Raw genomic sequence first — 54,869 nt, forward strand, 5'->3', positions numbered from 1 at the left:
GACCGACAAGGCCACGCAGAAGCCCGTGTACACGCAAACCAAGGAAACCAAGCGACGCACGAACAAGTTCGCCAATTTCTTCACTTCGCTAAACGATTCGATACGGCTCAGCACCGAAGCTTTGGCCAAGGACCCGGATTTCCTGTCTGCCATCCAGGAATAAGGCCCGTCGCCTCGCTTTTTGGGAAATCCGCCACGGCGGATTTTCATGGGCGTACGGACAAGCCCCGCACAGGGCTGCTCAATCCTCGTCGCCCTCGCCCAGTATCCGGCGGATCACGTCATGCGCAAAGCCGCGGCTGGCCAGAAAGCGCGCCTGCTTGGCGTAGGCCGCGCGGTCTTCCGGCTTGGCGCTGAAGCGCTTCTTCCAGACCTCCAGCGCGCGGTCGTACTCGGTGGCCCGCAGCTGTTCGCGCAATTCGGCGACCTGGTTGTCGTCCACCCCATGCTGGCGCAATTCCTGCACGATGCGCGCCGCCCCCTGGCGCGATGCGCGGCGGTGCACCAGGCTTTGCGCAAAACGTTCGGTGGACAGCCAGCCTTCTTTTTCCAGGGCATCCAGCACGGCCTCGACCTCGCCCGGGTCCTCGGCGTAGGCGGCAAGCTTGCGCGCCAACTCTTCGCGGGCATGCTCGCGCCGCGACAGATAGCCCACGGCCCGCATCTTCAGCGACGGCCCCTTGCGGGCGGATTGGCCGTCCGCATCCGGGCCGTCCTCGGCTCCGGCGACGGCACGGCGGCCGCGGCGCGCATTGCCGGCTTCCGAGCTGCGGCTCCACTGATCTGGCGCATCGCTGGATTCCGCTTCCTGATCGCGGCGCGCATCCGAAGTGCGGCGCAAGCCCTGGGGCTTGGCCACGGTTTCGAATTCATCGTCCAGCTTGGCGCGTAGGCGTTCGGCTGAAGCGGGCGGCGGTTTCCAGCTCATGCGTTTCCTGCTTGCTATGCATAACGGCAGGCCCGTCCTGGCGCCTGCCGCAACTGTTCGGGCTGCCCCGACGCGATAGGCCGGCCGTTTGCGGCGAAGCTGAATTGCGCCGCGCCAGGCCCGCCACCGATCCGATTACTCTTCGGAGGTATCTTCCGCGGTCGGCACGAATTCTGCCGCGCGGCTGACGATGCCTTGGTTCTCGCGAACGCGGTTCTCGATTTCGATGGCCAGTTCCTTGTGTTCTTTCAGGTACTCGCGGACATTGTCTTTGCCCTGGCCGATGCGATTGCCGTTGTAGCTGTACCAGGCGCCGGACTTGTCCACCACATTGGCGGCCACGCCCAGGTCGATGATTTCGCCTTCGCGCGAGATGCCGGCGCCGTACATGATGTCGAATTCGGCCTGCTTGAACGGCGGCGCGACCTTGTTCTTCACGACCTTGACGCGGGTTTCGTTGCCGACGACTTCGTCGCCCTTCTTGATGGAACCGATGCGGCGGATGTCCAGGCGCACGGAGGCGTAGAACTTGAGCGCATTGCCGCCGGTGGTGGTTTCGGGGTTGCCGAACATCACGCCGATCTTCATGCGGATCTGGTTGATGAAGATGACCATGCAATTGGTCTTCTTGATGGTGGCGGTGAGCTTGCGCAGCGCCTGGCTCATCAGGCGGGCTTGCAGGCCGGGCAGGGAATCACCCATTTCGCCTTCGATTTCGGCCTTGGGCACCAGCGCGGCCACCGAGTCGATGACGATCAGGTCGACCGAACCGGAGCGCACCAGCGCATCGGTGATTTCCAGGGCCTGCTCGCCCGTGTCCGGCTGCGAGATCAGCAGGTCGGCCAGGTTCACGCCCAGCTTGGAGGCGTATTGCACGTCGAGCGCGTGTTCGGCGTCGACGAAGGCGCAGGTGCCGCCCAGCTTTTGCATTTCAGCGACCACTTGCAGCGTCAGCGTGGTCTTGCCCGAGGATTCCGGACCGTAGATTTCAACCACGCGGCCTCGCGGCAGGCCGCCGACGCCCAGCGCGATGTCCAGACCGAGCGAGCCCGTGGAAACCACCTGGATGTCATGCGAAACATCGTTGTCGCCGTAGCGCATGATCGAGCCCTTGCCGAACTGCTTTTCGATCTGCGAAAGCGCGGCGGCAAGCGCCTTGGCCTTTTCCGATGCGGCGGCCTTGGTGGTTTTGTCGTCCATGTAGAGTCCTGTCTGTAACGTATCTGGTGTCTAGGGAAGTGCCGCAGGGTTAGGCGGGTGCTTTGAGCAACGGGTCAGATTATGGCATCGGATTATACTGTACATAAAACCAGTGTGCCAGTGTTTTGCACGTATACCCTGAGTGGCAAGCTTGGCGCCCTATGCCAGAATGCCAGACGAACCCGGCGTTTTGTCCCCTTTGCGCCGCGGGGCCTTTTCTCACTGTAGCCCATGCGTATCCTGATCGCCGAAGACGACAGCATCCTGGCCGACGGCCTGTCCCGCTCGTTGCGCCACAACGGCTATGCCGTGGATGCGGTGCGCGACGGACTGGCGGCCGATTCGGCGCTGGCGGCCCAGGCATTCGACCTGCTCATCCTCGACCTCGGCCTGCCGCAGCTGGCCGGGCTGGAAGTGCTGCGCCGCCTGCGCGCCCGCAATTCCGCCCTGCCGGTACTCATCCTGACGGCGGCCGACAGCATCGAACAGCGCGTCAAAGGCCTGGACCTGGGCGCCGACGACTACATGGCCAAGCCTTTCGCGCTGTCCGAGCTCGAGGCCCGCGTACGGGCCCTGACCCGGCGCGGCGCGGGCGGCGGCGCCACCATGATCAAGCACGGCCGCCTGCTGTTCGACCAGACCGGCCGCGTCGCCATGGTCGACGACCAGACCCTGGACCTGTCGGCGCGCGAAGTCAGCCTGCTCGAGATCCTCCTGACCCGCAGCGGCCGCATGGTCAGCAAGACGCAACTGGTCGACCACCTGTGCGAATGGGGCGAAGAGGTCAGCACCAACGCCATCGAGGTCTACGTCCATCGCCTGCGCAAGAAGCTGGAACCCAGCGGCGTGAAGATCGTGACCGTGCGCGGCCTGGGCTACTGTCTTGAGCGGGACCAGGGTGCGGCGTACCTCGCAAGCTGAAGCGGCGCCGCCGGAAGCGCTGAACCAGGAAGCACTGGATGTCATGCGGGCGGGGGCCAAGGGCCCGAGCTTCGCGCCGCCGCAGCGCTCCCTGCTGGGCGAAATCCTCGACTGGATGCTGGCGCCGCTGTTCCTCCTGTGGCCGATGAGCGTGGCCATCACCTATGTGGTGGCCCAGAACATCGCCAACGTGCCCTACGACCGCGCGCTGGCCAACAACCTCCATGTACTGACCTTGCAGGTGCACGCGCAGGACGGCCGGGCCGTGCTGAAGATGACCAACACCGCGCGCGAGGTGTTGCACGCCGACGAGACCGATAGCGTGTTCTGGCTGGCGCTGGGCAGCCGCGGCGAATACCTGGGCGGCGACCGCGCCCTGCCCCTGCCTTCCACCGTGGGCCAGCCCCGCCCCGGCGAAGTCCAGTACGAAGACGCGACCTTGCGCGGCTTCGGGGTCCGGCTGGCGTTCACCTGGGTGGACCTGCATCTGCCCGATACCCAGCCGGCGCTGCTGATCGCCGCCGAAACGGTCGAAAAGCGCACGCAACTGGCCAACGACATCATCAAGGGCGTGATCATTCCGCAGTTCGTGGTGCTGCCTGTCGCCGTGCTGCTGGTGTGGTTCGGGCTGTCGCGCGGAGTGGCGCCTTTGAATGCGCTGCAGCAGCGCCTGCGGGCCCGCCGGCCCGACGACCTGTCGCCCATCGACGAGCGCGCCGCCCCCACCGAGATCGCGCCCCTGGTGGCCGCAATGAACGACCTGCTGGATCGGCTTTCGTCCAACGTGCAGGCGCAGCGCCGCTTCGTCGCGGACGCCGCGCACCAATTGAAGACCCCGCTGGCCGGCCTGCGCACGCAGGCCGAACTGGCCCTGCGCGACGCCAGCCCCGAGGAAATGCAGTCCAGCCTGCGCCAGCTCGTGACCGGCTCCGAACGCGCCACGCGCCTGGTGAACCAGCTGCTGCTGCTGGCCCGGGCCGAGAACCCCAGCGCCATCGGCATGACGCGCACGGACATCAACGCCATCGCCTACGAACAGGCCATGCACTGGGTGCCGCAGGCGCTCTCGCTGAGTACCGACCTGGGCTTCGAAGGCTCGGACCAGCCGGTGGAGATCAACGGCAACCCCCTGCTGCTGGCCGAACTGCTCAACAACCTGGTGGACAACGCGCTGCGCTACACGCCGCGCGGCGGCCACATCACGGTCCGTGCGCAGGTCCAGGACGGACACGCGGTGCTGGAGGTGGAGGATTCCGGGCCAGGCATTCCGCCCGAGGAACGCGAACGCGTGTTCGACCGCTTCTATCGCGTGCTGGGCACCCAGTCCGACGGCAGCGGCCTGGGTCTGGCCATCGTGCGCGAGATCGCCCAGAAGCACCAGGCCAGCGTCGAAATCAGCGATCACCCCACGACGTATTCGAACCTGCCCGGCATGCGGATCCGCGTGATCTTTCCGCTCTACGCTGAGTTGTCAGACCTCTCCGACGTCTCCTAGGACTATCCCTAGCCTCCCAGGGAGACGTTACTTTCAGTTTCAATTTTAAGACTCAAGTAAGTATCCCGTCAGAACCTCGTCAGCCTCACCCCCCAATGTTGCATATAGCTCAATGTCGGCTCGCCGGCGGCGGGCGCAGCACGGCGGACCACCGCCGGCCATAAAACCGAGGAGACATCATGAGCACAACAACCATGGCAGGCCGCGGCCCATCCGCGGATCCGCGCCCGATGACCAAGGATGAACGCCGCGTCATCTTTGCGTCGTCGCTGGGCACGGTTTTCGAGTGGTACGACTTCTATCTGTACGGCTCGCTAGCCGCCATCATCGCGCAACACTTCTTCTCGGGTGTGAACCCCACCGCGGGCTTCATTTTCGCCCTGCTGGCGTTTGCGGCCGGTTTCGCCGTGCGCCCGTTCGGCGCCCTGGTGTTCGGCCGCCTGGGCGACCTGGTCGGACGTAAGTACACCTTCCTGGTCACGATCGTGATCATGGGCCTGTCCACGTTCCTGGTCGGCGTGCTGCCCAGCTACGCCAGCATCGGCCTGGCCGCTCCCGCCATCCTGATCGTCCTGCGCCTGCTGCAAGGCCTGGCGCTGGGCGGCGAGTACGGCGGCGCCGCGACCTATGTGGCCGAGCACGCGCCGCATGGCCGCCGCGGCTTCTACACATCCTGGATCCAAACCACCGCGACCCTGGGCCTGTTCCTGTCGCTGCTGGTCATCCTCGGCATCCGCACGTTCATGGGCGAAGACGACTTCAAGGCCTGGGGCTGGCGCATTCCGTTCCTGATCTCGGTCGTCCTGCTGGGCATCTCGGTGTGGATCCGCCTGCAACTGAGCGAATCGCCGACCTTCCAGCGCATGAAGGAAGAAGGCAAGGGTTCCAAGGCGCCGATCGCCGAATCGTTCGGCCAGTGGAAGAACCTGAAGGTCGTGATCCTGGCGCTGCTGGGCCTGACCGCCGGCCAGGCCGTGGTCTGGTACACGGGCCAGTTCTACGCCCTGTTCTTCCTGACGCAGACGCTGAAGGTCGACGCCAATACCGCCAACATCATGATCGCGATCGCGCTCCTGATCGGCACGCCTTTCTTCGTGATCTTCGGCGCGCTGTCGGACAAGATCGGCCGCAAGCCCATCATCATGGCCGGCTGCCTGATCGCCGCGGCGACGTACTTCCCGATCTTCCAGGGCATCACGCACTTCGCCAACCCGGCGCTGGAAAAGGCCCAGGCCACGGCCCCGGTCACCGTGATCGCGGACCCCGCCACCTGCTCGTTCCAGTTCAACCCGGTAGGCACTTCGTCCTTCACCAGTTCTTGCGACGTGGTCAAGTCGTTCATGGCCCGCAACTCGGTGAACTACAAGAACGAAGCGGCGCCGGCCGGCTCGGTCGCCAAGGTCAAGATCGGCAACGACGAGTTCGCCTCGTTCGACGGCAAGACCATGGCCCCCGCCGACTTCAAGGCCAAGGCCGCCGAACTGGACAAGGCCCTGACCACCGCGATCCGCAGCCACGGCTACCCCGCCAAGGCTGATCCGGCCCAGAGCAACAACGTCATGGTCGTGGTGCTGCTGACCATCCTGGTGATCTACGTGACCATGGTGTACGGCCCGATCGCAGCCATGCTGGTGGAAATGTTCCCGACGCGCATCCGCTACACGTCGATGAGCTTGCCGTATCACATCGGCAACGGCTGGTTCGGCGGCTTCCTGCCCCCGGTCGCCTTCGCCGTGGTCGCGGCCACCGGCAACATCTACGACGGCCTGTGGTACCCGATCATCATTGCAGTCATGACCCTGGTCATCGGCACGCTGTTCGTGCGCGAATCCAAGGACAACGACATCAACGCTTAAAAGGCCATCCCCCGCCGGACGGGACTGCTGCGCCCGCCCGGCCTTTCAAAAGCTCCTTATGGAGCTTTTTTTTTGCGCGCAATCAAGCAGGATCCGCCTCCAGGGAGCGAGCGGGCTAAAAAGAGGCCCGCACTTTCAGGACCATGTCAGACCCGCCCCATTAGACTGGCTGCTCAGATTACGGCCTTGCGCCAGATCGACCGACGATTGATCCCCCTGTCGGACGATTGCAGGGCCAGTGTTCTGACACCGATACCGCGTTCCCCGCGAGCCTTTTATGACGCGGTATTGCGTGCTCCCGTACCGGCCCGGCCCTCAATGAGCCGGGCCGCTTTTTTTTTATGCCGCGCACGTGAAAATGGCGACCTCTCGGTCGCCATGATCGGATCCTGCCGACAGCGGTCGCGGCCGCCCGCAATCAGCGGCGCATGCCCACGCCGATTGCCACCACGCCGGCCACGATGGCCGCAATGCCGGCCCAGGCCGGAATCGCCACCGACTTCTCGGTCTCGGCGGTGGCCTTCACCGAACCGATCTGCAGCACGGTCTCCTCGGACTTGTAGTTGAAGCCCTTGTAGGCCAGGGCGGCGATGCCCAGGACGATCAGAATGGCGCCGATGATCTTCATTTTTTATCTCCAGTTCGACTTGCTGCGCGGACAGTAGCGCATCGGCTCGCCGCTGTCAGTGACAGAAGGTGTCGCATCACGCTGCGGTATTGCCGCACTTCGGCAAAGCGGCCGCGTCGTATAGAATCAACCCTTTTGGCCGACGCTCATGTGGTTCAAGAATCTCAAGATTTATCGCCTCTCCTCGCCGTGGACGCTGGTCGGCGACCAGCTTGAAGAAACGCTCGCGCGGCATGCCTACCAAAGCGGCAACAACCTCGAAATGCAAAGCCTGGGCTGGGTTCCTCCGCGCGAGAACGGCGGCCTGGCGCATGTGGTCAACGGCCAGATCCTGCTGAGCCTGCGCGCCGAAAAGAAGCTGCTGCCGGGCACCGTGGTGAACCAGGTTGCCAAGGCCCGCGCCCAGGAAATCGAAGAGCAGCAAGGCTACAAGCCGGGCCGCAAGCAGATGAAGGAAATCAAGGAGCGCGTCACCGACGAGCTGCTGCCGCGCGCCTTCAGCGTGTACCGCGACACCCGCGTCTGGATCGATCCGCAGAACCATTGGCTGGTGATCGATGCGGCCGCTTCGGCCAAGGCCGACGAAGTCATCGGCCTCCTGGCCAAGTGCGTGGATCCCTTCCCGCTCGAAAACCTGTACGTGGCGCAGTCGCCGGCCTCGGCCATGACCGGCTGGCTGGCCGAGGACGAGGCTCCGGCCAACTTCTCGATCGACCAGGACACCGAGCTGCGTTCGTCGGGCGAAAGCGGCGCGGCGATCCGCTACGTCAAGCACTCGATCGACGCCGATGACGTGCGCCGCCATATCCAGTCGGGCAAGCAGTGCACCCGCCTGGCCATGACCTGGGCCGACCGCATTTCGTTCGTGCTCACCGAAGGCCTGGACGTCAAGCGCGTCGCACCCCTGGACGTGCTGAAGGAAGGCAACGAAGGCGTGGCCGCCAACGACGACGAGAAGTTCGATTCCGACATGATGCTGATGACGGGCGAACTGGCCAAGATGATGGCCGAGCTGGTCGACGCGCTGGGCGGCGAAAAGAAGGTGTAAGCCTCAGGCGCCCTGGCGCCAGGCAAACCGCAGGCCGCCCTTGACCGGGCGGCCTTTTTCATGCGCGCGAGCTGGGCCTCAGGCCGCCACGGCCCGGTCGCGGCCGGCCTGCTTGGCCTGGTACAGCGCCTGGTCCGCGCGGTCGATCAGATAGGCATAGTCCGGATGGCCGTCGAAGGTCGCCACGCCGATGCTGGCCGTGATGTGCAGCGGCGCTGCCTCGGGAATGGTGAAGACATGGCGGCGGATCTCCGCGCCGAGCTTCTCGGCCGTCGCCAGCGCGGCCTCCTGTTGCGCATCCACCAGCACCACGAGGAATTCCTCGCCGCCGTAGCGGAACACGAAATCGCTGGAGCGGCACGATTGATGCAGCACTTCCGCAAACTGGCGCAACACCTGGTCGCCGCCGGAATGGCCGTGCTGGTCGTTGATGGCCTTGAAATGATCGATGTCCAGCAGCAGAACGGAGAACGAGCTGCGCTGGCGCCGCGCGATCGAGATTTCGCGCCCGACCACCGAGGGCAGGAAGCGCCGGTTCAGCACATTGGTCAGCGGATCGCTGCCGCTCTCGATCTCGGCCACCATGTCGAACAGGCCGTTGAGCAGGTGCTTGATGCGCGCCACCAGCTCCTGCAACTCGCGCACGTGGTCCGGCATCGAAGCGGCGAGACCCTGTTCTTCGCCGCGCATCAATTGCGGCAGCACTACCCCGTCCAGCTGCGCGACGGCGTCCGTGATCTGCTGCAGGCCCGGGGCGCTTTCGAACATCGCCCCGCCCTTGTGTTGCAGCCACAATCCGAATTCCGAGGCCGCCAGCCGCGGCAGGCTTTGCCCCGGCGCGCGGTAATGCAAGCCGATCAGCACCGACTGGCTCCACTCCAGCAAGGCGGCGCGCTGGCGTTCGCGTTCCGTGGAAATGTTCTGCCCCAGGGCGAAGAGACGGTAGGCCTCGTCGTTGCGGGCGCCGCGGCTGATGTCGCGCATGAAGGCGCGGCTCATCTGCTCGACCGCCAGGTCGAACAAGTTGCACACGTACTGGGTGGCGACCGACGCGGCCATGCCGTCCAGGTCGCTGGCGCGCAGGCGCAACGCGATCTCGTTCTTCAGGATACGGGCGCCAGCCATCACCAGATGGATCGGGATGTGGACGCGGGCGTGCACCTCGCCCACTTTTTTCTGCGTGGCCATCAGGGCGGCGATATCGCCCTGGTCGCGCACGCACAGCAACCCCTTGAGCCAGCGGGTCATGCCGGCATGCAGGCGGCTGGACACGATGTCGTGGGACAGGCGGGGGCCGGCCTCGGCATCGGCCAGCAGCGTGGAATAGAAGGCGTCGACCAGGGCGGACAGGCTGTCGCCCACCACCGCGGCGACCTGCCCGCGCGTATAGGCGTCAACCGACTGGTAGACCGCTATCCAGGCCTGCTCGTCGGACGCGCTCAGATAGCACGCCTGGCCGGATGAGCCGGCGTGACGATCGGAAGTTGGCGGAACGCCAATACTGCTTGTAGACATAGATAATCCGTCCGCAGGCCCCACGGCGTGTCCGGAAACGACACGCGACAGAAAAAAAGCCAGCGCGGATTATGCTTGAAAACCCCGCGACCAGGCCGCGCAGGGGCCTGGTTCAGAGGGGAATTCGGCCCGGAGCCGCGCGCTTATTCGAGTCCGTGAAAGGCGGAATCGTCCGGACCGACGTGGGAGGGATGCTGCCAGGTCACGTCGCGCAAGGAATGCTGCACCAAGCCTTCCACGCCCAGCAGCACCGCGAAGATCGCCATGCGGATGGGGATGCCGTTGTCGGTCTGGCGGAAGATGGCCAGGCGCGGATCGTGGTTCAGGTCCACGCTCAGGTCATTGGCGCCGGGACGGCTGTCGCGCGGCAGCGGGTGCATCACGATGGTATCGGGGCCGCAGTAGGCGTCGATGATGGCGCGGCTGATCTGGAAGTCCGGCGTGTAGCCTTCGTTCTCCTCGTTGGCGAAGCGCTCTTTCTGCACGCGCGTCGCGTAGATCACGTCGGCGCCGGCCAGGCCTTCGGCCAGCGTGCTCTTCTGCTCGATGATGTTGCCGTTGCGGCTGGCCTGCTCGATGATGTAGGCCGGCATTTCCAGGCCCTTGGGCGACACCAGCGAAAACTTCACATTCTTGTACAACGCCATCAACTTGATGAGCGAGTGCACGGTGCGGCCGTACTTCAGGTCGCCGACCATGGCGATGTGGGCGCCGTCCAGCAGTTTGCCCAGGCGCGAGAACTCGGTCAGGATCGTGTACAGGTCCAGCAGGGCCTGGCTGGGATGCTCGCCGGGGCCGTCACCGCCGTTGACCACGGGGATGTTGGTGGCGCGCGCGAATTCGGCAACCGAACCCTGGTCCGGATGCCGGATGACCATGGCGTCGACGTAGCCGCTCATGACGCGGCTGGTGTCGTAGATCGACTCGCCCTTGGCCATGGACGAAAACGTGAAGCCGGTGGTGTCGCAGACCGAGCCGCCCAGGCGGCAGAACGCGGAACCGAAGCTCACGCGGGTACGGGTGCTGGCCTCGAAGAACAGGTTGCCCAGCACCGCGCCTTCCAGCACGCGGGACACCTTCTGGCGGCGGGCAATGGGCTGCATCATGTCGGCCACGCGGAACAGGTCCTCGACCGATTCGCGGGTGAACTGGTCCACCGACAGCAGTTGGTGCTTGCCTTCCACCGCGATGCGGTCACGCAGCGGGCCTTCTTGTACGCTTTGCGTATATTTTTCCAGCAAGACGCCGTTCTGGACGATTTCGCTGACGAAGCGCTGCACCACTTCCGGCATGGCGCGGAATTCCTGCGAGCCCTCAGGCAACAGCCAGGTATCCAACGCGCGGCGTTTGACGCCGATGCGGGTTGCGAACACGTCGCGGGTGAGATTCAGGCGTCGCATGGCGTCGCGCAGGAAGGCTTGCTGGGAAATGGTCATGACGGGCCCCGAACAGGAGATTTATATACGCACTGCGCATATTATTCTCAACACAAATTCAAGTCCAACACTTTTGCGCACACGGGTTTACCCGCAACTAACGCCTCACGTAGGCGGTAGTCGTCTGGGGCGCATCCGTGATCGCCTGTCCCGCCGCCAGCCAGCAGGCGGCGCAGAAGGCGAGCGCGCTGATCAGATAGCAAACCATGGCCAGAAGCTGCGCGGGCCAGTGGGCGCGCGTCAGATGTCCGGTGTAGCCCTGGCGCAACAGGCTGACCTGCGCCAGGTAAGCAAACAGGATTCCGAGGCAGGCGGCCAGCAGGCCGCCCAGCAACAGCGCCAGCGGCAGCTGCAGATCCGGCGCGGCGATGTCGCCGCCCACTACGCCCAGCGAAAAGCCCGTCAGGATCAGCGCCGCGCCGCCATTGAGCCAGCCCAGGAAGCGAAACGCCCCCGCCAGTAGCGAGAATGACAGGCCGCTGGCGCGTATCTGCTGGGCGCGGGCGTCCACGGATCAGCCTTCCCCGCCCTTGCGGCAGACCGGCGTGGCGCTCTGGATCGAGGCGCGGGCAGCGGCGATTTCAGCAGCGTCCCAACGCCCCTCGCCCAGCACCGTGATGGTCACCTTGGACGTCGACGGCGTGGCGGTTTCGGCGGCGATCAGTTCCAGCACCTTGGCTGGCTCCGTCACCTTATAGAGCTGCACCTCGTCCGGCGCCCCCTTTTCACCCTTCACGTGGCGCCAGGCATAGGCGACGTTATACGCATGCTGCACTTGCACGTGGCAGGTGCGCACGTACTCGCCGGCCCGGCGGAAAGCCGCTTCGTAGTTGGTATTGACAGTGAAGGTCTCCGTCAGCACGGCATCGGATTCGTAGACCCCTTTGCTCGCGCAGCCGGCCAACAAGGCCGCAAACGCCATTCCCAACCACAAAGACTTGCGCATGACACTTCCCACGATCGAATTCAACTCCTCGAATTATGCCAGGGGGAAGAGTCCTCGCGACGCCCCCGCCTGCTGCCCTTCCCCCGAAGCCGGGCGTCAACAAAAAAGCCGCGAGAGGGATGCCAAGGCATGTCTCGCGGCTTGCGGGCCGGATTGCGGCGCAGGGAGCGAAGGCCTACTTGGTGGCAGCGCCCTCTATCTTCTCGCCGCCCCGCTGGATGTCCTTGCCTGCCCCCGCTACGGTGTTGCAACCGGCCGAGAGCGCGGCGATCGAAAGCAACATGACGAGAAAGACTTTGTTCTTCATGGACATCTCCTGTCTGGGCTTGGAAAGTGAAGTCAGCATACCCCAAAGACCCTCATTTGCGCACCGGCCAGACCGGACGCCGCGGCTGCCGCCATGAGCGCCAGACCCAGGACCAAACGCCGTTGGAAAGGCTTGCGTTCGCCTGTCGCGCAATTAGCGCCAATCGATTAGGATGCGGACATGACCAAGAAACACACATCGCAAAGCGCCGGTTCGGCTCACCAGAGCTGGGGCTGGGAACAGCCGCAATGCCGCGGGCAGGCGGCTTTGGCGCTCTTCATCGACGATCTCCATCGCATTTTGCAGGCGCATGCCGCCGGCAAGCTGGCTGAAAGCAGCACGCTGGCCGACGCGCAGCAGAACGTGAACGAATTGCTGGCTCGCTACAACGAAATTGGCGCCGCACCGGATATTTTCCTCGGCCAATCGGTCGAACTCAAAGAGGGCGTCGACCGCGATGGGGTATCCCATACGGTACCGATTTTTTCGGCGCGCCTGAAACAGTCATTGGTATCGATGCTGGGCCAAGGCCCGGCCTGAAACGCCGCCCGGCTTGCCAGCAGGCTCAGGGCCATAACCAGAACAGTCACCGCAGGAGACCGCACAATGAAGAATACCGACAACGTCGTAGAGTTCCTGCGCCTGCTGTCGCTGGATGTCTCCCTGGGAGCCGCCGCCCAGCATGCGGCCAGCCAGGCGGACGCGCCGCTGGCCCTGGCCCGCCTGGCCACCGCTCACGGCTTGCCTTGCAATGCCTCGGACTGGTCGGCCTTTGCCCGCAGTTGCCTGGACAGCTCCGACCTGACCGAGCAGAACGCCATCCCCGAAGAAGCCACCATCTGGCAGCTGGTGCAGGATCCCGCGCACGGCACGGACATTCCTGCCAGCGCGATTACCCGCGTCATCGGCATCGTCACGCAACCGGAAGGCGGCGAGCCCGTGGTGGGCCACGTCGTCGGCGATCTGGCGCCGCGCGCGCCGCTGGGCCTGGCGCCCTACTCCTCGGGCTCCTGAGCCCTTGCGGCCTCAGGCCCCTGGCAACGCCCGCCCGCCAGACCGCAGAAACGCCATGACGCCGGCCGCGGCGACCACGCCGCTCGCCATGCAGGCCGTCAGCAGATAGCCGCCTGTCGGCGCCTCCCAATCCAGCATTTCCCCTGCGCAGAACACGCCAGGGATTTCGCGCAGCATCAGGCCGGAATCCAGCGCGGCGAACGACACGCCGCCCGCGGTGCTGATCGCTTCGTCCATGGGCCGCGCCCGCAGCAGACGCAGCGGCAAGGCCTTGATGCGCAGGCCCAGGCGCTCGGGGTCGCGGAAGTCTTCCGCCGAGGCGCATTCGCGCAGCAATCCCGCCTTGACCCCGGTCAGCCCCAGCCGGCTCTGCAGATGGCTGGACATCGACCGCGAGCCGCGCGGGTGCGTCACCGCAGCCATCACCTTTTCCTGCGACCAGTCCGGAGCCAGGTCCAGCATGGCGATGGCATGGCCCTGGGCGTCGATCCGGTCGCGCAGCGGCGCGGACAGGGCGTAGACCAGGCTGCCTTCTATGCCGGTTTCCGACACGACGAACTCTCCCTGACGGGCGGGCGTCACGCCGGCTGCGGTTTCGCAGGCCATGGCCACGGATTTCACGGGCTGTCCCGCATAGCGTTCGCGGAAATGGTCCGACCACGCCACGTCGAATCCGCAATTGGCCGGCCGCAGCGGCGCGACGGCAACGCCGTGCAATTGCAGGCCGTCGACCCAGGCGCCGTCCGACCCCAATTTGGCCCAGCTGCCTCCGCCCAGCGCCAGCACCACGGCGTCTGCCGCATAGCGCTGCTCCCCCTCGGGCGAGTCGAAGCGCAGCGCGCCCGCGCCAGGCCGGGAACCCGCCGGCCATCCCAGCCAGCGGTGCCGCATATGCAAGCGCACGCCGCTGGCGCGCAGCCTGGCCAGCCAGGCCCGCAACAGGGGCGCCGCCTTCATCTCCTGGGGAAACACCCGGCCGGACGAGCCCACGAAGGTCTGGATGCCCAGGCCATGGGTCCATTCGCGCAAACCGCCCGCGTCCAGCGCCTGCAGCCAGGGCGCGACATGGGACGCGCGGTCGCCGTAGCGTGCCAGAAACGGTTCGGCCGGCTCGCTGTGGGTCAGGTTCAAGCCGCCCCGCCCCGCCATCAGGAACTTGCGGCCGACCGATGGCATCGCATCGAACACATCCACCTGCACGCCTTGCGCGCTCAGGCGCTCGGCGGCCATCAGGCCGGCAGGACCGCCGCCAATGACGGCGACGCGCGCGACAGCCGGGCTCATGGCAACGGCGCCTTCAGGCCGCAGGAATGGATACGCGTAGCACTAAGCATGGGGAACGAACCGGGTGGGAATGGCAAGACAGGCGCGGGAACGCCAGGAAGGGAAAAGATTGTCGCATAGCCGGGCCGTCGGGCAGGACGGAAGCAATAAACGCCCCAGTGGGGCGTTTATTGACCGGTGTTACCAAGTCATTGTTATCACAGGGAAAACCCGAAATGCGCAGAGGCTATCCCAAGGCTTGTCCACAGTTGCTGTGGGTAATTCAGTCGGCTTTTTGCGCCGGGATTCAGGCGTGGGCGGCAGACTGCATCGGGCCGGACCAGGGTTCGGCGTCGATCTGGAAGCGCAATTCCTGGTATTCCCCGTCCACCGAGACGGAAGGCAGCAGGCCCGCACCCAGCGCCTGGCCCAGCGCGCGGCGGCACAGGGTTTCAGGATCGTCGGGCAAGGACTGGAACACCCCGTCCGGTATGCGCAGGCGCAGCAGCGCCTGGGGATCGCCGCGTTCGGCGGGCCTGCCGATATGAATATGGGCGGGATAGCCGTGGGGGCACCAGATGCCCACGTGGTACTTGCCGTCAGCGCCCGTATCGGCGACATAGCCGGGATGATCGTATTTTGCTGTTCCCATGGACCCTCCTCGAGTGCGGCAACGTAGCGCGCGTGACCCATGGTAGCGCAGGGCTGCGGACCTGTGCGGCCGCGCATACCAGGGAAAGTCCGGACTGGAACAAAGGTTTGACGCAGAGCAAGCAGCGCCAAAAATCCAGCCGCGAGGCGAAAAAAAAGCCGCGATGAATATCGCGGCTTTCTTCTGCTTGAAACTGGTTGCGGGGGCAGGATTTGAACCTACGACCTTCGGGTTATGAGCCCGACGAGCTGCCAGACTGCTCCACCCCGCGTCTGATGTGTGAATCATACATCATTTTGAAATCTTGTGCAGCGCACCGAGGGAATTTTTTCGGTTTTTGGCCAAATTCAGCTGAAAAAATGCGGCAGCCGCCTGAAAAAAGCGCCGTGCATAGCCCGGCATGTCCATGCATATCACCTCGGCCGGGCCGATGGCCGTGACCTGCGCCACGCCGCCATAGCCCAGGCCATGCCCTTCCCCCGCGTTGATGCGCACCGAAACCGCGCGAGGCAGTCCGCCCGCGGCTTCCGGGCCGTTCACCGGTTCCTCGATCCGCACGCTGCCACTGACGCACACTAGGGTGGCGCCGGCGCGCAGGACCAGTTTCCGGCTGGCGCCGGCGGCAAGTTCCAGGCGGCGGGCCTGGGCATCGGGGGTGTACGTCGCAATCATCGTCGTCTCCTGTCGGACAACCACAGACTACGCGCGCCCTGCTATGCGCAACAGTCACACTCTCAAGGTTTCTGTACCGATGCAGATCCTCGATTTATGCGCTGTTATGGTGTACTTTGCCTGAATCTGTGCCTAGTCTCACACCAACCTCGGGGAGCATGATCGGCGCATGGATCCGCAACCGCTTTATCTACGCCTGGCCAACCATTACCGGCGCGCCATCCAGACGGGCGTGCTGGCGCCCGCCCAGCGCATGCCCTCCGTCCGCACCCTGGTGCGCACCCATCACGTCAGCCTGTCCACGGCCTTGCAGGCCTGCCGCCAGTTGGAAGATGACGGCCTGATCGAAGCGCGGCCGCGCTCGGGCTACTTCGTGCTCAAGCCGCGGCGCAACACGATTCCGCCCGTGGACGAGCCGGACATCCGCCAGACGCTGGGCGCCGCGCAATACGTGGGCATCCACGACCGGGTCTCGGACTTCGTGGCCAAGTGTGAAGCGCACCCGGTCAGCGCCAACTTCGCCCTGGCCGCGGCGGTGCCCGAGGCCTATCCGCTGGAAGAACTGAAGCAGGCCATGGCGCGGGCGCTGCGCCAGTCGCCACAGGTGCTGGTCAGCCCGGTTCCGCCGCAGGGCCATCCGGACCTGCGCACCGTGCTCGCCCGCCGCGCGCTGGCCAACGGCATCAACGCCACGCCGGACGACGTCATCGTCACGCACGGCTGCATCGAGGCGCTGAACCTGGCGCTGCGCGCGGTGGCGCGTCCCGGCGACACGATCGCGGTCGAATCGCCCGCCTACTTCGGCCTGCTGCAGATTCTGGAAAGCCTGGGCATGCGGGCGCTGGAAATCCCCACCAGCCCGCAGCACGGCCTGTCGATCGAAGCGCTGGACCTGGCGTTCCAGACCCACGGCAACATCCGTGCCGTAGTGGTGGTGCCCAACTTCCAGAACCCGCTGGGCTGCGTCATGCCCGATGCGGAAAAAGCGCGGCTGGTCGCCCTGTGCGAACGCCAGCAGGTGCCCCTGATCGAAGACGACACCTACGGCGCGCTGACCGACGACGACACCCCGCTGGCCGCCGCCAAGTCCTGGGACGCGACCGGCAATGTCATCTATTGCTCGTCCATGCACAAGACGCTGGCGCCGGGCATGCGCCTGGGCTGGCTGCTGGGCGGGCGCTGGAAGGCCCGCATCGCCATGCTGAAGTTCGCCCAGAGCCGCCCCAACGAACCATTGGCGCAGATCGCCGTGGCCGAGTTCATGGGTTCGCGCGCCTACGACCGCCATCTGTCGCGCCTGCGCCGGCACCTGAAGATGCAGCGCGACCAGACGGCGGAGACCATCGCCGCGCACTTCCCTCCCGGCACCCGCCTGAGCGTGCCGCAGGGCGGCATGCTGCTGTGGGTGGAAATGCCCGATGGACGTTCCGGCACGGACGTGTTCGAAGCCGCGCTGCGCCAGGGCATCCGGGTTGCGCCGGGCGCCATGTTTTCCAACGGCATACGCTACAACCACTTCCTGCGCATCAGCTGCGGGCAGCGCACCACGCCCGAGATCACCGCTGCCCTGCAGACGCTCGCGCGCATCGTGGGCGAGCGGCCCAGATGAATCCCGCCCTGCACCAGTTCATCGTCGACTACGGCCTGTGGGCGGTGCTGGCCGGCACCCTGCTGGAAGGCGAAAGCGTGGTCGTGTTCGCCGGATTCCTGGCGCACCAGCACCTGCTGCACCTGCCCTATGTAATGCTGTGCGCGTTCGCCGGCTCATTCCTTGCGGACCAGGTCTTGTTCCTGCTGGGCCGCCGCTATCGCGATCATCGCTACGTCCGGAAGGTCCGCCAGAAGCCGGCATTCGAAAAGGCCTTGGCGGCGGTGGACCGCTATCCGCACGGCTTCATTCTCAGCCTGCGCTTTCTATATGGCCTGCGCACGGTGGGGCCGGTGGCCCTGGGCGTATCGAGCGTGCCGCCGCTGCGCTTCCTGGCGCTCAACGCCATTGCCGCCGCCATCTGGGCGGTGTGTTTCAGCGCCCTGGGCTATCTGTTCGGCCAGACGATCGAATCCATGCTGGGACGCCTGCACGGCGTCGAGACCAAACTGGCCGTGGCCGTCGCGATCGGCGCGCTCATCTGGCTGGCGTATCACCTGCTGGGCAAGCGCCGCAAATAACGGCGCTCAGACCACCAGCTTGCCGCTGGCGCGCAGCACATAACGGCGCCGCGCGTTGCGGTACCAGCGGCCCACCAGGGGCAAGCGCGCCAGGCGGCGCAGGATGGGATGGCGCTGGTCGAAGTCGTGCCAGGCCTTGAAGCCATGCCCCATGCGCTCCCAGCTCTGGCGCGCCTCGGGGGAAAGTTTGCCGGGGTCGAACGCCGCCAGCTTTGCTGCTTCCGAGACGCGCATCGCGATCGATCCGCCCCGGCATTCCAATGAATACTGATTCCGCATGGGGCCGCATATTACCCGGCTTGCATGACCTGCGGCAGCGCTTGCTGCGCGCTGCCGCAACGAGCAATTGGAGCCAGGTTTGACCGCCCCATGCAAGCCTTTGTAATTAAAGGAAAATGAACATCTATGCCCGCACTATCCCAAGGCTTGTCCACAGAAGTTGTGGGTAACTCTTGCAAGCCTGGACCGGCACGGCAGCCTATTTCAGTGCGCCCAGAATCATGTCGCGCACGCTCTCGAAACCGGCCACGTATTGCGGATTCTCGGAGCGGGCCAGCAGGCTGGAATAGTTCTGTTCGAGCTGGGCTTCGATGGCCTCGCGCAGGCCGGGCGAGGCCTTGGCCAGATGCAGCATCGACAGCACGGTCGAGTTCAGCGCATCGATGCGGCCGCCCTGATGCGAAATGGTGTGCACGATGACGGCGATTTGTTCCTGGATGTCCATGTGTAAGCCTCCTGGCATTGAAGTCGGCGCAAATCCTAGCATGGCGCCACGCCCGCCCATGCTAGGCAAGCCCTGCGCGCCGCGCTAGCATGAAGCGTAGCCGCAGAGGCACGGCGGCGCACGTCACCGGCTCCGTTTCCAGGGCTGCGCGCCCGCGAGCATCCGGTGCAACCGGAGGCTTCCGATGAAGACGATCCAGAACTACGTTGCGCCGGACGCCCAGTCCATGCGGCGCCTGCAAGACCGGCTGGGGTACAGCGACGCGCGCATGGCGGAGCTGGCCGGACTGGACGCAGCCATCCCCTGGCACAGTTTTATCGGCGGCGCCGAGCCGCGCTCACTGGGCCGCCAGCGCCTGTTTTTTGTTGCGGCCCGTCTCACGCTGGACGAAGCGCAATGGCAGCGCGTGCTGGCGGCCATGCACGATCTGGGCGCGCGCTTCGATTATCAGGACACACGGCATCCCGACGCCCTGCCCGCGCCGGAACCCGTCGCCGACGAAGAGCGCAAGTTCGGCATGCTGCTGGTCAGCCGCAACGGCTCCTTCCACGAAATGGAGCAGTTGCGCGAGTTCGCGCATTTCGCGCACGAGGCCGACGTCAGCCGCTATGTGCATTCGGCCTTCTACGATAGCGACATCGATCTGTGCCGCTTCAGCTTCGCCGACCACGATGGCCTGGACGACGCCAGCCGCGACCGCATCTTCGATGCCGCGCGCAAGACCATCACGCGTTTCGAGTTCGACGGGCGCATCTATCAGGGCGGCATTCCGCCCGAATCCGACGGCTAGCACGCGGCGCCATGCTGGCGTGCGCGGGCTGCCGCGCATTGACGCGGGCAGGCCCGGGCCTGTACCGTCGGCACTCGCGCCCTCTCGCTCCATGCCGCCCATCCCCGTATGAACGAACGACTCGACGCCATCGACCGGCAACTGCTCAGCCTGCTGCAAGCCAATGCGCGCGAACCCGCGGCCATCCTGGCGCGCAAGCTCGGCCTGGCCCGCACTACGGTGGTTGCGCGCATTGCGCGGCTCGAACGCGAGCACATCGTGGCGGGCTATGGCGTGCGCCTGGGGCGCTTGCTGGAAGAAGCGGCGGTGCGCGCCTATTGCTTCATCAGCGTGCTGCCCAAGACCCCCGCCGCGGTGATCCGCGAACTGGAGAAGATGCCCGAGGTCGAAGAGGTCTCCTCGGTCAGCGGCCCCTACGATTACCTCATCTTCCTGCGCTGCGAAACCCATGAACAGCTGGACGAACTGCTGGATCGCATCGGCCTGATCGACGGGGTCAAGCAGACCCAGACTTCCATCGTCCTGAGCCGCAAGCTAGACCGCCGCAGCGCCGTGGCCGCGCCATGAAATGATGGTGTAATGAGGGCAACCGCCATTTCAGGACACCCCATGTTTGCACGCCTTGCCCCCGCCGCCGTATTGCTTGCCCTGCTGACCGCCTGTTCCAGCATGAGCGAGGTGACGCCCGTCGGCAAGGACACCTACAGCGTCACCCACAGCTCCGGCTCGCAGATGATGACCTGGGTGGAAATCAAGAACCAGGCCCTGCTGCGGGCCGAACAGTATTGCCAGTCGATCGACCGCAAGCTGGTCAAGCCCAAGATCACGTCCAACCACGCGACCGGCCTGGGGCCCAAGCGCGCCACCGTGACCTTCGAATGCGGCGTCATCGAGCCGCCCAAGAATTCCTCGAAGTGAGACGGCAGCCCGCCCTGATCCGCAACACAACCTCAGTCCCCGCATCGTGAACACCTCCCTGCCCGTAGGCATCACCATGGGCGATGCCGCCGGCATCGGCCCCGAAATCGTCGTCAAGGCCTACGCGCAAGGCCTGAACGCGCCTTGTGTGGTCTATGGCGACGCCGGCGCGCTGCGCCGCGCAGCCGCCCAGCTGGGCGCCAGGCTGGAGATCGTCGAGGTCGCCGATGTCAGCCAGGCAGCGCCGGGCGCGGACCACATCAACGTCATCGCCTGCAGCCCCGCCCTGCCCGCCGACCTGCCCTTGGGACAGATCAGCGCGGCCGCCGGACGCGGCGCTTACGATTACGTCTGCGCCGCCATCGACGATGCGCGGGCCGGCCGCATCCGCGCCATCGTCACCGCCCCGCTGAACAAGAAATCCATGCATGCCGGCGGCATCGACTACCCCGGCCACACCGAGATCCTGGCGGAGCGCTCGGACACGCGCGACTTCGCGATGATGCTGGCCAACGACGAGCTGCGCGTGCTGCTGGTGACCATACACGTGGCGCTGGCCGACGTGATCGCGCGCATCACGCCGCAAGCGGAACTGACCGCCATGCGCCTGGCCGACCAGGCCTGCCGCCAGATGGGCATTGCCCAGCCGCGCGTCGCGGTCGCGGGCCTGAATCCGCACGCTGGTGAAGGCGGCAAGTTCGGCCGCGAAGACATCGACATCATCGAACCCGCAATCGCCGCCGCCCGCGCGCAAGGCATAGACGCGAGCGGTCCCTGGCCTGGCGACACGATCTTCATGCGCGCCCGGCGCGGCGAGTTCGATATCGTGGTGGCGCAGTACCACGACCAGGGACTCATTCCGGTCAAGTACCTGGGCCTGGACCATGGCGTGAACGTGACCGTGGGCCTGCCTTTCGTGCGCACCAGCGTGGACCATGGCACCGCCTTCGACATCGCGGGCAAGGGCCTGGCCGACCATGCCTCGCTGGTCGCGGCGTTCGACCTGGCGCTGGCCATGACGCCCTGAGCGCGGCGCCACGGCCCTGCCGTGGCCCAGCAGCGCTGACAACTGGCTGTCAGGAAGCAAGGCGTCCCCGGGACTACAATACGGCCCGTTTACGGCGCCCGCGGCGCTTTCCGTCCGCCCTCCCCCTTCCATCCCTCATGTCACGCCTTGCCCGCCTACTTCCCGACCGCTTCACCCTCTACCTGATCTGCACCGTCATCATCGCCAGCATCGTGCCCGCCCACGGGCAAGGCGTGGTCGTGTTCGGCTGGATCACCAACATCGCGGTCGGCCTGCTGTTCTTCCTGCACGGCGCGCGCCTGTCGCGCGAGGCCATCATCGCCGGCCTGACGCACTGGAAGCTGCACCTCACGATCTTCTCCGCGACCTTCCTGATGTTCCCGCTGCTGGGCCTGGCGCTCAAGCCGGTGCTGGAGCCGCTGGTCACGCCCGAGCTCTATCTGGGCATCCTGTTCCTGTGCTGCCTGCCCGCCACGGTGCAATCGGCCATCGCCTTCACCTCGATGGCGCGCGGCAACGTGCCGGCCGCCGTGTGCAGCGCCTCCGCCTCAAGCCTGCTCGGCATCTTCATCACTCCGCTGCTGGTGGGCACGGTGGTCGCCAACGCGGGCAGCGCGCCGATCTCGTTCGACGCCGTCGGCAAGATCATGCTGCAGCTGCTGCTGCCCTTCGTGCTGGGCCAGTTCGCCCGCCGCTGGATCGGCGCCTGGGTGCACAAGCGCAAGGCCATGCTGAAGTTCGTCGACCAGGGCTCCATCCTGCTGGTGGTCTACACGGCTTTCTCTGAAGCCATCAACGAAGGCCTGTGGAGTTCGACCCCGATCCCCGCGCTGGCCGGCCTGGTGGTGGCTTGCGCCGTCATCCTGGCACTCGCACTGGGCCTGTCGGCCCTGGCCGGCCGCGTGTTCGGCTTCAATGTCGAAGACCGCATCACACTGTTGTTCTGCGGTTCGAAGAAAAGCCTGGCCAGCGGCATTCCGATGGCGCAGGTGCTGTTCGCCGGCCACGCCGTGGGCGCAATCGTGCTGCCATTGATGTTGTTCCACCAAATCCAGCTGATGGTGTGCGGCGTGCTGGCCGCGCGCTTCGGCAAACGCCCCGAGGCGCAAGCCTGAGGCGAGTTCGCAGCCACAACGAAAAACCGCGCCGAAGCGCGGTTTTTTCTTGGGGCCAAAAGGCTCAGTACATGTCGCGCGGCTGCGCACCCGAGAAGTTCAGGAAGCGCGTGCTGGAGCCCTGGAAGGTCAAACGCACCGAGCCGATGGGACCGTTACGCTGCTTGCCGATGATGATCTCGGCGGTGCCCTTGTCCGGCGAATCAGGGTTGTAGACCTCGTCGCGGTAAATGAACAGGATCACGTCCGCGTCCTGTTCGATAGCGCCGGATTCGCGCAGGTCGCTCATCACGGGACGCTTGTTGGGGCGCTGTTCCAGGCTTCGGTTCAGCTGCGACAGCGCGATCAGCGGACAGTTCAGTTCCTTGGCCAGCCCCTTGAGCGAACGGCTGATTTCCGACACTTCGGTGGCCCGGTTTTCACCCGAACCGTTGCCCGACATGAGCTGCAGGTAGTCGATGATGATCAGGCCAAGCTGGCCGCATTGGCGCGCCAGGCGGCGCGCGCGCGCGCGCACTTCCATCGGGCTGAGCGCCGGCGATTCATCGATGTAGACCTGCGCGTCCTGCATCAGCTGGACCGCGTGGGTCACGCGCGGCCAGTCCTCGGCGATCAGCTTGCCGGTCCGCATGCGATGCTGGTCCAGCAGGCCCACGGAGCCCAGCATACGCATGGCCAGCTGGACCGCGCCCATTTCCATGGAGAACACCGCCACCGGCAGCCCTTCCTCGATGGCGACGTGCTCGCCGATGTTCATCGAGAACGAGGTCTTGCCCATGGACGGGCGGCCGGCCACGATGATCAGGTCGCCGCCCTGCATGCCCGAGGTCATCTTGTCCAGATCGGTGAAGCCCGTGGGCACGCCGGTCACGTCGGAGGTGCTTTCGCGGTGATAGAGCTCATCGATGCGTTCCACCACCTGCGTCAGCAGCGGCTGGATTTCCTGGAAGCCCGCGGCGCCGCGTGCGCCTTCCTGGGCAATCTGGAACACTTTGGACTCGGCCTCGTCCAGCAGCTGGCGCGCTTCCTTGCCCTGCGGGCTCATGGCGGCCGCGGAGATCTCGTCGGCGATCGCGACCAGCTTGCGCAGCATGGCGCGCTCGCGCACGATCTCGCCATAACGGCGGATGTTGGCGGCCGATGGCGTGTTGTGGGCCAGCGCGTTCAGATAGGCCAGGCCGCCGGCATCCTCGGCCTTGCCTGCGCTGACCAGCGATTCGTGGACGGTGATGACGTCGGCCGGGCGCGCCAGCCCGATCAGGCGGGCGATATGGTGCCAAATCAGCCGGTGGTCGTGCCGGTAGAAATCCTCTTCGACCAGCACGTCGGCAATGCGGTCCCAGGCCGCATTGTCCAGCAGCAGGCCGCCCAGCACCGACTGCTCCGCCTCGATGGAATGGGGGGGAACGCGCAGGTATTCGAGCTGGGAGTCGGCAGGTGTATTCATGACTTCAATAGTAACGGCTGCAGGATGTCCGCGACGCGGAAGAATCCCTGGATATCGCGCGAGGGCAATCGGCCCAGCACCACGCGCAAGGGCGCGGCAATGCCGCAGAGCACGCGCGCCAAGCGCGTCAGGCGGGATCGGACCTCAGGGTCTGGGTTGCTCTCGAAATAGACTTCGAACGCCAGTTTACCCAGCGTACGGGCCACATCGTCCGGCAATTTACGCAAAGACACCAGAGAGGCCAGCATCTGGAACAGGTCATAGGCCTGGGCCAGCGGCCGCGACAGCGTCGAACCGATGTTCTCTTCGAAATCGATGCGCCAGAGCTCGCCGTCCTGCAAGGTGATGTTGCGGATCTGGGCGCCGCCATGCCACAGGCCGCGGGCATGGAAAGCGGCCAGGTCGGCCGCGGCGGCGCGCGCCAGCCACAAGCGGGATGTCGTGTCCTCGTTGCGGATCAGGTCGGCCAGGTCTTCGCCCACGTATTCCAGCACCAGCAGACCCTGCTCCTGCCACCAGACCTCGGGCACGCGGCAACCGGCCTTCAGAAGTTGAGCAAGGCGCTGCGACTCGTGCGTCAGGCCGTTGCGCAGCAACACGCCCGGACGTGGAAACTCACCCAGGAAAATCTTGCACCCCACGCCCAGGAACAGGGCGCGCACATAGCGCAGCGCGTAGCTCACGCCCTGGCCGATGCTGGAACGGCGGCGCTTGATGATGCAGCGCACGCCATCTATCGTCACATCCCTCACCGAAGGTTCACGCGACGCATCCACGCTGTCCAGCCAGGCTCGCAGGCCTGGGGGCGCGTTGTGGTGCACGGGGGGCTGAGTCAAGACGTCCTCTGAGGAATGCGGCGCGGGGCCTGGATCGTGGAGTCCGAAGACTACACGCAATACGGCGATGGGCAAAAAGAAAAAAAGCCGGCGCGCGGGCCGGCTTCTTTTTTACTGCGGGTACCGGCTTAGGACAGTTCGCCTTCGACCAGGATCGTCACGTCGACCAGAACGTCGGCGTGCAGGGCGACCTGGGCCGGGAACTCGCCGATCGACTTCAGCTGGCCGTTGGGCAGGCGGATTTGCGCCTTTTCCACGGCTTCGAAACCAGCCTTGCGCAGGCCTTCAGCGATGTCGGCGTTGGTGACCGAGCCGAACAGACGGCCGTCGACGCCAGCCTTCTGGACGATCTTCAGCTGGAAGCCGGCGACGCGCTCGCCCAGAGCTTGGGCAGCGGCCAGCTTTTCAGCCTGGGCCTTTTCCAGTTCGGCGCGGCGCGCTTCGAATTCCTTCAGGGCGGCGTCGGTTGCGCGACGGGCCTTGCGCTGGGGGATCAGGAAGTTGCGGGCGTAGCCATCACGCACGCGGACGACTTCGCCGAGGTTACCCAGGTTGACGACTTTTTCGAGCAGAATAACTTGCATTTCAGTGCCCCGGATTAGTTGTGGTTGTCGGTGTAAGGCAACAGGGCCAGGAAGCGCGCGCGCTTGATGGCGGTGTCCAGCTGACGCTGGTAGATTGCCTTGGTGCCGGTCAGGCGAGCCGGGATGATCTTGCCGTTTTCTTGCACGAAGTCGCGCAGGGTGTCCAGATCCTTGTAGTCGATCTCTTCCACGCCGGCAGCGGTGAAGCGGCAGAACTTACGACGCTTGAAGAGCGGGTTCTGCTGCGTGAATTTGCGTTTTTCCTTGCGTTTTCCGAAGAAAGCCATGATATGTGCCTCTTTGTTTGAGGGGGCCGGGTTCTACCCAAAACGGGCCCAAACCCCCATAACCTATCCGTAATCAGAAGGCGCTCATCGCGCCTCTTGCCCAATTCCCTTCAAGCCACCAGCGGATCGCGCCCTGCGCTGCCGCTGATCCTGCGTGCCTGCTGCAAATGCAGCTTGACCTTCACCGAGTCCTTGCGGGTGGGAGCCAGAAACCCCTGCACCAGCAATTCGGACCCTAGCGCGGTGTCCTTCAGCAGCAACGCCAGATCGCCCAGTGCCACGGCCGCGATAGTCAGTTCGACGCGGCGCGGGTGGCCAGCTTCGATGACTTCCGACTCGTGCGCCAGCACCATTTCCAGTGCGGGCAAACCGGCGGGAGTGTGGCGCAAAGGCTCGCATTCGAGAACGCGGGCGCTGAGTTCCAGCTTGTTCATCCTGCCAGGCACCGAGGGGACTTCATGGGATGAGCTCTGCGTGAGCCCTGCTTACTCGGCCTGAGCCGGCGCTGCTGCTTCAGCCGAAGCCTTGCGGGCTTCTTCGCGTTCGACCGACTTCATCATGATCGAGGGCGTGGCTTGAGCCTTCTTGGTCTTGATGACCAGGTGGCGCAGAACGGCGTCGTTGTAGCGGAACGAGTGTTCCAGCTCATCCAGCGTGGCTTGGCCGCACTCGATGTTCAGGCAGACGTAGTGAGCCTTGACGAGCTTCTGGATCGGGTAGGCCAGTTGACGGCGACCCCAGTCTTCCAGGCGGTGAACCGAGCCGCCTTGGCCCGTGACCAGCGCTTGGTAACGCTCGACCATGGCGGGCACTTGCTCGCTTTGGTCGGGGTGAACGATAAACACCACTTCGTAGTGACGCATGAGTAAAACTCCTTGAGGATGTCTCGCTGGCCGACCGTCCTGCGCCCCCGCTTTCCATCAGGGGCGGATCGCAATATGCATCTTGAACAGTGGCCCGCAAGGGGCAGCCCGCTACCCAAAAACCATGGGCGGTCGAGCAAGAAAGCTCTCGATTATCACCGATTGAGCGGTCAGGCGCAAGCTAGAGGTCGGTCAGGAAATAAGGGACGGACTATTTCCATCGCCCTGCCCCGCCTGCCGAGGCAAATCGGCAACATCGATTTCCTGGGGACGGTTGACCACGCTGACCATCACGTAGCTGATGATCATCAGCAGGAACCATGAGCCCAGCTTGGCGATGGACACGAGTTGCCAGCCCTGCGACTGGTTCGGATAGCGCCAGGCGTTGGCAAAGGTGCCGATGTTCTCGGCGAACCAGATGAACAGGGCCACCAGCACGAAACCCAGCAATAGCGGCATGCGGCGGTAGACCTGCCAGATACGGAAATACACCCAGGTGCGGGCGAACAGGATGGCGGTCAGCGCAAACAGCGCCCACCGGATATCCATGATGTAGTGGTGCGCAAAGAAGTTCAGGTAGATCAGCACCGACAACGCCACGCAGGCCGCCAGCGGCGGATGCGCGCGGAAGCGGAAGTCGAACAGGCGCCAGACGCGGGCCAGGTAGCTGCCCACCGCCGCATACATGAAACCCGTGAACAGGGGCACGCCGCCGATGCGCAGCACGCTGGCCTCGGGATAGATCCACGAACCCGCAGCGGTCTTGAAGACTTCCATGCCCGTGCCCACCACATGGAACAGCAGGATCACGCGGGCTTCGCTCCAGGTTTCCATGCGCAGCGCCAGCAGCAGCGCCTGGATGCCCAGCGCGGCCAGGGTCAGGAAGTCGTAGCGGGCCAGCGCGGCATCCTTCGGATACCACCAATGCGTGCCGAGCAGCAGCGCGCACATCAGGCCGCCGAAAAGGCAGGCCCAGGCCTGCTTCACGCCGAAGCGGAAAAACTCGTAGAGCGCGACGCCAAAACGGCCGCGGCCGGCCAGATTGCTGGCCAGCCGCGATTCCCACTCCTGCAGCCCCGCGATGAGCGGCCAGTCATTGGCCGCCGGATGGCTCACGGAAAGCTCAGCCTTCCACGACGGCGTAGGCCGAGTGGTTGTGGATGGATTCGAAGTTCTCGGCTTCCACGCGGTAGCGGGCGATGCCGGGATGCGCGTTCAGGCGGGCGGCCACGTCGCGCACCAGGTCCTCGACGAACTTGGGGTTGTCGTAGGCGCGCTCGGTGACGTACTTCTCGTCGGGGCGCTTGAGCAGGCCCCAGAGTTCGCACGAGCCTTCTTCTTCGATCAGGCGGATGACGCCGTCCATGCCGATATCGGCGTTCAGGATGGCCGACACCGTGACGTGCGAGCGCTGGTTGTGCGCGCCGTACTCGGAGATGGCCTTGGAGCAGGGACAGAGGCTGGTGACGGGCACCTGCACGATCAGTTCGAACTCGACCTCGTCGCCCTGGGCGCGCGCGATCCACTGCACTTCGTAGTCCAGCAGGCTTTGCACGCCGGAGATCGGGGCGGACTTGTTGATGAAGTACGGGAAGGCGGCGGTGATGTCGCCGCGTTCGGCATGCAGCAGCGGCAGCATGTCGGCCGCCATGGCGCGGAACAGGGTCGGCGTCATGGGGATGCTGCGGTACTTTTCCAGCAGGGCCACGAAGCGGGACATGTGCGTCCCCTTTTCTTCGGGCGGCAGCGCCACGGTCAGCGTCCAGTTGGCCACGGTGCCCTGGGGCGAGCCGTCGCCGCTTTCAATCAACATGGGGTGGCGCACGCCACGGATGCCCACGCGCTGAATCGGGATGTGCCGGGTGTCCGCCGAACTCTGGACGTCGGGCATCACGATGGCGGGGTCGATCGGAGAATTCATTTCGGCTTACCTGTCTAGGCAGTCAGTCGTGAAAACGCACGGGCCTAGGAATCTTTGAGAAGGGGGCCATTATCGCCCATAGTCCGCCGATCGCCAGGGAAAACCCTTTTATTCGTAGGTTGGCGGGGCCGGAACAGTGTGTTTCATTACCGCGGACAGTGGCCTCGCCCCTGTCCGCGGAATCGGGCCGGATTCAGCCCAGCAGTTCGGCGTAACGAGCGCGGATCGCGCTTTCGATGCCCGCCGCGTCCAGGCCGATGCCGGCCCACAGCGCCGATTGCTCGCCGTGGTCGATGAACTCGTCGGGCAGGCCCAGTTGCAGGACCGGAATCGCAACGCCGGCCGCGCTCAGCGTTTCCAGCACCGCGCTGCCCGCGCCGCCCATGATGGACGCGTCTTCCAGCGTAACCAGGGCGTCGTGGCGGCTGGCCAGGTCGAGGATCAGTTCGCGGTCGATCGGCTTGACGAAGCGCATGTCGGCCACGGTGGCGTCGAGCTTTTCGGCCGCGCCCAACGCGGCCTGGAGCAGCATGCCAAAACCCAGGATGGCGATCTTGCGGCCCTCGCGGCGCACCACGCCGCGACCGAGTTCGACCGTGTCCAGGCCGGGCGCCTCGGCCGCGCCACAGCCCGCGCCGCGCGGATAGCGCACCGACGCCGGGCCGGGATACTGATAACAGGTCGACAGCAGCAGCCGCGTTTCGTTTTCGTCCGAAGGCGTGGCCACGACCATGTTGGGCACGCAGCGCAGGAAGGCGATGTCGTAATTGCCCGCATGCGTGGCGCCGTCCGCGCCCACCAGGCCGGCGCGGTCCAGCGCGAAGGTCACGTCCAGGTTCTGCAGGGCCACGTCGTGGATGAACTGGTCGTAGCCGCGCTGCATGAAGGTGGAGTAGATCGCGACCACCGGCTTCTGGCCTTCGCAGGCGATGCCCGCGGCGAACGTCACGGCGTGCTGCTCGGCGATGCCCACGTCGAAGTAGCGCTGCGGAAAGCGCTTTTCGAATTCGACCAGCCCGCTGCCCTCGCGCATGGCGGGCGTGATGGCGACCAGGCGCGAATCCTGTTCGGCCATGTCACACAGCCACTGGCCGAACACCTGCGTGAAGCTGCGCTTGCCCGGCGCCTTCGATTGCTGGATGCCGACGGCCGGATCGAACTTGCCCGGGCCGTGGTACAGCACCGGGTCGGCCTCGGCCAGCTTGTAGCCCTGGCCCTTCTTGGTGACCACGTGCAGGAACTGCAGGCCTTCCAGGGCCTTGAGGTTCTGCAGCGTGGGCACCAGCGCGTCCAGGTCGTGCCCGTCGATCGGGCCGACGTAGTTGAAGCCGAATTCCTCGAACAGCGTGGCCGGGGTGACCATACCCTTGGCATGTTCTTCGAAGCGGCGCGCCAGTTCCAGCACCGGCGGCACGTGCTGCAGCACCGCTCGGCCGACGTTCTTGGCAGCCGCATAGAAGCGGCCCGACATCAGGCGCGCCAGGTAACGGTTCAGCGCCCCCACCGGCGGCGAGATCGACATGTCGTTGTCGTTCAGGATCACCAGCAGGTTGATGTTGGGCGTGACACCGGCGTTGTTCATGGCTTCGAAGGCCATGCCCGCGGACATCGCGCCGTCGCCGATGATGGCGATGTGCTGGCGCTGCACGCCGGCATTGCGCGAGGCCACCGCCATGCCCAGCGCCGCCGAGATGGAAGTGGACGAATGCGCGGTGCCGAAGGCGTCGTATTCGGATTCGCTGCGTTTCGGGAAGCCAGAAATCCCGCCCTGCTGGCGCAGCTTGGCCATGCCGGCGCGGCGCCCGGTCAGGATCTTGTGCGGGTAGGACTGGTGGCCCACGTCCCAGACGATGCGGTCATGCGGCGTGTCGAACACCTGGTGCAGGGCCAGGGTGAGTTCGACCGTGCCCAGGTTGGACGACAGGTGCCCGCCCGTTTTAGACACCGATTCCAGCACGAAGCCGCGCAGTTCGTCGGCCAGCTTCTTCAGCTCGCGGCGATCCAGGCGCTTGAGGTCAGCCGGGGATTGAATGCGGTCCAGTAAATCTGTCGTCATGCTTTTATGTGGTTCGTTGGCCCGGCCTGCCTCCAGCCCGGGCTGGTCCCGGCTCAGCGGTCTCGTAGGACGATGAAGTCGGCCAGTTCAGCCAGGCGCGATCCGGCCTCGCCCAGCGGAGCCAGGGCCGCCAGCGCGTCCTCACGCAGTTCCTGGGCAAACGCGCGCGCGCCGTCCAGGCCCAGAAGCGATACATAGGTGGGCTTGTTCTCGGCGGCGTCCTTGCCCGGCGTCTTGCCCAGGCTGGCGCTGTCCGCGGTCACGTCCAGGATGTCGTCGACCACCTGGAAGGCCAGCCCCACCGCCTGCGCGTAGGCGTCCAGCGCCTGGCGCGAAGCCGAGCTGGCGCCCGCCACGATGCCGCCCAGGGCCACGCTGCAAGCCAGCATGGCGCCCGTCTTCATGCTGTGCATGGTTTGCAGTTCGTCGCGCGACAGCGCGCGGCCGACGCTGAACAGATCGATGGCCTGGCCGCCCGCCATGCCCTGGCTGCCGGCAGCGCGCGCCAGCGACTGGGTGGCCTGCACGATCAGCGCGGGCGCGATCGGCATGGAGGCCAACAGATCGAAGGCCAGCGGCTGCAGCGCATCGCCCGCCAGCATGGCGGTGGCTTCGTCGAACTGCACATGCGTGGTGGGACGGCCGCGGCGCAGCGTGTCGTCGTCCATGCAGGGCAGGTCGTCGTGCACCAGCGAATAGGCGTGGATCAGTTCCACCGCCGCGGCGGCGCGGTCCAGCGAGGCCTGCACGGCCAGCACGCTGCCGCTGACGGGGCAAGCCTGCCCCGCCGCGTAGACCAGCGCGGCGCGCACCCGCTTGCCGCCGCCGAGCACGGCGTAGCGCATGGCTTCGTGCAGCCGGGCGGGCAACGCGTCAGCCGGGGGGAGCAGATCGTCCAGGACGTCTTCGACGTGCTGGACACGGCCTTGCAACCATTCCGGGAAGGCGAGTTGAATTTGCTTCATCGGGCTCTTATTCGTCATCCAGCGCCGCCGGGTCCAGCGGACGCAGCAGGTCGCCCTCCAGGACCTTGACCTGCTGTTCGGCCTGCGCCAAGCGTTCCTGGCAGACCCGCGTGAGCGCCACGCCGCGCCGGTAGGCGGCAAGCGACTGCTCCAGCGGCAACGAGCCGTCTTCCATGGCCGCTACCAGCGATTCGAGCTCGGCCAGCGCCGTTTCGAAATCCTGGGGCAAGGGACGGTCATCGATCTGCGGATCGGCTTGTGAAGATTTGGCCAAACGGGTCTCCGAGGGCGCTAGGGGTGGATCAATCCGTGAATTGTACGAGATACCCGCAAGGGCGTCGGGCTTGCCGCCGCGCGCGGCGCGTCTCAGGCCGCGGCGCCCGCCAGCCCCGCTATGGAGGCCTGCAGCAGGGGCGCCACGCGCGTACGCAGGTCCGCCTCCGGCAAGAGGCTGGCGGGTCCGCCGCAGCTCATGACGAAGACGCCCTCGCCCGTGATGGACGAGAACGGCACCGCGACCGCATTGATCCCCGACTGCCATTCGCCGATGGCGTAGCAGCAGCCCGTATCGCGCAGTTCGACGCGCGCGCGCTCGACAGCGGCCGCGTCCGGCGCCGTCTCGCCCAGCCGGGCCAGCGCGTCGGCGCAGGCCTGGGACGGCAGGCTGGCCAGGTAGGCCCGCCCCATGGCGCTGTCCAGGCTGGCGCGATAGCCGACCGGCAGGCGCAGGTAAAGCGCCGAAGAGCCGTGAATGGCTTCGACGTAGGTCATGGCGTCGCCATCGAAGGCGCCCAGGGCCACCGCGCCACCCGTGGCGCGGGCCAGCTCGGTCATCGAGGCCTTGGCCAGTTCGCGCACCTCCAGTCCGGCCAGCAGGCCGAAGCCCAGCGCCAGCACGCCATAGCCCGGCGAATATTTGCCGGTGTCCGGGTGATAGCGCAGATAACCCAATTCAGTAAGGGTGTAGGTGATGCGGCTGATGGTGGGCTTGGGCAGACCGGTCAGACGCGCCAGGTCCAGATTGCCCAAGGCCGTCACGCCATGGCGAAAGCAGCGCAGCACGTCCAGCCCGCGCGCCAGGGCGGTAATGAAATCGGGCGAATTGGCGCCCTCGCCCGCGCCGGGAGCGCGCTTGCGGCGCGCGGGCAGGCTGAGTTCGACCTTGCCGTCCGGCTTGGCGGCGGGATGGGCGATGCGCTTGGCGTCAGAAAAAGATTGCATTTCTATTCGCTTCGTTTTTATAGTTTATTTCGAATAACAAAATTAAATTCCATTTTACGGAATTTAATGCACCCAAGGAGACTTGGCAAGCGCTGCCCGCAGCGCCAAGCCAGGCCCGAACCTCCACTCATGCACGCGATTTCAAGGGGAAAACATGATTCGCACTAGCTTCAAACTGCTGGCCACCCTGCTGCTCAGCGCCGCAGCGCTGGGCGCCCAGGCCGAAACCTATCCGGCCCGGCCGATCAAGGTGGTCTCGCCCTTCCCCGCCGGCGGCGCCACCGACGTGCTGACGCGCATCCTGGCCGAACGCATGGCCAAGACGCTGGGCCAGCCCATGATCGTCGAGAACAAGGCAGGCGCCGGCACCTCGATCGGGGCGGCCTTTGTTTCGCGCGAAGCGCCGGACGGCTACACCATCCTGATGGCGACCAACTCCACGCTGGTCACCAACCGCTATCTGTACAAGGAGCTGCCCTACGATCCCGATGGCTTCGCCCGCATCGGCATGGTCGGCGTGGGACCGCTGGTCCTGCTGTCCAGCCCCAAGCGGCCGTTCAACAGCACCCAGGATGTGGTGGCCTACGCCAAGCAGAATCCGGGCAAGCTGACCTTCGCCACCTTCGGCCCTGGCACGTCCTCTCACTTGGCGGGCGAACTGTTCAAGGAACGCGCAGGCATCGACATCCTGCACGTGCCCTTCAAGGGCGCGACCCAGGCCCTGCCCGCGCTGGTCAGCGGCGACGTGGACCTTTTCTTCGACATGGTGGCCACCGGCATGCCGCAGGCCGATGCCGGCAAGGTCAAGGTCTTCGCCATCACCAGCCCCGGCCGCCTGGCGACGCAGCCCAAGCTGGCGACGCTGGCCGAGCAAGGCTATCCCGCGTTCGACATGACCGCCTGGTTCAGCTTCGTGGCGCCCAAGGGCACGCCCGCCCCCGTGATGGAAAAGCTGCAGCAGGCCCTGACCGAGACCCTGCAGGACGAGACCATCAAGAAGCGCATGCTGGACATGGGCATCGACCCGCGCTCGGGCACGGCCGCGGAACTGGACAAGCAGATCAAGACTGAACAGCCCATCGTGGCGCAGCTGATCAAGCAGGCCAATATCGTCCTGCAATGATGGCACGGCTGGTTTCGTGACAAAACGTAGGCGGGTCCGCGCCCGCCCGTGAATGCGCCGCGCCGCGCGGCATCCGCCGGCAGAGGGCTCCAGCGCCCCTGCCGGTTTTTCATGCGCGTCGATATGCCCTCTAACCCCTGGATACAGAACCAGGACGCTGCCCGCTGCTATGGTGAAAAAGTAGACACCGCCATGGGAGCCCGATGCCGTACGCCGAAGAGAAATATGCGCGCCTGGATGCCGCCCGCTGGCTGGCGGCGGTGGCCGTGGTGCTGCTGCACAGCGCGGCCATGGTGGTAAGCAACCCCGCGGTGTACGGCGGCGGAGCGTGGCTGGCCGCCAATCTGTACGACTCGGCGGCGCGCTGGTGCGTGCCCGTGTTCGTCATGGTCAGCGGCGCCCTGTTGCTGGACCCCGACAAGCCCCAGGACGCGCGCCAGTTCTACAGCCGGCGCATGGCGCGGATCTGCGCGCCGCTCGTGTTCTGGACGTTTTTCTATCTGGCCTGGCGCACGGCGCTGGATTGGTGGGACGACGGCCGCATCGATTTTTCGTTCTGGCCGCGCAAGCTGGTGCAGGGCGAGCCGTACTACCACTTGTGGTACCTGTACATGATCGTGGGCCTGTACCTGTTCGCGCCGCTGGTGCGCATCCTGTATGCGCGCAGCACGCCGCGCGCCCGCGCCTTGTGGGTGGTCGGCATCCTGGGCGTGGCGATCCTGGACGCGTTGTATCGCCGCGCGCTGGGCGCGCCCGCGGGCTTCTTCCTGACCTGGTTCCTGCCCTATCTGGGCTACTTCGTGGCGGGCCGCCTGATCTTCGACGGCCAGATGCGCATCCCGCGCCCCGGCCTGATGCTGGCGGCCAGCGTGGCCGCGACCGCGCTGGGCGTGTATTCGATGTCGAGCAACCGCGCGCTGGATACCTACTTCTACGATTACTTCAGCCTGACGGTGCCGTTCATGTCGCTGGCCGCGTTCCAGTGGATCGTTTCGTCGCCGCGGCTGCCGCGGCTGGCCTCGCTGGCGCCGCTGACCTTCGGCGTCTACCTGATCCATCCGCTGTTCCTCGACGTGGCGCATCGCGCCGGCGCCCTGACGGGCGCGCGCAACGAGGCCTGGACGCTGCCCGTGCTGGCGGTGGCCGTGTTCATGTTGTCGGCCGCCAGCAGCTGGCTGATGAGACGCCATCCGGCGACCCGGCGCTTCGTCTGAAAGGCCTACATCTTCAAGGGGTTATGCCGCGCGTAGCGCGTGCACGACGGCTACGGCATAACTTCACGAAGCTTCGCAGATCTTCACGGGCGCGGGGTAAGGGCTTGGGGTACAATTCACGGCTTATTTGATCGGCCAGACACCGATTTTTCTTCGCGCCAGCACGGAACGCATCCTGCGGATTTCAAAGCCGCCAGGCAAAAGCCTCTCCGTCCTGGCTTTTTTATCCGAGCGGGGGGAATCATGACCGACATCGGTCGGATGGCACATGTAGTGCCAGCTCGCACCCAGCTACCCGTCAGCGCGTATTTTGACGAAGCCCTCTTTGCCCGCGAGCAAGAACTCATTTTCAAGCAATCCTCGCAATACGTCGGCCACCAGAAAGTGGTGCCCGAAATCGGGGATTGGCGTACGTTGGTCCAGGAAGACGGAGGACGCGTGCTGGTTCGCAATCAGCAAGGCGTCGAACTCATCTCAAATGTCTGCCGCCACCGCCAGGCGCTGATGCTTGGCGGCGAGACCGGCAATGTGGCCGGCAACTGCAATACGCATGGCAATCTGAAGGCAACCGGCGGCAATATCGTTTGCCCCTTGCATCGTTGGACGTACAACAACCAGGGCGAGTTGTTGGGCGCGCCCCAGTTCGCCACCACGCCCTGCATGAACCTGCAGAAGTTCCGCCTGCGCGACTGCCATGGCCTGCTGTTCGAAGGCCCGCGCGATCCGGCCGCCGACATGGCGCCGCTGTTCTCGCGTCCGGAATTCGACTTCGGCGACTACGTGCTGGACCACGTCGAAGTTCACCAGTGCAACTACAACTGGAAGACCTTCATCGAGGTCTACCTCGAGGATTACCACGTCGGTCCGTTCCACCCGGGCCTGGGCCGCTTCGTCACTTGCGACGACCTGAGCTGGGAGTTCAACGACTGGTACAGCCTGCAGAAGGTCGGCGTGCACAACGCCCTGGCGCAGCCGGGCTCCGATGTCTACAAGCAATGGCACGACCGCCTGCTGGCGTTCCGCGAAGGCGATGCGCCGGATTTCGGCGCGGTCTGGGTCACGTACTTCCCGACCCACATGATCGAGCTGTATCCGCACGTGCTGGTGCTCTCCACGCTGTACCCGAAGGGCCCGCAGGAAACGGTCAACGTGGTCGAGTTCTACTACCCCGAGGAAATCGCCGCCTTCGAGCGCGAATTCGTCGAGGCGCAGCGCGCCGCCTACATGGAAACGGCCATCGAGGACGACGAGATCGCCGAGCGCATGGACGCGGGCCGCAAGGCGCTGATGCTGCGCGGCGTGAACGAAACCGGCCCCTACCAGTCGCCCATGGAAGACGGCATGCAGCACTTCCATGAATGGTATCGGCGCATCATGCAGGAGCGGGTCTGAAGCCTGGCTTCGGCGCCTCTCCCATGCAAGAAGGCCTCGCATATGCGAGGCCTTTCTTCTTTCCGGCTGCCGCGATCAGCGGCCCAGCGCGCCCGCCACCGTGCGCTCGCCGATGGCCAGACCCACCGTCATGCCCACACCCGAGTGCATCACCGCCACCGTCGTGGCCGGGTCCACCGGCATGACCGAGAACGGCGCCGGGCCGTGCGCGCCATAGACGCCCTGCCAGCGCTCCAGCACGCGCAAGCGCGCACCCAGCGCCTGGGTCGCCAGGTCCAGCATGGCGTTGTCGACCGCTTCGTCGTTGAACGGCGGCGCGTCCTGGCCGTAGCGGTGCGAATCGCCGATGATCAGTTCGCCATAGGGCGTGGGGCTGATCAGCAGGTGGATGCCGTTCTCCAGCAGCATGGGCGTGCGCGCCTGGATCACGTCGCGCAGCGCCAGCGCCGACGGCAGGTCCGAGAACGCGCCGTAATGCACGCAGGACAGGCCGGTCAGCAAGGGGCGGTCCAGCGCGATGGGCTGGGTCTCGAACGCGGCGCGCAGCATCTGCAGGCGCGTGACCTCCAGGTTCATCGGCGCGAAGCGCTCGGGCAACAAGGTCAGGTAGTCGTGCCCGGGACAGACGAACACGTGCCCGCCCTTGAATTCTCCCGCCGAGGTGACACCAGCCCGCCCTCGACCGCGCGCGCCAGCGTGCCGGTGATGAACGTCACGCCCAGCGACTCCGCGAGGTAGCGCGTGATGGCCGGCAGCGCCTCGCGCGAATAGATCTGCAGATCGTCATGGCCTTGCAGGCCGGCGCAGTGATGCGCCAGCTGGCCGCCGTACAAGCGGGCCACCTCGCGGCCCGACAGCAGTTCGGCGCGATAGCCTTCCTGGCGCATGCGTGTGTCGGCGAATTCCTGCAGCACGTCCGCCTCTTCGGCGTTGCGCGCCAGCACCAGGGCGCCGTTGGCGCGCACATGGAAACCCGCGCGCCCCGCCAGATCCAGCCATAGCTCGCGCGCCTGCTGGGCGTGCGACAGCATCATGCCGGGGGCCTGGCCCGTCACGATGACCTGGCCGAAATTGCGGATGGTGGCGCCATGCGCCTGGCGGCTGCGCTCGATCACGGCCACCGACAGGCCGCGCTTGGCGGCGGCCCAGGCGTGGGCGATGCCCAGCATGCCGGCGCCCACCACGACTACGTCGAAATTTTTCATCTGTGGAACATTGCAAAGGGAAATGCGGCGGAAGCCGCCCTGGCGGGCGCTCCCGGGGCGCGGCGGCGTCCTGCGCCGCCGCGGTCAAACCGACTTACTTCTTCTTCGGCTCGGACTTGCCGTCGTAGCGCTTGGTCCACTCGGCGATGATGCGGTCGCGGTTGGTGGCGGCCCAGGTGAAGTCGTTCTTGATCATGCGTTGCATCAGGTCGGCCGGCAGGTTCGGATTGGACGTGGCGATCGACGGGATGGCGAGCACGGCGAAGTTCGCCTTGTACAGCTCGTTGGCTTCGCGGCTGGCGGAGAAGTCGGCCAGCTTGCGGGCGGCTTCCAGGTTCTTGGTGCCCTTCATGATGGCGGTGGCTTCCACTTCCCAGCCCAGGCCTTCCGAGGGGAACACGGCTTCGACCGGCGCGCCGTCGGCCTTCAGCTTGGCGGCGCGGTAGTCGAACGACACGCCGATCGGGAATTCGCCGGCGGCGGCCATGTTGCACGGCTTGGAGCCCGAGTGCGTGTACGAACCGATGTTCTTGTGCAGGGCGTCCATGTAGGCCCAGCCCTTCTCTTCACCGAAGATCTGCAGCCAGGCGCTGACGTCCAGGAAGCCGGTGCCCGACGACGCCGGGTTCGGCATGACGATCTTGCCGGCGTACACCGGCTTGGTCAGGTCCTGCCACGAGGTCGGCTTGGGCAGCTTCTGCTTTTCGGCTTCGATGGTGTTGAAGCAGATGGCGGCGGCGAAGCCGTCCATGCCGACCCAGCTGGGCTCGGCCTTGGCATCGCGCATGTTGGCGGCGATCTGGTCCAGGCCCTTGGGGGCGTAGGGCTGCAGCATGCCTTCCTTGTCCATCAGGCCCAGCGAGGTGCCGGCCAGGCCCCAGATGGCGTCGGCCTTGGGGTTGTTCTTCTCGGCCAGCAGCTTGGCGGTGATGATGCCGGTGGAGTCGCGCACCCACTGGATCTTGATGTCGGGATTGGCCTTCTCGAACGCGGCCTGATAGGCCTTGATCTGGTCGGCTTCGAGCGCGGTGTAGACCGTCAGCGTGGTCTCGGCGGAGGCGGCGCCCATCACGCCCGTCAGGGCGGCGGCCAGTGCAAGCAGCTTGTAGCGATTCATGAAGTACTCCGTGGGTAGGCGGAAAAAGGCTGAGGGAAGCCCCCAGGGCTGGCGCGAACCGGCCCCGGCAAGCGATGCAGACAGGTGGTTGAGGGTTAAGGGCGCTGGCCTGCGGACAAGCGGGATTCGATGTCGGCGATCACGCCAGGCAGGTCGGCGACGGTGTCGATCAGGTAGTGCGGCGCGGCGGGCGACAGCTCCAGGCTGGCGGCGGTGCGGGCCTTCTGGCGGCCTGCGTCGTCCAGGCTCAGGTATTCCTCCAGCGTCAGGCCGGCGGCGTTGCCCGACAGCAGCAGGCCCACGGTCCACATGCCGGCGCGGCGTCCTTCTTCGATGCCGGGCGCGGTGTCGTCGACCTTGACGCAGGCGGCGACGTCGGACAGGCCGAGTTCGACCACGTTCTTCAGCGCCATCGCGGGCGCCGGCCGCGCGCGCGGCACGTCGTCGCTGGCGACGATGCAATCGGGTTCCAGGCCTTCGGAGGCGGCGCGTTCGACCACGCGGCGCATGACGCTGGCGGGATAGCCCGAGCACGAGCCGATCTTCAGGCCGCGCTGGCGCAGGGCGCGCAGCAACTCGGCCGCGCCGGGGATAGCCGCCGAATACTGGGCGACCTTGTCCAGCTGCATCGGCAGGAAGCGCTCATAGATGGCGGTCACGTCGTCATCGGTGGGCAAGCGGCCGAACTGGGCCTGGTACTGGCTGGCGATCACGGGATCGTTGCAAAGCGTGCGGATGTGGTCCCACTTGCCCATGCCCATGGGGCCGCGGGCCTGCGCCAGCGACATCTCCACGCCGAACTGCGAGAACGCGTCCACGAACACCTTGGTGGGCGCGAAGGAGCCGAAGTCGACCAGCGTGCCGGCCCAGTCGAAAATCACCGCTTCCAGGCGGACGGGCAAAGGCGAAACAGTCATGAGGGTCTTCCTTGAAAAATCGTTCAATGGGCCGCGGGGCGGCGCCAGGCCTGGCTGCGCGCCACCAGTGCGCGGCTGGCCAGGTGCAGGACCAGGGCGGCCGCGGCCGAACTGGCCATGATCACGGTGCACATGGCGGCGGCAGGACCGATGAAGCCGGCGTCGTCCATGTTCAGCACCGCGACCGCGGCCAGCACCGTCGACGGGCTGTACAGGAACACGACCGCGGACACCGTGGTCATGGCGGAGACAAACAGATAGCGAGCCACGTCCAGCGCCGCCGGCAGGCACATCGGCAATGTCACGCGGACAAAGGTCGTCAGGCGCGGCACCTTGAGCGACGCGGAGGCCGCCTCGAATTCGGGGTCCAGCGCGTTGAGCGCGGTGGCGGCGGTGAGGTGCGCGCTGGTGTAGAAGTGGACGATGGTGCACAGGACCAGGAGCGGCATGGTGCCGTACAGCAGGTTCAGCGGGTTCGACAGGCTGTTGAAGAAGAAGATGTAGCCCAGGCCCAGCACCAGGCCGGGTACGGCCATGGGCATCAGCGCCAGCATGCCGACCATGCCGCGCAGACCTCGCGTGAGCGAGCTGCGGGCAGGCACTTTTTCCATCATCCATGCGCCGGCGAAGACCACGGCCGTGCCGGCCAGGGCGGTGCAGAACGCCAGTTGCAGGCTGTTGCGCCAGGCCAGCCAGCCGCCGCCGTCCATATTGTCGAAGTCGTACGAACGCAGCGACATCGAAAGGTTGTAGGGCCACATCTTCACGAAGGACGCCCACACCGCCACGCCGATGATCAGCAGCAGGAACGCCGCCAGCACGCCGGCCAGCGCCAGGAACGCGGCATCGCGGCGGCGGTTGACGCCGGCGGCATAGGGCTGGGCCCGGCCGCTCAGCTGGGCGCCCTGGCGGGCGCGCAGCCGCCGGTCCAGGGCGAAGGTCAGGATCGCGGGAAGCAGCAGCAGGATGCCGATGGCCGCGCCCTTGGGAAAGTTCTGCTGGCCGACCACGGCCTTGTAGGCTTCCATCGCCAGCACGTTGTAGTCGCCGCCCACGACCTTGGGCACGCCGAAGTCGGTCACCGTCAGCGTGAACACCACGCAGCAGGCCGAAAACACGGCGTAGCGGGTGCCCGGCAGGGTCACCGTCAGGAAGGTGCGCCAGGGGCCGGCGCCCATGGCGCGCGCGGCGTCATAAAGACGGCCATCGGCCAGCGCCAGGCCGGTCAGCAGAATCATCAGCGCGTGCGGGAAGGTATAGAAAGCCTCGCCCACGACGATGCCCCAGAAACCGTAGATGGTCGCGCCGCCCGTCAGGCTCTTGAGCAGGCCCTGGTTGCCCAGCAGGTACACCAGCGCGATGCCCGGCAGCAGCGACGGCGCCAGCAGCGGCAGCAAGGCGACGGTGCGCAGCAGGCCCTTGCCCGGCAAGCGCGTGCGGGTCAGGCCGTAGGCGAATCCGTACGCGCAGGGCACGACCAGCAGCGTCGTCACGATGCCCACCGCGAGGCTGCGCGCGACCATGGCCATGAAGCCGTCGCCGCCGATGATGTCCGCAAGCACCGACAGCCCGGCCCAGGCGCCGTCGCTGTCGGTCACGGACTTGAGCAAGATGGCGGCCAAGGGCAGTGCCAGGAACAGCAGCAGGCCCAGCGCCAGGGCGCCCTGCCCGGCGGCCAGGCCGAAGGCGCCAACCCAGGCCGGCAGCGGGCGGCGGCCCAGCGCTGGCGCAGGCGCCGGCGTTGCGAAGTTTCCAGCTGCCGGCGCGGCGGCGTTGGAGGAACGGGTCATGGCCGGATCAAGCGTAGGCGCGTATCGCATGGCGCGGCAGCTCCACCCAGCAGCGGCTGGCGGCGTGAGGGCCCAGCAGGGCGTCTCCGATTTCAGGGGACACGATGGAATGCACCGTGCTGCCGGGTACGCCCTCAAGGCGCAGGGCCAGGCGATAGCCGCGGCCGAGGAACACGCCGTCCAGCACATCGGCCAGCATGGCGTTGGGCTGGTCCGGGCGCGCGGTGCTGACGCGCACGGCTTCCGGGCGCACGAACAGCTTGCCGCTGGCGGCATCCAGCGCCTCATCCACGGCCAGCTCCTGGCGTCCGACACGGGCGCGGTGCGCATCCAGGCGCTCGAACGGCAGCCAGTTCGCCTCGCCCACGAAATCGGCGATGAAGGCCGAGCCGGGTTGGCGGTAGAGTTCGCGCGGCGTGCCGTACTGCTCGATGATCCCGCCATTCATGACGGCGATGCGGTCGGCCATCACCATGGCCTCTTCCTGATCGTGCGTGACCATCAGCGTGGTGATGGAAAGGCGCTTTTGCAAGGCCCGCAGCTCGATGCGCAGATGCTCGCGCACGCGGGCGTCCAGCGCCGACATGGGCTCGTCCAGCAGCAGCAGGGACGGCGACGGCGCCAGCGCGCGCGCCAGGGCCACGCGCTGCTGCTGCCCGCCAGAGATCTGTCCCGGGTATTTATCCGCCGCGCCCGCCAGGCCGACCAGCGTCAGCATTTCCTCGACGCGGTTGGCGACGTGGTTGCGGTGGGCGCGCTTGCCGCTCAGGCCGTAGGCCACGTTCTGGGCCACGGTCAGGTTGGGAAACAGCGCGTACGACTGGAACAGGATGCCGTAGTCGCGCGCCTGCGGTTCGGCGTGCGAGATGTCGCGCCCGGACAGGACGATGGTGCCGCTGTCCTGGCGTTCCAGGCCGGCGATGGCGCGCAGCAAGGTGGTCTTGCCGCAGCCCGAGGGGCCCAGCAGGCACACCAGCTCCCCGGCGCGGATGTCGAGCGAGACGTCCGACAGCGCGGTATGGCTGCCAAAGCGCTTCACTAGATGCCTGACAGAGAGAAATGCGGTATCGCGTTCGGCCATGGGGCCTCCGGTTTGGGAACGAAGGCAGTATGGAAGACGCGTATTGAGTGTTTATGACACTTCGCGCAAATGCAGTAATAAAAACATCAAATTATTTTGGTGTACTGGCGGTCTTGCGCATTGCGCCCTATTCCGCCCCCTGCACCGTGCTTGTCGCCGAACTCAAATCCTTCTATGCCGTGGCCCGCTGCGGCACCGTCACCAAGGCCGCCGCCCAGCTGGGCGTCAGCCAGCCCACGGTGACCGGGCAATTGCGCCAGCTGGAGTCGCGTTACGGCGTCGAACTGTTCCACCGCCAGGGGCGCGGCATGCGCCTGTCGGACGCGGGCCACAGCCTGATGCCCATGGTGGAAAAACTGGTCCAGCAGGAAACCGAGATCGACTTCCGCCTGCGCGACGCCAGCGACCTGCGCGAAGGCAATCTGCGCATCGGCGCCACCGGCCCCTACTACATCATGGACACGGTGCGCGCCTACAACCAGCGCTACCCGGGCATAGATCTGACGCTGGCTATCGGCAACTCGCAAAGCATGCTCCAGGCGCTGCATGACTATCGCATCGAGATTGCCACGTCGTCGTTTCTGATGGATGACAAGCACCTGTACCGGCGCATGATCGCCGCCGACCCCATCCGGGTCGTGGCGCATCGCGACCATCCCCTGGCGCGCCGCGGCCGGGTCCGACTGGCCGACCTGGCCGACCACGCGCTGTTGTTGCGCGAACCCGGCTCCATGACGCGGCAACTGACGGAGGACGCCTTGCTGGCGGCTGGCGTCACGGTGCGCCGCACGCTGGAAATCGGCAGCCGTGAATCCATCCGCCAAGCCACCCTGTGCGGCCTGGGAATCAGCCTGATCCCCTCGCGCGAGATCCCTTCCCATCCCGACCTGGCGGCCCTGGACATCGAGGGCGCCGACATCGTGATGCACGAATACCTGTACTGCCTGCGCGAGCGCCAACCGGTGCAGTTGATCGCGCGCTTTCTGGAGATGGCGCCAGCCGCCGGCTGAGCGCCGCCCTCCCCTATGCGGCCACCCAGGAGACAACCATGGCCTTGACCTTGCAAGATATCGAGCAGATTTTCCTGGAGCGCGGACACCGCTCCTATGACGGCGAATCCGTCAGCCACCTGCGGCACGCGCTGCAGACCGCGGCGCTGGCGGAACGCAACGGCGCCGGCGCCCATCTGATCACCGCCAGCCTGCTGCACGACCTGGGCCATCTCATCGCCGACCGGCCCGGCACGCCCACGCTGCGCGGCATCGACGACAAGCACCAGTACTTCGTCCTGCCCTTCCTGCGCGGCCTGTTCAGCTCGGCGGTGCTGGATCCGATCCGGCTGCATGTGGAAGCCAAGCGCTACCTCTGCTATGTGGAACCGCAATATGAAGCGTCGCTCTCGGAGGATTCGAAACGCAGCCTGGCGCTGCAGGGGGGCAGTTTCGATGCGAGCCAGGCGGTGGAATTCGCGAGCATGCCGGGCGCGCCGGATGCGATCCGCCTGAGGCGGTGGGACGACATGGCCAAGGTTCCGGGGCTGGCGACGCCGCCCCTGGACCATTTCCTGGAAATCGCCGAGAGCATCTCGGGGCGGGTCAAGCTGGCTGCCATCTGGTAGGACTGGCGGGAAAGCCATGCGTCCTGGCGGCGCAGACGACCGCCAGCGTCGCCGCCAGCAGCGCCAGCAGGGCCGGCACGAACGCGCCCACGCCCAGGCGTTCGAGCAACGCGCCGCCAACGATGCCGCCCGCGGCAATCGCCGTGTTCCACGCGGTCACCAGCATCGACTGCGCCACGTCCGCGGCGTCGCCCGCCGTCTTGGCCAGCGCGGTCTGGAACAGCGTCGGCGAACCGCCGAACGCCACGCCCCAAGCCCCCACCGACAGATAAAGCATGGCCGGCATGCCGCCCGCGATACCCAGCGCCAACGCGGCCAGGCCGAACAGGGCGACGCAAGCCAAAGTCAGCACCCGCAAATGGCGGTCGATCAACGTCCCGACCAGCCAGATCCCGGCCAGGGAACTGAGTCCGAACACCAGCAGCACCAGCTCGGTGCTTGCGGCCATGCCCAGCGATGCCAGGAACGGTGCGATGTAGATGTAAAGAATGTTGTGCGCGAGGACGAACGCCAGCACCGCGAACAGCACCGGACGCACGCCGGGCAGCAGGAAGACATGCCGCAGCGGCAGTTGCTTGCCCCGGGCCTGTCCCGCAAAGTCCGGCACCCGCAAGCGCACCCAGACCATCAGCAACACTGCCAGCGCGCTCATGATGCCAAAGCCGATGCGCCACCCCCACAGCGCCCCAAGAAAAGTTCCGGCAGGCACGCCCAGCGACAGCGCCAGCGGCGCGCCCAGCATCGCCACCGCGATCGCGCGGCCCTGCTGATGTGCGGGCACCATGCGCGCGGCGTAGCCCGCCAGCAGCGCCCACAACAATCCCGCCGACATGCCGGCCAGGAAGCGCGCGGCCAGGGTCAGCACATAGCTGAAAGACAACGCGGTCACTGTATTGGCCAGCACGAACCCGGCGATCGCCGCCAGCAGCAGCGGACGCCGCCGCACGCCCCGGGTCGCGGCGACCAGCGGGATCGCCGCCGCCAGCGACCCGATCGCATAGATGGTGACGGTCTGGCCGATACTGGCCTGGGACACGGCCAGGCCCTGCGCCATCTGCGGCAACAGCCCGGCCGGCAGCGCCTCGGTCAGGATGGTGATGAAGCCGGCCATCGCCAGCGCCAGCAAGGCGCCCAGCGGCAGCCGGTCGCGGCCGGCGGGGGGAAGCGCCGGCGCAGTGCGCGGACGCGGGGAATTCGTAGGTTTTTTCATCGCAGGCACCTCGGTTGCAGCTTGGTGCCGAGACGATATAGGCCCGGAGATTAAAGAAAAAGTAGGCTACATTTCCTTCTTCTGCGGAACCAGATGTCCGCAATCAAGGAAACCAGATGGATAGCCTCAATGGCTTTGTCGTGTTCGTGCAGGTTGCGGAAACGCGCAGCTTCGTCGCCGCCGGCAGGCTGCTGGGCGTGTCGGCATCCGCCATCGGCAAGAGCGTGGCGCGGTTGGAAGAAAAGCTGGGCGTGCGCCTGTTCCACCGCAGTACGCGCAGCGTCACCTTGACGGCCGAGGGCGCGCTGTTCCTGGAACGCAGCCGCCGCATCCTGGCCGAGATCGAAGCGGCCGAACTGGAGCTGTCGCAGGCCGCCGCCGCGCCCCGCGGACGCCTGCGCGTCAGCCTGCCGCTGGTCAGCGGACTGGTGCTGCCGGTGCTGGGCGAGTTCATGCGCGAGTATCCCGAGATCGAACTCGACCTGGATTTCACCGACCGGATGGTGGACGTGATCGAAGAAGGCTTCGATGCCGTGGTGCGCACGGGCGAACCCGCCGACTCGCGCCTGTCGGCGCGCCGCCTCGGCGCGTTCCAGATCCTGCTGGTCGCCTCCCCCGCCTACCTGGCCAGCCGCGGCACCCCCAAAACGCCGGCCGACCTGCTGCGCCATAGCTGCCTGCACTACCGCTTTCCCAGCAGCGGCAAGCTGGAGACTTGGGCTCTGCGGCAAGCCGAAGGCGAGCCAGAGCTGCAGCTGCCCGTCTCGATGATCTGCAACAACATCGAGACGCGCGCCTGCTTCGCGCTGCAAGGACTGGGTATTGCCTACCTGCCGGACTTCGCCATCCGCGAACCCTTGGCGGATGGCCGCCTGGTGCAGGTCCTGAAAGGCAAATCGGAGCGGACCAACGTCTTCCACATCCTGTGGCCTGCCAGCAAGCACCCGTCGCCGAAGGTCCGGGCGCTGGTGGACTTTCTGGGTGCCCGGGTATTCGCGGACGCCCGGGCGTCCAGGCCCGGGCATCAGGTCCAGGCGTCAGGTCACTGAGCGCCCGTGGCCACCGGGCGGGACGGATCGCTGCACCACTCGCTCCAGGAGCCCGGGTACAGGCGCGAACCGGACAAGCCCGCGATTTCCATGGACAGCAGGTTGTGGCAAGCCGTGATGCCCGAGCCGCACTGATGCACGATGGCCGCCGGATCGCGGCCGTCCAGCAGGCTGGCGAACTCCTCGCGCAACTGCGCGGCCGGCTTGAAACGGCCGTCGGCCTGAAGGTTCTCGCCGTTGGGACGGTTCAACGCGCCCGGAATGTGGCCGGCCACCGGGTCCATGGGCTCGACCTCGCCGCGGTAGCGGTTGGCCGCGCGCGCGTCGATCACGGTGAAGGCCGGACGGGCGATGTTGTCCAGCACCGCCTGCGCATCCACCGAACCCGCCAGCGAGGCGCCCGGCTCCACCGGCTGGCCCGCGCGCACGGCGGCGCCGGCTTCGGTCGTGGTCGGCAGGCCGGCCGCGGTCCAGGCCTGCCAGCCGCCGTCCAGCACCGCCACCTGGTCGTGGCCCAGCCAGCGCAACATCCACCACAGGTGCGCGGCGTACATGCCGCCGCTGGCGTCGTAGGCCACCACCAGGGTCTTGGGCGTCACGCCGTGGGCGGCCATGAGCGCGCCGAACGCGCCTCGCGACGGCAACGGATGACGGCCGTTCTTGCCGGTGCGGGCTGCGGACAGCTCGGTTTCGTGGTCCAGGTAGCGCGCGCCGGGGATGTGGCCCGCGTCATAGGCCTGACGGCCCGCCGCGTGGTTGGTCAGATCGTGGCGCACGTCGAACACGCGCACGTCCGGCGCATCCAGGCGCGCGGCCAGTTCGGCGGCGGAAATCAGGGTCATCGGCATTCGGTGTGCTCCTGTAAGGGTGTGGGGCGACCGCGGCTCAGGCCGGCTTCGGATCGCGCATGGTGCGCCAGATCGACAACAGGCCCGCGAAAATGATCAGGCCCATGCCGGCCCAGGCCAGGGCGTCCAGCTGTTCGCCCCAGAAGCCCATGCCCAGCAAGGCCGCGAAGATGATGGTGCTGTACTGCAGCGCCGCCGTCAGCAGCGCCGACCCCAGGCCGAAGGCGCGGGTCATGGCCAACTGGCCGAACAGGCCCGTCACCCCCACGCCCAGCAGCGACAGGTAGCCGGTCCAGTCGGCGTGTCCCCAGCCTTCGAACAGCAGTCCGGCCAGGCTGGACACGCAAACGGCCACGGAGAAGAACAGCACGGTGCGCCATTCAGGTTCACCAACCCGACCCAGCTGGCGGATCTGCATCATGGCGATGGCCGACATGGCACCTGCGGTCATCCCCAACAGGGCGGCCAGCCACTGGTCCTCGTTGATGCTGGGCCGCAGCACCGCGATCACGCCCAGGAACCCCAGCGCCACCGCCACGATGCGCACGGGGTCGCGCTGTGCGCCGCCCCAGCCCAGCATCCAGCAGGCGATGAACAGCGGCGCGGTGTAGTTCAGGCTGGTGGCGGTGGCCAGGGGCAGATGGGCGATGGCGAAAAAGCCCAGCCACATCGAGGTGACGCCGGACAGGTTGCGCCACAGGTGGAGTTTCCAGCTGACGGGAATGATGGACTGGCGGCCGGCGCGGGCCCAGATCAGCAGCAGGATGACCGACGGCAGTCCACGAAACAGAACGACTTGCGGCAGCGAGGCGCCGTGTTCGGTGCCGAGCTTCACGAACGAACCCATGATGGCGAACATGGCGGACGCCAGCAACATCCAGAGTGCCTGCATGGGGGTCTACGCTAAGGGAAAAGTGAAGAGGAATAAGGGAAAGCGATACTATACTCTCCGTCACCGGAAGCGGCGCCGCGAGTCGGGGAACTGGCGGCCCGCAGCAGTGTCGAATCCCGGCATATCCTGCTCGCAGAGGAACACAAAAAACATGAAACGCATTGTCCTGTTCGTCCTGACCAACCTGGCTGTCATGCTGGTGCTGTCGGCCACGCTGCGCATCCTGGGCGTGGACCGCTACATCACCGCCAACGGCCTGAACCTGAACGCCCTGTTGATCTTCTCGGTGGTGGTCGGCTTCACCGGCGCGATCATCTCGCTCCTGATCAGCAAGCCCATGGCCAAATGGAGCACCGGCGCCCAGGTGCTGGACCCGAACTCGCCCCGCAACCAGCGCGAAGCCTGGCTGGTCGACACCGTGCACCAACTGGCCGACCGCGCCGGCATCGGCCGCCCGGAAGTCGCCATCTATGATGGCGCCCCCAACGCCTTCGCCACCGGCGCCTTCAAGAACGACTCCCTGGTCGCGGTGTCCACCGGCCTCCTGGAAAGCATGAGCGAGGAAGAAGTCGCCGCCGTGCTGGCCCACGAAGTCGCGCACATCGCCAACGGCGACATGGTCACGCTGACGCTGATCCAGGGCGTGGTGAACACCTTCGTCGTGTTCCTGGCCCGCGTGGTCGGCTACTTCATCGACCGCGTAGTGTTCAAGAACGAACGCGGCATCGGCCCGGGCTACTACATCACCGTGCTGGTCTGTGAAATCATCTTCGGCGTGCTGGCCTCGATCATCGTGGCCTGGTTCTCGCGTCAGCGCGAATATCGGGCCGACGCCGGCTCGGCCCACCTGATGGGCGCCCGCGAACCCATGATCCGCGCCCTGGCCCGCCTGGGCGGCCTGGAACCGGGCGAGCTGCCCAAGTCCTTCGAGGCCTCGGGCATCACCGGCAAGGGCGGCCTGGCCGCGATGTTCGCCTCGCACCCGCCGATTCCGGCCCGCATCGCCGCGCTGCAGAATGCACGGGTGATCTAAGCCTTTCGCTCAGACGGGCCGCGCGCCCGTCACCCTGACTCGATGGCCCGCCTGCGCGGGCCATCGTCTTTTCCGGCTCCGTCCAAAAGAAAAACCGCCCCAAGGATGCGAGGCGGGCCCCCCGAGGACGATTGACGATCAGATATTCCTGCTTAAATGGGGTGGGGGCATAACTTCAGGGGCCTGGCGCCGGTCCTGGCCGTATGGATAGACGTGATGTCGAGGGCAGACCATGGCTGAATCGAATACGCACTCCCCGGCCCGCGGAACGGGCAGCTGGCTGATTGCCGTGGGCACGTATACGCGGCCGATGCCGCATGTGCATGGCATAGGGCGCGGCATCCACCTGCTGAGTTTCGACTCCGCGACGGCCGCGCTGCGTGAATTGCGGGTGCACAGCCACAGCGTCAATCCCTCTTACCTGTGCCATTCCGCGTCCCTCGGCCTGCTGTATGGCGTGAGCGAGCAGGAAGAAGGCGCCAGCATCGACGTCTACGCGGTCGACGACGCGGCCACGCTGCGGCACTTGCTCAATGTGCCTACCCCTGGCGCCAGCCCTTGCCACATCTGCCTGACCCCTGCGGCGGACCGCCTCTTCGTGTCCAACTATGGCAGCGGCGAACTCCTGAGCTACCGGCTCGACGGACAGGGGTTGCCCATCTCCCCGCCCGACATCATCGTGCGCCATGGCAGCGGTCCGCGCAGCGACCGCCAGGCGAGCCCCCATGTGCATTGCGCCCAGCCGACCCCGTCCGGCGATGCGGTCTACCTGTGTGACTTGGGTACCGACAGCGTCGCCCGCCATGCCCTGCGGGGCGCCACGCTGGATCTGCTCCCGGACCTGCAGCTGCAGATCGGACCAGGTTCCGGGCCGCGCCATCTGCGGCTGAATCCGGCCGGTACCCGCGCCTTCGTGCTCAACGAACTGTCCAATAGCGTGACCGTCGTTCAACTGCCCACGGCACGCAATCCCCGTGCACAGGCGCTCACCCGGATCGGCACGCTGCCCGCTGATTGGCACAACGCCAACTCCGCGTCCGCGCTCTGCCTGCATCCGAGCGGACGCTGGCTCTACGCGACCAACCGCGGCCACGACAGCATCGCGGGATTTCGGCTATTGGAATCCGCCCCGTGGCTTGAGCCGATAGGCTTGTGGCCCGCCGGCGGGCGCACGCCGCGCGACGCCGCCATCCCCCCGGACGGCGGCTTCCTGCTGGTCGCCAGCCAGGACGAACACCGCATTTCCTGCATGCGCATCGACCCGGACAGCGGCCAGCTGCAGCCTGCAGGCGTGCCGTTTGCCATTTCCTCGCCGGCCTGCGTTCTTCCCTTGCTTCGGAAAGGACCCCCAAGGCCATGACATCCGTTCGCCGCCCCGCATCGTCGTCACCCCGCCCCCGTCAGCACTCGACGATGTTCACCGCCAGCCCGCCGCGCGCGGTTTCCTTGTACTTGGTCTTCATGTCGGCGCCGGTTTCGCGCATGGTCTTGATGACGGAGTCCAGCGACACGTAGTGCTGGCCGTCGCCGCGCAGCGCCATGCGGGCAGCGTTCACGGCCTTGATGGAGGCCATGGCGTTGCGCTCGATACAGGGAATCTGAACCAGGCCGCCCACGGGGTCGCAGGTCAGGCCCAGGTTGTGCTCCATGCCGATCTCGGCCGCGTTCTCGACCTGTTCGACGGTGCCGCCCAGGGCGGCGGCCAGGCCGCCCGCCGCCATCGAGCAGGCCACGCCGACCTCGCCCTGGCAGCCGACCTCGGCGCCCGACAGCGAGGCGTTGTACTTGTAGAGCAAGCCCACGGCGGCCGCGGTCAGCAGGAAGTCGCGCACGCCTTCGCGGTTGGAACCGGGCACGAAGCGGTCGTAGTAATGCAGCACCGCCGGGATGATGCCGGCCGCGCCGTTGGTCGGCGCCGTCACGACGCGCCCGCCCGCGGCGTTCTCTTCGTTGACCGCCATGGCGTACAGATTGACCCAGTCCATCACGGACAGGGGATCGGACAGGGTGCGCTCGGCGCGCTGGGTCAGGTTGCGGTAGAGCTCGGGCGCGCGGCGGCGCACGCGCAAGGGGCCGGGCAGTTCGCCGTCCGCTTCCGGATAGTTGATGCCGCAGCCGCGCGACACGCAGTCCTGCATGACCTGCCAGATGCGGTCCAGCCCGGCATGCACCTCGGCCTCGTCGCGCCAGGTCAGCTCGTTCTTCATCATCAACTGCGCCACCGACAGGCCGCTCTCGCTGCACATGGCCATCAGTTCTCGACCCATGCGGAACGGGTACGGCAACTGGTCGTGCGCGGCGATGACCTGGCTGTTGGACGCGCCGGCCGTCACCACGAAGCCGCCCCCCACCGACAGGTAGCGGGCCTCGCGCAGCGATTCGCCATTGGCGTCAAAGGCGTGAAACTTCATGCCGTTAGGATGTTCCGCCATGGCTTCGCGGCGGTAGAACATCATGTGTTCCTTTTCGACGAAAGGAACCGGATAGCGTCCCAGCAGCGGCAATTGGCGGCTGGCCCGCACCGACGCGATCATGCCGGCGATGGCGGCGGGGTCGACGGTGTCGGGGGCTTCGCCCATCAGGCCCAGCAGCACGCCCTTGTCGGTGCCGTGGCCCTTGCCCGTGGCGCCCAGCGAGCCGTAGAGCTCGGCGCGCACCGTGGCCACGCTGGACATGAGTCCATCGCGCTCCAGGCCTTGCGCGAACAACAGGGCGGCCCGCATGGGGCCCACCGTATGGGAGCTAGACGGGCCTATGCCTATCTTGAACAGGTCGAATACGGAAACGGCCACGCAAAACTCCATTGCATCTGGGATTGATGAGGCAATGATACGCGTAGGCCAGCCCGCGCGCAGCAGGCCCGGCAAGCGTATCCTGTATTGCGGGGACAGGTTCCCCCGGCAGCGCCGCGCATGCGATCATTACAGAATTATTACTTGTCATAAAAGAATGGAAACACGCCAGGATGTCCGGACTCATTACCCTGCTTGACTTCGCCGGCTACGTCGCCCTGCTCCTCTGGGGCGTGCACATGGTCCAAACAGGCGTACAGCGCGCCTTCGGGGCCGCCCTGGGCGCGGCGTTGGGCAAGGCCCTGGGCACCCGGCTGCGGGCCTTCGCCGCCGGACTGGGCATTACCGCCGCGCTGCAGAGCAGCACCGCCACGGGCCTGATGATCACGGGCTTCGCGGCCGGCGGCGTCGTCGGCCTGGCGCCGGCCCTGGCCGCCATGCTGGGCGCCAACGTCGGCACCACGCTCATCGTCCAGTTGCTGTCCTTCGACCTGACCTCGCTCGCCCCCATCCTGATCCTCGCGGGCGTGTGGATGTTCCGCCGCTACCCGCCCGGCCGCACGCGCGACCTCGGCCGCGTCTTCATCGGCCTGGGGCTGCTGCTGCTATCGCTGCACCAACTGGTCGAACTGTTCCAGCCTTTCCAGACCGCGCCCATGCTGGGCATGATCCTGGACGCGCTGTCGACCCAGCCGGTGGCCACCGTGCTGCTGGCAGCCGCCTTCACCTGGGCGGCGCATTCCAGCGTGGCCGTGGTGGTGCTGGTCATGTCGCTGGCCAGCCATCACATGGTGGCGCCGCACGTCGCGTTTGCGCTGGTGCTGGGGGCCAACCTCGGCACCGCCATCAACCCCATGATCGAAGGCGTGACCGGGGACGATCCCGCCGCCCGCCGCCTGCCCCTGGGCAACCTGCTGACACGGGTGCTGGGCGTGCTGGCCGGCCTGATCCTGCTGCCCTATCTGCAGCCCATGATGAGCGACCTGGCGTCCGACCCGGCCCGCGCGGTGGCCAACTTCCACACCCTGTTCAACGCCGTCATCGCCCTGGTGTTCCTGCCGCTGCTGACGCCCTACGCCGCCCTGCTGACCCGCTGGCTACCCAAGCGCGCGGATCCGAACGACCCGTCGCGCCCCCAGTACCTGGATGAATGGGCCCATGACGTGCCGGCCGTGGCCCTGGGCAACGCCGCGCGCGAAGCCCTGCGCATGGCCGACATGCTGCAGACCCTGCTGCTCTACGCCCGCGCCGGCTTCAAGCGCGACAACCGCCACCGCATGGTGCAGGCGCGCCAGCTGGACGCCGCGCTGGACAAGCTGGAAAACGCCATCACCACCTACCTGGCCACCCTGGACCAGGAGAACATGACGCGCGAGGACATCCAGCGCCTGGACGCCATCCTGGCGTTCACCAGCAATATCGGCCACGCCGGCGACATCGCCAACCACGGTCTGCTCAGCCACATTTCCAAGCTGCGCAAGCAGGGCTGGGTCTTCTCTCCAGAACAGCGCGCCAGCCTGGACGACACGCTGGGCCAGCTCATCGCCAACCAGCGCACCGCCGCCGCCCTGTTCGTCAACGACGACCTGCGCCAGGCCCGCGCGCTGGCAGGAGAAAAGGCCCGCTTCCGCTCGATCGAGACCAATGCGGCGGACACGCACCTGCAGAAAATCAAAGGGGGCGAGGTCGACGCCGCCGAGGTGGGCGCGCTCTACCTGGATATCCTGCGCGACATGAAGGGCATCAACTCCCATCTGGTCGGCGCGGCGGCCTATCCCCTGCTGGCGCGCCACGGCGAACTGCTGCCCAGCCGCTTGCGCGAAGCGGGGAACTGAGCGGAACGAAAAAGCCGACCTTATGTGGTCGGCTTTTTTCAACTGGGCTCCCGGGCAGTTTTCACTGCCCCCCGCATCCTACAAATAGCGCTTGAACCACTCCAGCATGCGCTTCCAGCCGTCCCGCGCGGCCTCGGCCTTGTAGCTGGCGCGGTAGTCCGCCAGGAAGGCGTGGTCGGCCTCGGGATACACCACGAACTCCGAGCGCCGGGCGTTGTCGTTGCCGGCGGCCAGCTTGGATTTCATGGTTTCGACGTCGGCCAGCGGGATGCTGGCGTCCTTGCCGCCGTACAGGCCCAGCACCGGCGCGTGCAACTCGTTGACCACGTCGAAGGCAAAGCGCTTGATCAGCGGGCCATGGCCCACGCTGAGCTTGCCGTACCAGGCCACCGCCGCCTTCACGTCGGGATTGTGGGCGGCGTACATCCAGGTCAGGCGGCCGCCCCAGCAAAAGCCGGTCACCGCCACGCGCTTGGGATCGCCGCCATGCGCGGCGGCCCAGGCCACGCTGGCGTCCAGGTCGGCAAAGACCTGCTCGTCCAGCACCTTGCTGACCAGTTCGGCGATGAGTTTCGGGATGTCGGTATAGACCGAGGCGTCGCCCTGGCGCTCGTAGAGATTGGCGGCGACGGCAAGGTAGCCGGCCTTGGCGACCCGGCGGCACAGGTCCTTGATGTGCTCGTGCACGCCGAAGATCTCCTGCACCACCAGCACGATGGGCAGGTCGCGCTTGCCTTCGGGCGCGGCGTAATAGGCGGCGATCGTGCCGTCGGCCACGGGCAGCTTGAAATCCCCGTGGACCAGGCCCTGGGTGTCCGTGTGGATCACGGTGGGCGCGACATTGCCGGCTGCGGCGGAAAAACTCATGAAGAACTCCTGTGTAGGGATGATCGACCAAGCCGGATATCCCGCCAGCGCCTGCATGGCCTCGCGCCGATCCTAATGCCGG

58 protein-coding genes, 1 tRNA gene and 1 pseudogene (2 of these 60 cut by a window edge) are annotated in these 54,869 nt (G+C 66.3%); 23 read left to right on the forward strand and 37 right to left on the reverse strand.

The genetic code is table 11. From position 1 onward, the window contains the following. On the forward strand, positions 1-163 hold the end of the coding sequence (locus tag NGK62_RS01555; protein ID WP_223283423.1) for a hypothetical protein. The gene continues 512 nt to the left of window position 1, outside the view; the window shows 163 of its 675 coding nt (coding positions 513-675); its start codon lies beyond the left edge, outside the window; it ends in the stop codon at positions 161-163. 78 nt (positions 164-241) lie between these two features. Here the strand turns inward: NGK62_RS01555 and recX are convergent, their stop codons facing one another. Both recX and recA read right to left on the reverse strand, forming a co-directional pair. Further along, positions 242-928 (reverse strand): recombination regulator RecX, encoded by a 687-nt coding sequence (recX, locus tag NGK62_RS01560; RefSeq protein WP_059379214.1) that lies wholly within the window; start codon positions 926-928, stop codon positions 242-244. Between the two features lie 135 nt (positions 929-1,063). Further along, positions 1,064-2,128 carry a recombinase RecA gene (gene recA / locus NGK62_RS01565; protein ID WP_059379220.1) on the reverse strand — a complete coding sequence of 355 codons (1,065 nt, stop codon included), beginning with the start codon at positions 2,126-2,128 and terminating at the stop codon, positions 1,064-1,066. Positions 2,129-2,359: 231 nt separating this feature from the next. On the opposite strand from recA, the gene NGK62_RS01570 reads away from it, so the two are divergent. The 3 genes from NGK62_RS01570 (at position 2,360) to NGK62_RS01580 (ending at position 6,400) form a co-directional block, all read left to right on the forward strand. Beyond that, positions 2,360-3,049 (forward strand): response regulator transcription factor, encoded by a 690-nt coding sequence (locus NGK62_RS01570; protein ID WP_013392535.1) that lies wholly within the window; start codon positions 2,360-2,362, stop codon positions 3,047-3,049. Between the two features lie 115 nt (positions 3,050-3,164). Next, positions 3,165-4,544, forward strand: coding sequence for a sensor histidine kinase (locus tag NGK62_RS01575; protein WP_118933365.1), 1,380 nt, complete (start codon positions 3,165-3,167; stop codon positions 4,542-4,544). Between the two features lie 194 nt (positions 4,545-4,738). Beyond that, a complete protein-coding gene (locus NGK62_RS01580) occupies positions 4,739-6,400 on the forward strand; it encodes an MFS transporter (RefSeq protein ID WP_059379225.1) in 1,662 nt (553 codons plus the stop codon). A gap of 418 nt (positions 6,401-6,818) precedes the next feature. Here the strand turns inward: NGK62_RS01580 and NGK62_RS01585 are convergent, their stop codons facing one another. Then, a complete protein-coding gene (locus NGK62_RS01585; protein WP_059379226.1) occupies positions 6,819-7,028 on the reverse strand; it encodes a hypothetical protein in 210 nt (69 codons plus the stop codon). Between the two features lie 148 nt (positions 7,029-7,176). On the opposite strand from NGK62_RS01585, the gene NGK62_RS01590 reads away from it, so the two are divergent. Continuing rightward, positions 7,177-8,076 (forward strand): recombination-associated protein RdgC, encoded by a 900-nt coding sequence (locus NGK62_RS01590; RefSeq protein WP_054451049.1) that lies wholly within the window; start codon positions 7,177-7,179, stop codon positions 8,074-8,076. Positions 8,077-8,154: 78 nt separating this feature from the next. On the opposite strand, the gene NGK62_RS01595 is transcribed toward NGK62_RS01590, so the two are convergent. The 5 genes from NGK62_RS01595 to NGK62_RS01615 all read right to left on the reverse strand — a co-directional run bounded on the left by NGK62_RS01595 (position 8,155) and on the right by NGK62_RS01615 (position 12,280). Further along, positions 8,155-9,591 (reverse strand): diguanylate cyclase, encoded by a 1,437-nt coding sequence (locus NGK62_RS01595; protein WP_059379228.1) that lies wholly within the window; start codon positions 9,589-9,591, stop codon positions 8,155-8,157. A 143-nt stretch (positions 9,592-9,734) separates the two neighbouring features. Next, on the reverse strand, positions 9,735-11,027 hold the full coding sequence (locus tag NGK62_RS01600) for an aspartate carbamoyltransferase (protein ID WP_054451047.1): 1,293 nt from the start codon (positions 11,025-11,027) through the stop codon (positions 9,735-9,737). A 97-nt stretch (positions 11,028-11,124) separates the two neighbouring features. Beyond that, positions 11,125-11,538 carry a hypothetical protein gene (locus NGK62_RS01605; protein WP_059379231.1) on the reverse strand — a complete coding sequence of 138 codons (414 nt, stop codon included), beginning with the start codon at positions 11,536-11,538 and terminating at the stop codon, positions 11,125-11,127. Positions 11,539-11,541: 3 nt separating this feature from the next. Continuing rightward, positions 11,542-11,973, reverse strand: coding sequence for a BPTD_2524 family lipoprotein (locus NGK62_RS01610; protein WP_059379232.1), 432 nt, complete (start codon positions 11,971-11,973; stop codon positions 11,542-11,544). A gap of 175 nt (positions 11,974-12,148) precedes the next feature. Continuing rightward, positions 12,149-12,280 carry an entericidin A/B family lipoprotein gene (locus NGK62_RS01615; RefSeq protein WP_042792633.1) on the reverse strand — a complete coding sequence of 44 codons (132 nt, stop codon included), beginning with the start codon at positions 12,278-12,280 and terminating at the stop codon, positions 12,149-12,151. Between the two features lie 180 nt (positions 12,281-12,460). Here NGK62_RS01615 and NGK62_RS01620 point away from each other — a divergent pair, with 180 nt between their 5' ends. After that, entirely contained in the window at positions 12,461-12,820 is a 360-nt protein-coding gene (locus tag NGK62_RS01620; protein WP_059379234.1) for a hypothetical protein, read from the forward strand. A 66-nt stretch (positions 12,821-12,886) separates the two neighbouring features. Then, on the forward strand, positions 12,887-13,294 hold the full coding sequence (locus NGK62_RS01625) for a hypothetical protein (RefSeq protein ID WP_118933345.1): 408 nt from the start codon (positions 12,887-12,889) through the stop codon (positions 13,292-13,294). Between the two features lie 12 nt (positions 13,295-13,306). Here the strand turns inward: NGK62_RS01625 and NGK62_RS01630 are convergent, their stop codons facing one another. From NGK62_RS01630 to NGK62_RS01645, 4 genes are all read right to left on the reverse strand, one after another. Beyond that, positions 13,307-14,578: a TIGR03862 family flavoprotein gene (locus NGK62_RS01630; protein WP_251877192.1), complete on the reverse strand. Its 1,272-nt coding sequence runs from the start codon at positions 14,576-14,578 to the stop codon at positions 13,307-13,309. Positions 14,579-14,864: 286 nt separating this feature from the next. Further along, positions 14,865-15,209: a hypothetical protein gene (locus NGK62_RS01635; protein WP_118933347.1), complete on the reverse strand. Its 345-nt coding sequence runs from the start codon at positions 15,207-15,209 to the stop codon at positions 14,865-14,867. 194 nt (positions 15,210-15,403) lie between these two features. Then, positions 15,404-15,480, reverse strand: a tRNA-Met gene (locus tag NGK62_RS01640). Positions 15,481-15,500: 20 nt separating this feature from the next. Beyond that, the gene (locus NGK62_RS01645) at positions 15,501-15,881 is read right to left on the reverse strand and encodes a hypothetical protein (protein ID WP_118933348.1); all 381 of its coding nucleotides are present in this window, start codon (positions 15,879-15,881) and stop codon (positions 15,501-15,503) included. Positions 15,882-16,050: 169 nt separating this feature from the next. On the opposite strand from NGK62_RS01645, the gene NGK62_RS01650 reads away from it, so the two are divergent. Both NGK62_RS01650 and NGK62_RS01655 read left to right on the forward strand, forming a co-directional pair. Further along, complete coding sequence (locus tag NGK62_RS01650; protein WP_251877194.1) at positions 16,051-17,490, forward strand: aminotransferase-like domain-containing protein; 1,440 nt, start codon at positions 16,051-16,053, stop codon at positions 17,488-17,490. Next, positions 17,487-18,050 (forward strand): DedA family protein, encoded by a 564-nt coding sequence (locus NGK62_RS01655; RefSeq protein WP_118933349.1) that lies wholly within the window; start codon positions 17,487-17,489, stop codon positions 18,048-18,050. Before NGK62_RS01650 ends, NGK62_RS01655 begins: the two co-directional genes overlap by 4 nt. Positions 18,051-18,056: 6 nt before the next feature. Here the strand turns inward: NGK62_RS01655 and NGK62_RS01660 are convergent, their stop codons facing one another. Next, positions 18,057-18,284 (reverse strand): hypothetical protein, encoded by a 228-nt coding sequence (locus NGK62_RS01660; RefSeq protein WP_223283424.1) that lies wholly within the window; start codon positions 18,282-18,284, stop codon positions 18,057-18,059. 244 nt (positions 18,285-18,528) lie between these two features. Beyond that, positions 18,529-18,774 (reverse strand): hypothetical protein, encoded by a 246-nt coding sequence (locus tag NGK62_RS01665; RefSeq protein ID WP_054451036.1) that lies wholly within the window; start codon positions 18,772-18,774, stop codon positions 18,529-18,531. A 184-nt stretch (positions 18,775-18,958) separates the two neighbouring features. On the opposite strand from NGK62_RS01665, the gene NGK62_RS01670 reads away from it, so the two are divergent. The 5 genes from NGK62_RS01670 to NGK62_RS01690 all read left to right on the forward strand — a co-directional run bounded on the left by NGK62_RS01670 (position 18,959) and on the right by NGK62_RS01690 (position 22,624). Further along, positions 18,959-19,564, forward strand: a complete 606-nt coding sequence (locus NGK62_RS01670; RefSeq protein WP_118933350.1) for a hypothetical protein — start codon at positions 18,959-18,961, stop codon at positions 19,562-19,564. A 108-nt stretch (positions 19,565-19,672) separates the two neighbouring features. After that, a complete protein-coding gene (locus NGK62_RS01675) occupies positions 19,673-20,131 on the forward strand; it encodes an Lrp/AsnC family transcriptional regulator (protein WP_054451034.1) in 459 nt (152 codons plus the stop codon). Between the two features lie 42 nt (positions 20,132-20,173). After that, the gene (locus NGK62_RS01680) at positions 20,174-20,482 is read left to right on the forward strand and encodes a hypothetical protein (RefSeq protein WP_118933351.1); all 309 of its coding nucleotides are present in this window, start codon (positions 20,174-20,176) and stop codon (positions 20,480-20,482) included. Positions 20,483-20,528: 46 nt separating this feature from the next. Next, complete coding sequence (gene pdxA, locus NGK62_RS01685) at positions 20,529-21,509, forward strand: 4-hydroxythreonine-4-phosphate dehydrogenase PdxA (RefSeq protein WP_251877196.1); 981 nt, start codon at positions 20,529-20,531, stop codon at positions 21,507-21,509. A gap of 137 nt (positions 21,510-21,646) precedes the next feature. Continuing rightward, positions 21,647-22,624: a bile acid:sodium symporter family protein gene (locus NGK62_RS01690; protein WP_054451031.1), complete on the forward strand. Its 978-nt coding sequence runs from the start codon at positions 21,647-21,649 to the stop codon at positions 22,622-22,624. A 64-nt stretch (positions 22,625-22,688) separates the two neighbouring features. Here NGK62_RS01690 and NGK62_RS01695 read toward each other — a convergent pair whose 3' ends face one another. The 12 genes from NGK62_RS01695 to NGK62_RS01750 form a co-directional block, all read right to left on the reverse strand. Next, a complete protein-coding gene (locus tag NGK62_RS01695; protein ID WP_054451030.1) occupies positions 22,689-24,071 on the reverse strand; it encodes a replicative DNA helicase in 1,383 nt (460 codons plus the stop codon). Then, the gene (locus NGK62_RS01700; RefSeq protein WP_059379247.1) at positions 24,068-24,907 is read right to left on the reverse strand and encodes an RIO1 family regulatory kinase/ATPase domain-containing protein; all 840 of its coding nucleotides are present in this window, start codon (positions 24,905-24,907) and stop codon (positions 24,068-24,070) included. The genes NGK62_RS01695 and NGK62_RS01700 overlap by 4 nt, the downstream gene beginning before the upstream one ends. 128 nt (positions 24,908-25,035) lie before the next feature. Continuing rightward, positions 25,036-25,491 carry a 50S ribosomal protein L9 gene (rplI, locus tag NGK62_RS01705; RefSeq protein ID WP_054451028.1) on the reverse strand — a complete coding sequence of 152 codons (456 nt, stop codon included), beginning with the start codon at positions 25,489-25,491 and terminating at the stop codon, positions 25,036-25,038. Positions 25,492-25,505: 14 nt separating this feature from the next. Then, the gene (gene rpsR / locus NGK62_RS01710) at positions 25,506-25,778 is read right to left on the reverse strand and encodes a 30S ribosomal protein S18 (protein WP_006218308.1); all 273 of its coding nucleotides are present in this window, start codon (positions 25,776-25,778) and stop codon (positions 25,506-25,508) included. 110 nt (positions 25,779-25,888) lie between these two features. Next, entirely contained in the window at positions 25,889-26,212 is a 324-nt protein-coding gene (gene priB, locus NGK62_RS01715; RefSeq protein ID WP_054451027.1) for a primosomal replication protein N, read from the reverse strand. 51 nt (positions 26,213-26,263) lie between these two features. After that, a complete protein-coding gene (rpsF, locus tag NGK62_RS01720) occupies positions 26,264-26,641 on the reverse strand; it encodes a 30S ribosomal protein S6 (protein ID WP_013392507.1) in 378 nt (125 codons plus the stop codon). A gap of 192 nt (positions 26,642-26,833) precedes the next feature. After that, positions 26,834-27,757, reverse strand: coding sequence for a DUF817 domain-containing protein (locus NGK62_RS01725; RefSeq protein WP_059379249.1), 924 nt, complete (start codon positions 27,755-27,757; stop codon positions 26,834-26,836). 7 nt (positions 27,758-27,764) lie between these two features. Beyond that, entirely contained in the window at positions 27,765-28,562 is a 798-nt protein-coding gene (gene folE2, locus NGK62_RS01730) for a GTP cyclohydrolase FolE2 (protein WP_054451025.1), read from the reverse strand. A 193-nt stretch (positions 28,563-28,755) separates the two neighbouring features. Continuing rightward, positions 28,756-30,618, reverse strand: a complete 1,863-nt coding sequence (gene dxs, locus NGK62_RS01735; RefSeq protein ID WP_251877199.1) for a 1-deoxy-D-xylulose-5-phosphate synthase — start codon at positions 30,616-30,618, stop codon at positions 28,756-28,758. A 53-nt stretch (positions 30,619-30,671) separates the two neighbouring features. Then, positions 30,672-31,583 carry a polyprenyl synthetase family protein gene (locus NGK62_RS01740; RefSeq protein ID WP_059379251.1) on the reverse strand — a complete coding sequence of 304 codons (912 nt, stop codon included), beginning with the start codon at positions 31,581-31,583 and terminating at the stop codon, positions 30,672-30,674. Positions 31,584-31,590: 7 nt separating this feature from the next. After that, entirely contained in the window at positions 31,591-31,857 is a 267-nt protein-coding gene (locus NGK62_RS01745) for an exodeoxyribonuclease VII small subunit (protein ID WP_054451022.1), read from the reverse strand. Positions 31,858-31,949: 92 nt separating this feature from the next. After that, positions 31,950-32,804 carry an IclR family transcriptional regulator gene (locus tag NGK62_RS01750; protein ID WP_118933354.1) on the reverse strand — a complete coding sequence of 285 codons (855 nt, stop codon included), beginning with the start codon at positions 32,802-32,804 and terminating at the stop codon, positions 31,950-31,952. Positions 32,805-32,958: 154 nt separating this feature from the next. On the opposite strand from NGK62_RS01750, the gene NGK62_RS01755 reads away from it, so the two are divergent. The 3 genes from NGK62_RS01755 to NGK62_RS01765 all read left to right on the forward strand — a co-directional run bounded on the left by NGK62_RS01755 (position 32,959) and on the right by NGK62_RS01765 (position 36,533). Further along, positions 32,959-33,927 carry a Bug family tripartite tricarboxylate transporter substrate binding protein gene (locus NGK62_RS01755; protein ID WP_059379253.1) on the forward strand — a complete coding sequence of 323 codons (969 nt, stop codon included), beginning with the start codon at positions 32,959-32,961 and terminating at the stop codon, positions 33,925-33,927. A 203-nt stretch (positions 33,928-34,130) separates the two neighbouring features. Beyond that, positions 34,131-35,141, forward strand: a complete 1,011-nt coding sequence (locus NGK62_RS01760) for an acyltransferase (RefSeq protein WP_118933355.1) — start codon at positions 34,131-34,133, stop codon at positions 35,139-35,141. A 243-nt stretch (positions 35,142-35,384) separates the two neighbouring features. Next, on the forward strand, positions 35,385-36,533 hold the full coding sequence (locus NGK62_RS01765; protein ID WP_054451018.1) for an aromatic ring-hydroxylating oxygenase subunit alpha: 1,149 nt from the start codon (positions 35,385-35,387) through the stop codon (positions 36,531-36,533). Between the two features lie 75 nt (positions 36,534-36,608). On the opposite strand, the pseudogene NGK62_RS01770 reads toward NGK62_RS01765, so the two are convergent. The 5 genes and pseudogenes from NGK62_RS01770 to NGK62_RS01790 form a co-directional block, all read right to left on the reverse strand. Beyond that, positions 36,609-37,738: pseudogene (locus tag NGK62_RS01770) on the reverse strand (TIGR03364 family FAD-dependent oxidoreductase). A 94-nt stretch (positions 37,739-37,832) separates the two neighbouring features. Continuing rightward, on the reverse strand, positions 37,833-38,855 hold the full coding sequence (locus NGK62_RS01775; protein WP_054451016.1) for a putative 2-aminoethylphosphonate ABC transporter substrate-binding protein: 1,023 nt from the start codon (positions 38,853-38,855) through the stop codon (positions 37,833-37,835). A gap of 95 nt (positions 38,856-38,950) precedes the next feature. Beyond that, positions 38,951-39,772: a phosphonoacetaldehyde hydrolase gene (phnX, locus tag NGK62_RS01780; RefSeq protein ID WP_251877202.1), complete on the reverse strand. Its 822-nt coding sequence runs from the start codon at positions 39,770-39,772 to the stop codon at positions 38,951-38,953. Positions 39,773-39,795: 23 nt separating this feature from the next. Next, a complete protein-coding gene (locus tag NGK62_RS01785) occupies positions 39,796-41,562 on the reverse strand; it encodes a putative 2-aminoethylphosphonate ABC transporter permease subunit (protein ID WP_251877204.1) in 1,767 nt (588 codons plus the stop codon). 7 nt (positions 41,563-41,569) lie between these two features. Beyond that, complete coding sequence (locus tag NGK62_RS01790) at positions 41,570-42,643, reverse strand: putative 2-aminoethylphosphonate ABC transporter ATP-binding protein (protein WP_118933358.1); 1,074 nt, start codon at positions 42,641-42,643, stop codon at positions 41,570-41,572. Positions 42,644-42,789: 146 nt separating this feature from the next. Here NGK62_RS01790 and NGK62_RS01795 point away from each other — a divergent pair, with 146 nt between their 5' ends. Then, positions 42,790-43,653 carry a LysR family transcriptional regulator gene (locus NGK62_RS01795; protein ID WP_059379260.1) on the forward strand — a complete coding sequence of 288 codons (864 nt, stop codon included), beginning with the start codon at positions 42,790-42,792 and terminating at the stop codon, positions 43,651-43,653. Between the two features lie 38 nt (positions 43,654-43,691). Then, entirely contained in the window at positions 43,692-44,261 is a 570-nt protein-coding gene (locus tag NGK62_RS01800; protein WP_054451012.1) for a phosphonate degradation HD-domain oxygenase, read from the forward strand. On the opposite strand, the gene NGK62_RS01805 is transcribed toward NGK62_RS01800, so the two are convergent. Further along, a complete protein-coding gene (locus NGK62_RS01805; RefSeq protein WP_251877206.1) occupies positions 44,239-45,471 on the reverse strand; it encodes an MFS transporter in 1,233 nt (410 codons plus the stop codon). The two genes, NGK62_RS01800 and NGK62_RS01805, sit on opposite strands and share 23 nt — an antisense overlap. A gap of 116 nt (positions 45,472-45,587) precedes the next feature. Here NGK62_RS01805 and NGK62_RS01810 point away from each other — a divergent pair, with 116 nt between their 5' ends. Continuing rightward, a complete protein-coding gene (locus NGK62_RS01810; RefSeq protein WP_059379261.1) occupies positions 45,588-46,520 on the forward strand; it encodes a LysR family transcriptional regulator in 933 nt (310 codons plus the stop codon). Here the strand turns inward: NGK62_RS01810 and NGK62_RS01815 are convergent. Beyond that, positions 46,514-47,368, reverse strand: coding sequence for a sulfurtransferase (locus tag NGK62_RS01815; protein WP_251877208.1), 855 nt, complete (start codon positions 47,366-47,368; stop codon positions 46,514-46,516). The two genes, NGK62_RS01810 and NGK62_RS01815, sit on opposite strands and share 7 nt — an antisense overlap. Before the next feature lie 37 nt (positions 47,369-47,405). Beyond that, positions 47,406-48,260 (reverse strand): DMT family transporter, encoded by an 855-nt coding sequence (locus NGK62_RS01820; protein WP_054451009.1) that lies wholly within the window; start codon positions 48,258-48,260, stop codon positions 47,406-47,408. A gap of 151 nt (positions 48,261-48,411) precedes the next feature. Between NGK62_RS01820 and htpX the strand changes: the two genes are divergently transcribed. Then, positions 48,412-49,293, forward strand: a complete 882-nt coding sequence (gene htpX, locus NGK62_RS01825; protein WP_251877210.1) for a protease HtpX — start codon at positions 48,412-48,414, stop codon at positions 49,291-49,293. 232 nt (positions 49,294-49,525) lie between these two features. Beyond that, on the forward strand, positions 49,526-50,653 hold the full coding sequence (locus NGK62_RS01830) for a lactonase family protein (RefSeq protein ID WP_251877212.1): 1,128 nt from the start codon (positions 49,526-49,528) through the stop codon (positions 50,651-50,653). A gap of 40 nt (positions 50,654-50,693) precedes the next feature. Here the strand turns inward: NGK62_RS01830 and NGK62_RS01835 are convergent, their stop codons facing one another. Beyond that, on the reverse strand, positions 50,694-52,085 hold the full coding sequence (locus tag NGK62_RS01835; RefSeq protein ID WP_059379339.1) for an L-serine ammonia-lyase: 1,392 nt from the start codon (positions 52,083-52,085) through the stop codon (positions 50,694-50,696). Positions 52,086-52,258: 173 nt separating this feature from the next. Between NGK62_RS01835 and NGK62_RS01840 the strand changes: the two genes are divergently transcribed. Next, on the forward strand, positions 52,259-53,920 hold the full coding sequence (locus tag NGK62_RS01840; RefSeq protein WP_059379264.1) for a Na/Pi cotransporter family protein: 1,662 nt from the start codon (positions 52,259-52,261) through the stop codon (positions 53,918-53,920). Between the two features lie 78 nt (positions 53,921-53,998). Here NGK62_RS01840 and NGK62_RS01845 read toward each other — a convergent pair whose 3' ends face one another. Both NGK62_RS01845 and NGK62_RS01850 read right to left on the reverse strand, forming a co-directional pair. After that, positions 53,999-54,787 carry a dienelactone hydrolase family protein gene (locus NGK62_RS01845; protein ID WP_251877214.1) on the reverse strand — a complete coding sequence of 263 codons (789 nt, stop codon included), beginning with the start codon at positions 54,785-54,787 and terminating at the stop codon, positions 53,999-54,001. A 72-nt stretch (positions 54,788-54,859) separates the two neighbouring features. Next, a protein-coding gene (locus tag NGK62_RS01850; RefSeq protein ID WP_059379265.1) for a ZIP family metal transporter crosses the window boundary here: on the reverse strand, positions 54,860-54,869 show its 3' portion. Its footprint extends 830 nt past the window's final position; only the last 10 of its 840 coding nucleotides appear in the window; the start codon falls outside the window, past its right edge; it ends in the stop codon at positions 54,860-54,862.

It is taken from the genome of Achromobacter sp. Marseille-Q4954, assembly GCF_943737025.1.
GTDB classification, from domain to species: Bacteria; Pseudomonadota; Gammaproteobacteria; order Burkholderiales; family Burkholderiaceae_B; genus Achromobacter; species Achromobacter bronchisepticus_A.

Coding starts and splice junctions, on each gene's coding strand:
- NGK62_RS01625 (WP_118933345.1), top strand. CDS start 12,887: ATGAAGAATACCGACAACGTCGTAGAGTTCCTGCGCCTGCTGTCGCTG.
- NGK62_RS01615 (WP_042792633.1), bottom strand. CDS start 12,280: ATGAAGAACAAAGTCTTTCTCGTCATGTTGCTTTCGATCGCCGCGCTC.
- NGK62_RS01635 (WP_118933347.1), bottom strand. CDS start 15,209: ATGGGAACAGCAAAATACGATCATCCCGGCTATGTCGCCGATACGGGC.
- NGK62_RS01775 (WP_054451016.1), bottom strand. CDS start 38,855: ATGAATCGCTACAAGCTGCTTGCACTGGCCGCCGCCCTGACGGGCGTG.
- NGK62_RS01675 (WP_054451034.1), top strand. CDS start 19,673: ATGAACGAACGACTCGACGCCATCGACCGGCAACTGCTCAGCCTGCTG.
- NGK62_RS01630 (WP_251877192.1), bottom strand. CDS start 14,578: ATGAGCCCGGCTGTCGCGCGCGTCGCCGTCATTGGCGGCGGTCCTGCC.
- NGK62_RS01740 (WP_059379251.1), bottom strand. CDS start 31,583: ATGAAGCAAATTCAACTCGCCTTCCCGGAATGGTTGCAAGGCCGTGTC.
- NGK62_RS01620 (WP_059379234.1), top strand. CDS start 12,461: ATGACCAAGAAACACACATCGCAAAGCGCCGGTTCGGCTCACCAGAGC.
- NGK62_RS01760 (WP_118933355.1), top strand. CDS start 34,131: ATGCCGTACGCCGAAGAGAAATATGCGCGCCTGGATGCCGCCCGCTGG.
- NGK62_RS01815 (WP_251877208.1), bottom strand. CDS start 47,368: ATGCCGATGACCCTGATTTCCGCCGCCGAACTGGCCGCGCGCCTGGAT.
- NGK62_RS01820 (WP_054451009.1), bottom strand. CDS start 48,260: ATGCAGGCACTCTGGATGTTGCTGGCGTCCGCCATGTTCGCCATCATG.
- NGK62_RS01580 (WP_059379225.1), top strand. CDS start 4,739: ATGGCAGGCCGCGGCCCATCCGCGGATCCGCGCCCGATGACCAAGGAT.
- recA (WP_059379220.1), bottom strand. CDS start 2,128: ATGGACGACAAAACCACCAAGGCCGCCGCATCGGAAAAGGCCAAGGCG.
- NGK62_RS01650 (WP_251877194.1), top strand. CDS start 16,051: ATGGATCCGCAACCGCTTTATCTACGCCTGGCCAACCATTACCGGCGC.
- NGK62_RS01670 (WP_118933350.1), top strand. CDS start 18,959: ATGAAGACGATCCAGAACTACGTTGCGCCGGACGCCCAGTCCATGCGG.
- NGK62_RS01665 (WP_054451036.1), bottom strand. CDS start 18,774: ATGGACATCCAGGAACAAATCGCCGTCATCGTGCACACCATTTCGCAT.
- rpsR (WP_006218308.1), bottom strand. CDS start 25,778: ATGGCTTTCTTCGGAAAACGCAAGGAAAAACGCAAATTCACGCAGCAG.
- NGK62_RS01810 (WP_059379261.1), top strand. CDS start 45,588: ATGGATAGCCTCAATGGCTTTGTCGTGTTCGTGCAGGTTGCGGAAACG.
- NGK62_RS01690 (WP_054451031.1), top strand. CDS start 21,647: ATGTCACGCCTTGCCCGCCTACTTCCCGACCGCTTCACCCTCTACCTG.
- NGK62_RS01755 (WP_059379253.1), top strand. CDS start 32,959: ATGATTCGCACTAGCTTCAAACTGCTGGCCACCCTGCTGCTCAGCGCC.
- NGK62_RS01655 (WP_118933349.1), top strand. CDS start 17,487: ATGAATCCCGCCCTGCACCAGTTCATCGTCGACTACGGCCTGTGGGCG.
- recX (WP_059379214.1), bottom strand. CDS start 928: ATGAGCTGGAAACCGCCGCCCGCTTCAGCCGAACGCCTACGCGCCAAG.
- NGK62_RS01845 (WP_251877214.1), bottom strand. CDS start 54,787: ATGAGTTTTTCCGCCGCAGCCGGCAATGTCGCGCCCACCGTGATCCAC.
- priB (WP_054451027.1), bottom strand. CDS start 26,212: ATGAACAAGCTGGAACTCAGCGCCCGCGTTCTCGAATGCGAGCCTTTG.
- NGK62_RS01790 (WP_118933358.1), bottom strand. CDS start 42,643: ATGGCCGAACGCGATACCGCATTTCTCTCTGTCAGGCATCTAGTGAAG.
- NGK62_RS01680 (WP_118933351.1), top strand. CDS start 20,174: ATGTTTGCACGCCTTGCCCCCGCCGCCGTATTGCTTGCCCTGCTGACC.
- NGK62_RS01610 (WP_059379232.1), bottom strand. CDS start 11,973: ATGCGCAAGTCTTTGTGGTTGGGAATGGCGTTTGCGGCCTTGTTGGCC.
- NGK62_RS01830 (WP_251877212.1), top strand. CDS start 49,526: ATGGCTGAATCGAATACGCACTCCCCGGCCCGCGGAACGGGCAGCTGG.
- rpsF (WP_013392507.1), bottom strand. CDS start 26,641: ATGCGTCACTACGAAGTGGTGTTTATCGTTCACCCCGACCAAAGCGAG.
- NGK62_RS01695 (WP_054451030.1), bottom strand. CDS start 24,071: ATGAATACACCTGCCGACTCCCAGCTCGAATACCTGCGCGTTCCCCCC.
- NGK62_RS01800 (WP_054451012.1), top strand. CDS start 43,692: ATGGCCTTGACCTTGCAAGATATCGAGCAGATTTTCCTGGAGCGCGGA.
- NGK62_RS01575 (WP_118933365.1), top strand. CDS start 3,165: ATGCTGGCGCCGCTGTTCCTCCTGTGGCCGATGAGCGTGGCCATCACC.
- htpX (WP_251877210.1), top strand. CDS start 48,412: ATGAAACGCATTGTCCTGTTCGTCCTGACCAACCTGGCTGTCATGCTG.
- folE2 (WP_054451025.1), bottom strand. CDS start 28,562: ATGAATTCTCCGATCGACCCCGCCATCGTGATGCCCGACGTCCAGAGT.
- NGK62_RS01645 (WP_118933348.1), bottom strand. CDS start 15,881: ATGATTGCGACGTACACCCCCGATGCCCAGGCCCGCCGCCTGGAACTT.
- NGK62_RS01785 (WP_251877204.1), bottom strand. CDS start 41,562: ATGACCCGTTCCTCCAACGCCGCCGCGCCGGCAGCTGGAAACTTCGCA.
- NGK62_RS01590 (WP_054451049.1), top strand. CDS start 7,177: ATGTGGTTCAAGAATCTCAAGATTTATCGCCTCTCCTCGCCGTGGACG.
- NGK62_RS01595 (WP_059379228.1), bottom strand. CDS start 9,591: ATGTCTACAAGCAGTATTGGCGTTCCGCCAACTTCCGATCGTCACGCC.
- rplI (WP_054451028.1), bottom strand. CDS start 25,491: ATGCAAGTTATTCTGCTCGAAAAAGTCGTCAACCTGGGTAACCTCGGC.
- NGK62_RS01765 (WP_054451018.1), top strand. CDS start 35,385: ATGACCGACATCGGTCGGATGGCACATGTAGTGCCAGCTCGCACCCAG.
- NGK62_RS01805 (WP_251877206.1), bottom strand. CDS start 45,471: ATGAAAAAACCTACGAATTCCCCGCGTCCGCGCACTGCGCCGGCGCTT.
- NGK62_RS01585 (WP_059379226.1), bottom strand. CDS start 7,028: ATGAAGATCATCGGCGCCATTCTGATCGTCCTGGGCATCGCCGCCCTG.
- NGK62_RS01600 (WP_054451047.1), bottom strand. CDS start 11,027: ATGACCATTTCCCAGCAAGCCTTCCTGCGCGACGCCATGCGACGCCTG.
- NGK62_RS01660 (WP_223283424.1), bottom strand. CDS start 18,284: ATGCGCGTCTCGGAAGCAGCAAAGCTGGCGGCGTTCGACCCCGGCAAA.
- phnX (WP_251877202.1), bottom strand. CDS start 39,772: ATGACTGTTTCGCCTTTGCCCGTCCGCCTGGAAGCGGTGATTTTCGAC.
- dxs (WP_251877199.1), bottom strand. CDS start 30,618: ATGACGACAGATTTACTGGACCGCATTCAATCCCCGGCTGACCTCAAG.
- NGK62_RS01570 (WP_013392535.1), top strand. CDS start 2,360: ATGCGTATCCTGATCGCCGAAGACGACAGCATCCTGGCCGACGGCCTG.
- NGK62_RS01840 (WP_059379264.1), top strand. CDS start 52,259: ATGTCCGGACTCATTACCCTGCTTGACTTCGCCGGCTACGTCGCCCTG.
- NGK62_RS01750 (WP_118933354.1), bottom strand. CDS start 32,804: ATGCAATCTTTTTCTGACGCCAAGCGCATCGCCCATCCCGCCGCCAAG.